This is a genomic window from Streptomyces sp. NPDC002181 (assembly GCF_042890485.1).
In the GTDB taxonomy this organism is placed as follows: Bacteria; Actinomycetota; Actinomycetes; order Streptomycetales; family Streptomycetaceae; genus Streptomyces.
This window is the reverse complement of sequence record NZ_JBIASC010000009.1, coordinates 250913-308583: the sequence shown is the minus strand read 5'-3', so window position 1 is coordinate 308583 and position 57671 is coordinate 250913. Positions and strand designations below refer to the sequence as shown.

At 72.4% G+C, this 57671-nt stretch carries 46 protein-coding genes, 1 tRNA gene and 1 pseudogene (1 of these 48 cut by a window edge); 17 read left to right on the top strand and 31 right to left on the bottom strand.

All coding sequences use genetic code 11. The features are described from left to right. Positions 1–1164 carry the 5' portion of a histidinol dehydrogenase gene (gene hisD / locus ACFYXV_RS23175; protein ID WP_383345717.1) on the bottom strand. Its footprint begins 159 nt before the window's first position, so only the first 1164 of its 1323 coding nucleotides appear in the window; the start codon lies at positions 1162–1164; its stop codon lies off the left edge, out of view. 123 nt (positions 1165–1287) lie between these two features. On the opposite strand from hisD, the gene ACFYXV_RS23170 reads away from it, so the two are divergent. The 3 genes from ACFYXV_RS23170 to ybaK all read left to right on the top strand — a co-directional run bounded on the left by ACFYXV_RS23170 (position 1288) and on the right by ybaK (position 4197). Beyond that, positions 1288–2889, top strand: coding sequence for an oxidoreductase (locus tag ACFYXV_RS23170; protein ID WP_389383885.1), 1602 nt, complete (start codon positions 1288–1290; stop codon positions 2887–2889). A 62-nt stretch (positions 2890–2951) separates the two neighbouring features. Further along, a complete protein-coding gene (locus tag ACFYXV_RS23165; RefSeq protein ID WP_385471850.1) occupies positions 2952–3692 on the top strand; it encodes an LON peptidase substrate-binding domain-containing protein in 741 nt (246 codons plus the stop codon). A gap of 13 nt (positions 3693–3705) precedes the next feature. Beyond that, a complete protein-coding gene (gene ybaK, locus ACFYXV_RS23160; RefSeq protein ID WP_385471853.1) occupies positions 3706–4197 on the top strand; it encodes a Cys-tRNA(Pro) deacylase in 492 nt (163 codons plus the stop codon). Between the two features lie 16 nt (positions 4198–4213). Here ybaK and ACFYXV_RS23155 read toward each other — a convergent pair whose 3' ends face one another. The 4 genes from ACFYXV_RS23155 to ACFYXV_RS23140 form a co-directional block, all read right to left on the bottom strand. Then, the gene (locus ACFYXV_RS23155; RefSeq protein ID WP_389383884.1) at positions 4214–4900 is read right to left on the bottom strand and encodes a hypothetical protein; all 687 of its coding nucleotides are present in this window, start codon (positions 4898–4900) and stop codon (positions 4214–4216) included. A gap of 87 nt (positions 4901–4987) precedes the next feature. Next, positions 4988–5860 carry an ABC transporter permease gene (locus ACFYXV_RS23150; RefSeq protein ID WP_385471858.1) on the bottom strand — a complete coding sequence of 291 codons (873 nt, stop codon included), beginning with the start codon at positions 5858–5860 and terminating at the stop codon, positions 4988–4990. Then, positions 5857–6855 (bottom strand): ABC transporter ATP-binding protein, encoded by a 999-nt coding sequence (locus ACFYXV_RS23145; protein ID WP_385471936.1) that lies wholly within the window; start codon positions 6853–6855, stop codon positions 5857–5859. Before ACFYXV_RS23145 ends, ACFYXV_RS23150 begins: the two co-directional genes overlap by 4 nt. Before the next feature lie 131 nt (positions 6856–6986). After that, a complete protein-coding gene (locus ACFYXV_RS23140; RefSeq protein ID WP_385471861.1) occupies positions 6987–8291 on the bottom strand; it encodes an NYN domain-containing protein in 1305 nt (434 codons plus the stop codon). A gap of 231 nt (positions 8292–8522) precedes the next feature. Here ACFYXV_RS23140 and ACFYXV_RS23135 point away from each other — a divergent pair, with 231 nt between their 5' ends. After that, a complete protein-coding gene (locus tag ACFYXV_RS23135) occupies positions 8523–8690 on the top strand; it encodes a hypothetical protein (protein ID WP_383345738.1) in 168 nt (55 codons plus the stop codon). Between the two features lie 105 nt (positions 8691–8795). Here ACFYXV_RS23135 and dnaE read toward each other — a convergent pair whose 3' ends face one another. Then, the gene (dnaE, locus tag ACFYXV_RS23130) at positions 8796–12338 is read right to left on the bottom strand and encodes a DNA polymerase III subunit alpha (RefSeq protein ID WP_383345741.1); all 3543 of its coding nucleotides are present in this window, start codon (positions 12336–12338) and stop codon (positions 8796–8798) included. A 156-nt stretch (positions 12339–12494) separates the two neighbouring features. On the opposite strand from dnaE, the gene ACFYXV_RS23125 reads away from it, so the two are divergent. The 5 genes from ACFYXV_RS23125 to ACFYXV_RS23105 all read left to right on the top strand — a co-directional run bounded on the left by ACFYXV_RS23125 (position 12495) and on the right by ACFYXV_RS23105 (position 18416). After that, positions 12495–13820, top strand: a complete 1326-nt coding sequence (locus ACFYXV_RS23125; protein WP_385471865.1) for a DUF2252 domain-containing protein — start codon at positions 12495–12497, stop codon at positions 13818–13820. Between the two features lie 99 nt (positions 13821–13919). After that, positions 13920–14609 carry a hypothetical protein gene (locus ACFYXV_RS23120; RefSeq protein WP_389383883.1) on the top strand — a complete coding sequence of 230 codons (690 nt, stop codon included), beginning with the start codon at positions 13920–13922 and terminating at the stop codon, positions 14607–14609. Positions 14610–14660: 51 nt separating this feature from the next. Beyond that, positions 14661–15455: a thioredoxin domain-containing protein gene (locus ACFYXV_RS23115; protein WP_389383882.1), complete on the top strand. Its 795-nt coding sequence runs from the start codon at positions 14661–14663 to the stop codon at positions 15453–15455. A 114-nt stretch (positions 15456–15569) separates the two neighbouring features. Next, entirely contained in the window at positions 15570–17234 is a 1665-nt protein-coding gene (locus ACFYXV_RS23110) for an alkaline phosphatase D family protein (RefSeq protein ID WP_389383881.1), read from the top strand. A 234-nt stretch (positions 17235–17468) separates the two neighbouring features. Next, positions 17469–18416, top strand: a complete 948-nt coding sequence (locus tag ACFYXV_RS23105) for a zinc metalloprotease (protein WP_389383895.1) — start codon at positions 17469–17471, stop codon at positions 18414–18416. A gap of 81 nt (positions 18417–18497) precedes the next feature. Here ACFYXV_RS23105 and ACFYXV_RS23100 read toward each other — a convergent pair whose 3' ends face one another. Further along, positions 18498–19076: a dienelactone hydrolase family protein gene (locus ACFYXV_RS23100; RefSeq protein WP_385471877.1), complete on the bottom strand. Its 579-nt coding sequence runs from the start codon at positions 19074–19076 to the stop codon at positions 18498–18500. Between the two features lie 57 nt (positions 19077–19133). Here ACFYXV_RS23100 and ACFYXV_RS23095 point away from each other — a divergent pair, with 57 nt between their 5' ends. Beyond that, on the top strand, positions 19134–20186 hold the full coding sequence (locus tag ACFYXV_RS23095) for a mechanosensitive ion channel family protein (RefSeq protein ID WP_383499922.1): 1053 nt from the start codon (positions 19134–19136) through the stop codon (positions 20184–20186). A gap of 33 nt (positions 20187–20219) precedes the next feature. On the opposite strand, the gene ACFYXV_RS23090 is transcribed toward ACFYXV_RS23095, so the two are convergent. After that, positions 20220–21623 (bottom strand): sensor histidine kinase, encoded by a 1404-nt coding sequence (locus ACFYXV_RS23090; protein WP_385471881.1) that lies wholly within the window; start codon positions 21621–21623, stop codon positions 20220–20222. Further along, on the bottom strand, positions 21620–22321 hold the full coding sequence (locus ACFYXV_RS23085; RefSeq protein ID WP_389383880.1) for a response regulator transcription factor: 702 nt from the start codon (positions 22319–22321) through the stop codon (positions 21620–21622). Before ACFYXV_RS23085 ends, ACFYXV_RS23090 begins: the two co-directional genes overlap by 4 nt. A 73-nt stretch (positions 22322–22394) precedes the next feature. Here ACFYXV_RS23085 and ACFYXV_RS23080 point away from each other — a divergent pair, with 73 nt between their 5' ends. Beyond that, positions 22395–23579 carry a glycosyltransferase gene (locus ACFYXV_RS23080; RefSeq protein ID WP_389383879.1) on the top strand — a complete coding sequence of 395 codons (1185 nt, stop codon included), beginning with the start codon at positions 22395–22397 and terminating at the stop codon, positions 23577–23579. Then, positions 23576–24592, top strand: a complete 1017-nt coding sequence (locus ACFYXV_RS23075) for an SDR family NAD(P)-dependent oxidoreductase (RefSeq protein ID WP_385471886.1) — start codon at positions 23576–23578, stop codon at positions 24590–24592. Before ACFYXV_RS23080 ends, ACFYXV_RS23075 begins: the two co-directional genes overlap by 4 nt. Before the next feature lie 11 nt (positions 24593–24603). Here ACFYXV_RS23075 and ACFYXV_RS23070 read toward each other — a convergent pair whose 3' ends face one another. From ACFYXV_RS23070 to ACFYXV_RS23050, 5 genes are all read right to left on the bottom strand, one after another. After that, positions 24604–26196 (bottom strand): Na+/H+ antiporter, encoded by a 1593-nt coding sequence (locus tag ACFYXV_RS23070; protein ID WP_385471889.1) that lies wholly within the window; start codon positions 26194–26196, stop codon positions 24604–24606. A gap of 102 nt (positions 26197–26298) precedes the next feature. Beyond that, on the bottom strand, positions 26299–26769 hold the full coding sequence (locus ACFYXV_RS23065) for a GNAT family N-acetyltransferase (protein ID WP_385471892.1): 471 nt from the start codon (positions 26767–26769) through the stop codon (positions 26299–26301). Next, positions 26766–27707 (bottom strand): RluA family pseudouridine synthase, encoded by a 942-nt coding sequence (locus ACFYXV_RS23060; RefSeq protein ID WP_030863694.1) that lies wholly within the window; start codon positions 27705–27707, stop codon positions 26766–26768. The genes ACFYXV_RS23065 and ACFYXV_RS23060 overlap by 4 nt, the downstream gene beginning before the upstream one ends. Before the next feature lie 63 nt (positions 27708–27770). Further along, on the bottom strand, positions 27771–28331 hold the full coding sequence (gene lspA / locus ACFYXV_RS23055) for a signal peptidase II (protein WP_385471896.1): 561 nt from the start codon (positions 28329–28331) through the stop codon (positions 27771–27773). A gap of 93 nt (positions 28332–28424) precedes the next feature. Beyond that, positions 28425–29396 carry a TraR/DksA family transcriptional regulator gene (locus ACFYXV_RS23050; RefSeq protein ID WP_389383878.1) on the bottom strand — a complete coding sequence of 324 codons (972 nt, stop codon included), beginning with the start codon at positions 29394–29396 and terminating at the stop codon, positions 28425–28427. Positions 29397–30002: 606 nt separating this feature from the next. Here ACFYXV_RS23050 and ileS point away from each other — a divergent pair. Beyond that, positions 30003–33161 carry an isoleucine--tRNA ligase gene (gene ileS, locus ACFYXV_RS23045; protein WP_389383877.1) on the top strand — a complete coding sequence of 1053 codons (3159 nt, stop codon included), beginning with the start codon at positions 30003–30005 and terminating at the stop codon, positions 33159–33161. Between the two features lie 66 nt (positions 33162–33227). Here ileS and ACFYXV_RS23040 read toward each other — a convergent pair. From ACFYXV_RS23040 to rsmH, 17 genes and pseudogenes are all read right to left on the bottom strand, one after another. Next, a tRNA-OTHER gene (locus tag ACFYXV_RS23040) sits at positions 33228–33301 on the bottom strand. Between the two features lie 113 nt (positions 33302–33414). Next, positions 33415–34671 carry a DivIVA domain-containing protein gene (locus ACFYXV_RS23035; protein WP_389383876.1) on the bottom strand — a complete coding sequence of 419 codons (1257 nt, stop codon included), beginning with the start codon at positions 34669–34671 and terminating at the stop codon, positions 33415–33417. 82 nt (positions 34672–34753) lie between these two features. After that, on the bottom strand, positions 34754–35050 hold the full coding sequence (locus ACFYXV_RS23030; protein ID WP_030155988.1) for a YggT family protein: 297 nt from the start codon (positions 35048–35050) through the stop codon (positions 34754–34756). 60 nt (positions 35051–35110) lie between these two features. Beyond that, positions 35111–35719 carry a cell division protein SepF gene (locus tag ACFYXV_RS23025; protein WP_383345791.1) on the bottom strand — a complete coding sequence of 203 codons (609 nt, stop codon included), beginning with the start codon at positions 35717–35719 and terminating at the stop codon, positions 35111–35113. 149 nt (positions 35720–35868) lie between these two features. Beyond that, positions 35869–36588: a YggS family pyridoxal phosphate-dependent enzyme gene (locus ACFYXV_RS23020; protein ID WP_383345794.1), complete on the bottom strand. Its 720-nt coding sequence runs from the start codon at positions 36586–36588 to the stop codon at positions 35869–35871. Next, complete coding sequence (gene pgeF, locus ACFYXV_RS23015; protein ID WP_385471911.1) at positions 36575–37363, bottom strand: peptidoglycan editing factor PgeF; 789 nt, start codon at positions 37361–37363, stop codon at positions 36575–36577. Before pgeF ends, ACFYXV_RS23020 begins: the two co-directional genes overlap by 14 nt. Continuing rightward, positions 37360–38565 carry a cell division protein FtsZ gene (gene ftsZ, locus ACFYXV_RS23010; protein ID WP_385471914.1) on the bottom strand — a complete coding sequence of 402 codons (1206 nt, stop codon included), beginning with the start codon at positions 38563–38565 and terminating at the stop codon, positions 37360–37362. Before ftsZ ends, pgeF begins: the two co-directional genes overlap by 4 nt. A gap of 280 nt (positions 38566–38845) precedes the next feature. Beyond that, positions 38846–39715: a cell division protein FtsQ/DivIB gene (locus tag ACFYXV_RS23005; protein WP_389383875.1), complete on the bottom strand. Its 870-nt coding sequence runs from the start codon at positions 39713–39715 to the stop codon at positions 38846–38848. A 16-nt stretch (positions 39716–39731) separates the two neighbouring features. Next, complete coding sequence (gene murG / locus ACFYXV_RS23000; protein ID WP_030291900.1) at positions 39732–40826, bottom strand: undecaprenyldiphospho-muramoylpentapeptide beta-N-acetylglucosaminyltransferase; 1095 nt, start codon at positions 40824–40826, stop codon at positions 39732–39734. 6 nt (positions 40827–40832) lie between these two features. Continuing rightward, complete coding sequence (gene ftsW / locus ACFYXV_RS22995; RefSeq protein ID WP_385471921.1) at positions 40833–42239, bottom strand: putative lipid II flippase FtsW; 1407 nt, start codon at positions 42237–42239, stop codon at positions 40833–40835. An 80-nt stretch (positions 42240–42319) separates the two neighbouring features. Continuing rightward, the gene (murD, locus tag ACFYXV_RS22990) at positions 42320–43747 is read right to left on the bottom strand and encodes a UDP-N-acetylmuramoyl-L-alanine--D-glutamate ligase (protein WP_385471924.1); all 1428 of its coding nucleotides are present in this window, start codon (positions 43745–43747) and stop codon (positions 42320–42322) included. Then, positions 43729–44799 (bottom strand): phospho-N-acetylmuramoyl-pentapeptide-transferase, encoded by a 1071-nt coding sequence (mraY, locus tag ACFYXV_RS22985; protein WP_048480489.1) that lies wholly within the window; start codon positions 44797–44799, stop codon positions 43729–43731. The genes murD and mraY overlap by 19 nt, the downstream gene beginning before the upstream one ends. Continuing rightward, complete coding sequence (murF, locus tag ACFYXV_RS22980; protein ID WP_385471928.1) at positions 44796–46220, bottom strand: UDP-N-acetylmuramoyl-tripeptide--D-alanyl-D-alanine ligase; 1425 nt, start codon at positions 46218–46220, stop codon at positions 44796–44798. Before murF ends, mraY begins: the two co-directional genes overlap by 4 nt. Continuing rightward, entirely contained in the window at positions 46217–47941 is a 1725-nt protein-coding gene (locus ACFYXV_RS22975; RefSeq protein ID WP_389383874.1) for a UDP-N-acetylmuramoyl-L-alanyl-D-glutamate--2,6-diaminopimelate ligase, read from the bottom strand. Before ACFYXV_RS22975 ends, murF begins: the two co-directional genes overlap by 4 nt. A 111-nt stretch (positions 47942–48052) precedes the next feature. Then, a pseudogene (locus ACFYXV_RS22970) lies at positions 48053–49993 on the bottom strand (peptidoglycan D,D-transpeptidase FtsI family protein); the annotation flags it as partial. A gap of 114 nt (positions 49994–50107) precedes the next feature. Beyond that, on the bottom strand, positions 50108–50746 hold the full coding sequence (locus tag ACFYXV_RS22965; protein WP_389383873.1) for a hypothetical protein: 639 nt from the start codon (positions 50744–50746) through the stop codon (positions 50108–50110). Then, positions 50743–51672, bottom strand: a complete 930-nt coding sequence (gene rsmH, locus ACFYXV_RS22960; RefSeq protein ID WP_383345852.1) for a 16S rRNA (cytosine(1402)-N(4))-methyltransferase RsmH — start codon at positions 51670–51672, stop codon at positions 50743–50745. Before rsmH ends, ACFYXV_RS22965 begins: the two co-directional genes overlap by 4 nt. Positions 51673–52013: 341 nt before the next feature. On the opposite strand from rsmH, the gene ACFYXV_RS22955 reads away from it, so the two are divergent. From ACFYXV_RS22955 to ACFYXV_RS22940, 4 genes are all read left to right on the top strand, one after another. Next, positions 52014–52565, top strand: coding sequence for a beta-class carbonic anhydrase (locus tag ACFYXV_RS22955; RefSeq protein ID WP_385477192.1), 552 nt, complete (start codon positions 52014–52016; stop codon positions 52563–52565). 135 nt (positions 52566–52700) lie between these two features. Further along, entirely contained in the window at positions 52701–53711 is a 1011-nt protein-coding gene (locus tag ACFYXV_RS22950) for an AAA family ATPase (RefSeq protein WP_383345822.1), read from the top strand. After that, the gene (locus ACFYXV_RS22945; protein ID WP_385477197.1) at positions 53711–55084 is read left to right on the top strand and encodes a DUF58 domain-containing protein; all 1374 of its coding nucleotides are present in this window, start codon (positions 53711–53713) and stop codon (positions 55082–55084) included. The genes ACFYXV_RS22950 and ACFYXV_RS22945 overlap by 1 nt, the downstream gene beginning before the upstream one ends. Continuing rightward, positions 55081–57522 (top strand): transglutaminaseTgpA domain-containing protein, encoded by a 2442-nt coding sequence (locus tag ACFYXV_RS22940; protein WP_389383872.1) that lies wholly within the window; start codon positions 55081–55083, stop codon positions 57520–57522. The genes ACFYXV_RS22945 and ACFYXV_RS22940 overlap by 4 nt, the downstream gene beginning before the upstream one ends. Positions 57523–57671: the final 149 nt, after the last annotated feature.

The window sequence follows — 57671 nt, the reverse complement described above, 5'->3', positions numbered from 1 at the left end:
GGACAGGCCGGAGGAGTGGCAGGCGCAGCCGCCGGTGGGCAGCACGTGGTTCGACCCGGCGCAGTAGTCGCCGAGCGATACCGGGGCCCACGGGCCGACGAAGATCGCACCGGCGTTCCGCACGCGGGCGGCCCAGGCGGCGGCGTCGGCGGTCTGGATCTCCAGGTGCTCGGCGCCGTACGCGTCGACGACCTTGAGGCCGTCCTCCAGGCTGTCGACCAGCACGATCGCGGACTGCCTGCCCGCGAGCGCCGGCTTGATCCGGTCCTCGACGTGCTTGGTGGCGGCGACCTGCGGCTCCAGCTCGCGCTCGACGGCGGCCGCGAGCTCCTCCGAGTCCGTGACGAGCACGGCGGCGGCCAGCGGGTCGTGCTCGGCCTGGCTGATCAGGTCGGCGGCGACGTGCACCGGGTCGGCCGTGGAGTCCGCGAGGACCGCGATCTCGGTGGGGCCGGCCTCGGTGTCGATGCCGATGCGGCCGGTGAAGTAGCGCTTGGCGGCGGCGACCCAGATGTTGCCGGGGCCGGTCACCATGTTGACGGGGAGGCAGTCCTCGGTGCCGTACGCGAACATCGCGACGGCCACGGCGCCGCCGGCCGCGTACACCTCGTCCACGCCGAGCAGGGCGCAGGCGGCGAGGATCGTCGGGTGCGGCAGCCCGCCGAACTCCTTCTGCGGCGGGGACGCGAGCGCGATCGATTCGACGCCCGCCTCCTGCGCAGGGACGACGTTCATCACGACGGAGGACGGGTACACGGAGCGGCCGCCCGGGGCGTACAGGCCCACGCGCTCGACCGGGACCCACTTCTCGGTCACGGTTCCGCCGGGGACCACCTGGGTGGTGTGCTCACCGCGGCGCTGCTCGCGGTGGACGATGCGGGCGCGCCGGATGGACTCCTCCAGTGCGGCCCGCACGGCCGGGTCCAGCTCTTCGAGGGCGGTCTTGAGGGCCTCGGCGGGGACCCTGACCTGCTCCAGCGTGACGCCGTCGAACTTCTGCGCGTACTCGATCAACGCCGCCGTGCCGCGATGATGGACGTCCTCGCAGATGGGCCGCACCTTCTCCAGGGCGGCTTCCACGTCGAACTCGGCACGGGGCAGCAGATCGCGCAGGGCGCCACCCTCGGGGAGGGCGTCACCGCGCAGGTCGATACGAGAGATCACCTCCCAATTCTCTCAGACCGCCTCCCGCCACCGTCCGCCCGTATCACTGGCTGATACACGCCCCGCACGTCACGGGCGCCCATTAGCGTTCCGATACACGTATGCGCAGCGGAGGGGGCCGCCATGGCGGAGGCACAGGCGGTCGGGCAACCCGCGGATCTCACCGATCCCGAACGCCGCATGTGGCAGGCCTACCGGACGGGCAGCGTCTGCGATCTCAGCGCCCGCGCCGCCAACGAGGACGATCCGCACGACAGCGGGCGGACGTGGGGCTCCGGGCGGAGCGTCCGCGCCCAGATCGTGGCGCTCCTGCTGCTGCACGGGCCGCCCCCGGTGCCGGGCCGGGTGGCCTCGCTGAAGCTGCGCGGCGTACGGATAACGGGCCGGCTCGACCTGTCCGGCGGGATCGTACAGCCGTACGTCGAACTCCAGTCCTGTCGTTTCGACAGTGAGATCCAGCTGTCCGAGACCCGGTTCATCACCCTCCGCATGATCAATTGCGCGATACCGCGGCTGGACGCCTCACGGCTGCACACCGAGGGCGATCTGCACCTGCCGCGCTGCCGCGTCGCCCGCGGGATCCGGCTGACCGACGCGCAGATCGGCACCGACCTGCTGATCAGCCAGGCCGTGGTGCGCCGGGACAACAAGGGCCGGGCCATCGCCGCGGACGGGATGTCGGTCGCGCAGGACTTCCAGGGCGAGCTGCTGGAGACGGACGGGGAGGTGAGCCTGCGCGGCGCGAAGGTCGGCGTGTCGATGAACCTGCGCGGGGCCCGGCTGCGCAATCCGCACGGGCGGCGCGCGCTGAACGCCCCGCAGCTGACCGTCGAGCGGACCCTGTACCTGACCTCGATCGCCCTCGACTACGTCCCCGGCGACTCCGGCTCCTCCACTCCCCCGTACGGGCTCGGCCAGACGCCCACGCGCGGGCAGCGGGCCCAGCGCTTCGAGTGCCGGGGCGGGCTGCGCCTCGACGACGGCCGCTTCGGCGACGCCGTCGACTTCTACGGCGCCCGGTTCGTCCTGGCCGAGGAGCAGGAGGTCTCGCTGCGCCGGATCCAGACCCCCGAGCTGCGGTTCGTCGGGGAGCGGCCGGAGCGGGGGCGGGTGGTGCTGTCGGGGGCGAAGGTGGTCAAGCTGGTCGACACCTCCACCAGCTGGCCCGGCCCGGGCGGGGTCTCGATGGAGGGGTTCGCGTACGAGAACCTCGCGCCCCGCGGCCACTTCCCGCTGGCGCGCCGCCTCGACTGGGTGGCGGCGGCCACCCCGGAGTACTCGCCGGAGCCGTACGAGCGGCTGGCGACCGTACTGCGGGCCAGCGGCGAGGACGCGGACGCCCGTGAGGTGCTGCTGGCCAAGCAGCGCCGGCGCCGGGCCACCCTGCCGGCGGCGCTCAAGGCCTGGGGGTACCTCCAGGACTGGACGGTGGCGTACGGGTACCGCCCGGGCCGGGCCGCGCTGTGGATGGCGGTGCTGTGGGCGGCGGGCGCCCTGCTGTTCTCCCGGCACGAGCCGCCGCCGATCAAGGCGGACGAGCACCCGCACTGGGACGCCGCCCTGTACGCCCTGGACCTTCTGCTCCCGGTGATCGATCTCGGCCAGGACGGCCAGTGGGACGTGGAGGGCGGCTGGCAGTGGGGCTCGGCGGCGCTGGTCCTGCTCGGCTGGACCCTGGCGACGACGGTGGCGGCGGGAGCCTCACGGCTGCTGAGGCGCGGGTGACCCGGGAGAGTGCGGACAACTGAGGTGACAGGCCCCGGCCCCCGGCCACTACCCTGTGCCTCGTGACCTCCGTTCGCCTGCCCCTCTTCCCGCTGAACTCGGTGCTGTTCCCGGGACTCGTCCTCCCGCTGAACGTGTTCGAGGAGCGTTATCGCGCCATGATGCGCGAGCTGCTGAAGACCGGCGACGAGGAGCCGCGCCGTTTCGCGGTCGTCGCGATCCGCGACGGCCGGGAGGTCGCGCCCACCGCGCCGGGCCTGCCGGACCAGACGGCGCTGCCCGAGCGGGGCCCGACGGCGGGCTTCGGCCCGGACCCCGTCCAGGCCTTCCACCGGGTGGGCTGCATCGCGGACGCGGCCACGATCCGGGAACGGGAGGACGGCAGCTTCGAGGTGCTCGCCACCGGTACGGCGCGGGTGCGCCTGCTGTCGGTGGACGCCTCGGGCCCGTACCTGGTCGCGGAGGTGGAGGAGCTGCCGGAGGACGCGGGCGAGGGCGCGGGCGCGCTGGCGGAGGGGGTCCTGCGGGCCTTCCGGAACTACCAGAAGCGGCTGGCCGGCGCCCGGGAGCGGTCCCTGGCCTCGGCGGCGGACCTGCCGGACGAGCCGTCGGTGGTCTCCTACCTGGTGGCGGCCGCGGCCGTACTGGACATCCCGGCGAAGCAGCGGCTGCTCCAGGCGCCGGACACCGCGACGCGGCTCGCGGAGGAACTGAAGCTGCTGCGCGCGGAGACGGCCGTCATCCGCCACCTGCCGTCGCTGCCGGCGGTGGACCTGACGCGCGCGCCGACGAGCCCGAACTGATGGCGAAGGACTGATGGCGAAGAAGAAAGCCCCTGCGGGGACTCCGGCGATCGCGGCCCTGAACTCCGCCCGTGCGGAGTTCACGCTGCACGCGTACGAGCACGATCCGGCGCACCCCTCGTACGGCGAGGAGGCGGCCCAGGCCATGGGGGTCTCCCCCGACCGGGTCTTCAAGACGCTGGTCGCGGAGGTGGACGGCGTGCTGACGGTGGCGGTGGTCCCGGTGTCGGGGAGCCTGGACCTGAAGGCGCTCGCGACCGCCGTCTCCGGGAAGCGGGCGGCCATGGCCGACCCGGCGCTGGCGGAGCGCACGACGGGCTACGTTCGGGGCGGCATCTCCCCGCTGGGCCAGCGCAAGCGGCTGCGTACGGTGGTGGACGAGTCGGCGGGGGCGCACGCCACGATCTGCGTCTCGGCGGGCCGCCGGGGCCTGGAGGTCGAACTCCCGCCGGCCACCCTGACCACGTTGACCGGCGCCACCCTGGCCCCCATCGCCCGCGCGTAGCCGCCGGGCCCGGGCGTCAGCCCCGCGGGGGCTCCGGCGCGGCCGGGTCCGAGGGGTCCGACGCCGCCGGGGCGGGAGTCCCGTGGACGTGGGACGGGGGGTAGACCCCCCATTCGGGGTCGGTGGTGTCGGACGGGTCCGGGTCCTGCGGGGTCCACAGGGCCGTCAGGCCGAGGTGGACGGCCACGGCGGCCATCGGCCAGACCAGCAGCACCCCCAGCGCCAGCACCTGGAGCGGCGCGTCGAACGCCACCCCCTTCCCCGCCTTCACGGCGGCGGCGGCCACGTCGGACGAGGGTCCGAGCCACAGTCCCGTCCGCCATCCCACGAGCGAGGCGAAGCAGGATCCGATCATCAGGCCGATGACCAGCGGGACACCGCCGCGGCGCCGCCACAGGAACACGAGCACGGCGCTCAGCAGGCCGAATCCCAGCGACAGCAGGAAGAACGTCCCGTCGGCCCCGATCCGGGACTCGCTCTCGGAGTTCTTCAGGAAGACGGCCTCGCCGTTCGAGACGTACTGGGCCTTCGGCGCCAGCCACGCCCACAACACTCCGAGCAGCACCCCGGCCACCCCGATCACCAGGGCCACGGCGGCCCCGTCGCGGATGTCCGCGGGGGTGATGCCCCCGGCGGACGCGCCCGGCTTCTCGGGCGGCAGCGGCGGTTCGTGCGGGGAGGGTGTGGTCAAGGCTTCGGTCACCCCCACATCGTGCCAGGTGCCGACGGCGCCGACATCAGCAGGACCGCCCTGCGGCGACCGCCCCGCGATCCTGCGGGGACCGCCGCTTCAGCGGACGGCCGCCCGCCGGTACGCCCACGTCGCGAGGGCCAGCGAGAGCACGCCCACCGCCCCGCACACCCCGAGGTCCAGCCCGACCGCCGCCCAGTCGGGATGCGGTGCGAACGTACGGGCGAAGGCCTCCACCCCGTACGTGGACGGCAGCAGGTCCCGCGCCCACACGATCACGTGCGGCATCCGCTCCGGCGGCAGCACCCCCAGCAGCAGCGCCGCCGACATGCCGAGCTGCCCGGCCAGCGTGGCCAGCTCCTGCCGCGGCGCCAGCAGCCCGAGCGCCGCCCCCAGCCCGGCCAGCGCGGCCCCGGCCAGCGGCACCACCGCGGCCAGGATCCACAGCCCGCCCATGGGCAGCCCGAACAGCAGGCATCCGAACACGGCCGTCACCAGCGTGCCCGGCAGGGTGAAGGAGGCGTACGCGGCGGCCGCGCCCAGCACCACGGAGGCGGGCGGCACGGGCAGCGTGGCGTAGTGGTCCAGCCCGCCGCTGGCCCGCAGCTGCCCGAAGTGCTGGGCGAGCAGGTTCAGCGCGACGAAGGCGACGACCAGTACGGAGGAGCCGGCGACGACGGCCCGGGCCTCCGAGCCGCCGTCCACCACTCCCCGCATCAGGATCATGATCCCGACGGACTGGAAGGTGGCCACGAACAGCAGCGGGATCCGCGACACCCGGGCCCGGGACAGCTGCGCCCGGTACACGGCGGCCAGCGCGGGGAACAGCCGGGCCTGCGGTGCCAGGGGCGCCGCGGGACGGGACACGGTGCCCGTGGGCGCAGCCTGCCCCGCGGTCTCCTCCGCCTCCGATACCGGCACCGGCGCCGGCCCGACGGCCTGTGCCACCGCGCCGGGTGTGCGCTCGCTCATGACTTCACCAGCCCTTTCGTCTTCCCGCCGAGGGCGAGGTACACGTCCTCCAGGCTGGGTGTGGCCAGGGTGAAGTCGTCGAGGGCCGCGAAGGCCGGCCCGCCCGTGACCACGGCCACCGCGGCGCGCGCCTCGTCCGGTGCCAGTCGCATCACCCAGCGGCGTCCCGACACGACGGCGTCCGCGCTCAGCCGCGCGACCTCGGGCACGTCCAGCGGAGCGCTCTCGCGCCACACCAGCTCCAGCCGGACCTCACCGGAGACCCGCGCCTTCAGCCCGGCCGGGGAATCGCAGGCGATGACCCGGCCCTGGTCGATGACGGCGACCCGGTCCAGGACGGTCTCGGCCTCGATCACGTTGTGCGTGACGAGCAGGACGGTGGCCCCGTGCTGGGCGCGCCGCCGGTCCACGGCGGCCCACACGGCCCGCCGGGCCACGGGGTCCATGCCGGTCGTGGGCTCGTCGAGGACCAGCACCGGCCGCTGCCCGACCAGCGCGGCGGCGAAGCACGCCAGGCGCCGCTGCCCTCCGGAGAGCTTCTTCAGGGGCCGCCCGGCGATCCCGGTCAGCCCGAGCTCCTCCAGTACGGCGTCCCGTTCGGCCCGCGCCGTCCGTACGTCGAGCCCGCGCAGCCGTCCCGTGGTCTCGGCGGCCAGCGCGACGGTGAGCTCGTCGAGGGCGGTGGACTCCTGCCCGAGGTAGGCGAGCAGCCGGGCCGCCCGCTCGGGGTGGCGTACGAGGTCGTGGCCGAGGAGGGTCACGGAGCCGGAGTCGGGGCGCATCAGGCCGGTGAGCTGGCGGACGAGGGTGGACTTGCCGGCGCCGTTGGGGCCGAGCAGGCCGAAGATCTCGCCGCGCCGCACGTCCAGGCGGATCCCGTCGGTGGCGCGGGTCTCGGGCAGGGCGGGAGCCCCGCGCCGTCCTCGTACCGCGGGATACGTCTTGACCAGGTCACGCACCGCGCAGACCACGTCCGAGTCCGCGTCCGCGGCCACTGCCGTGTTCGGTTGTGCTGCTGCTGTGCCCGTACTCACGAGGGAGCAGCCTACGCGGCTTTCGTCCGGGCACCGCCGGGAGGTGCCCCCGACGCCCTGCCCGGCGCCGGTGACGGCGCCCGGCCGAGGGCCTACTCGGCCGTCGTCGAGGCCGGTGCCACGACCAGGGCGGAGGGGGTGCCGGCGACGTGTTCGGCGGCGGCGCGGACGTCGATCTCCCGCCAGAACCCGGCGCGGATGGCGTAGCGGTCGTGCTCGTCGATCTGGTCGTCCTTGTGCGCGAGCAGCCCGAAGCGGGCCGCGTAGCGCAGCAGTTCCCCGTCGATGCGGTGCGGGATCCGCGGGTACATCGTGGCGAGCTTCTGCAGGTGGACGGTTTCCGGAAGGCGTTCCATCCAGCGCCGGGCGAACACCTGGCCGACCTCGAAGGGGTCGCCGCCGACGGTGGTGATGTCCTCCTCGCGGTCCGCCCAGCGCTGCTCGGCGCTGGTGAGCTGGGCGAGGGTGGGCAGCGAGGCGGTCTCGGCGGGCTCGCCGAGCGGTCCGGCCCGGTCGATCCAGCCCTTGTCGGAGGACCAGCGCAGGGCGCTGCCGGCCGGGGGCTGGGCCTGGCCGCCGTGGCCGTGGCCGCCCGCGGGGCCGGGCTGCTGGCCGGGTGCGCGCAGCGAGCCGGCGAGGTCCTTGGGCGTGGGTACGGTCTTGCCCCCGGCGGCGGGGGCGGGCACGGGGGCGCCGCTCCCCTCGGGCTCGGCGGGGGCGGGGGCCGCGGTGCCGTTGTTCCCGGCGCTGCGGGCGGCCTCGGCGAGGGCCGCCTCGGGCAGCGGGGCGGAAAGGATGGCCGCGATCTCGGGGCGGGGCGCGGGCGGCGGCGCGCACAGTCCGGCGAGGTCCTTGGCGCGGACCGCCCGGGTGATCCAGGCCCGGTCCAGGACGCGGCGTTCGTCGGCCTCGGCGACGAGGTCCTCGGACTGGTTGTAGTCGCCGTCGGCGGCCTGGACGGCCCACAGGTGGACGGCGACCCCGTGCTCCTTGGCGGACATCAGGCCGGGCAGCAGGTCTCCGTCTCCCGTGACGAGTACGACGTCGGAGCAGGCGCGGTTGCGGGCCAGCTCGGTGAGCTCGGCGTGCATGGCGGCGTCCACGCCCTTCTGCGCCCAGCGGCCGTCGCTGCGGGTCAGGGCGCCCAGGCGGACGGTGACGCGGGGCATGACGCGCAGCCGCCGGTGCTCGGGCTGGGGCACCCGGTCGGGTGCGCCGTCGAACCAGTAGATACGCAGCAGGGGCTGCTCGGTGTCGGCCTCGGCGCGCTCGCGCAGGCCCTGGATCAGGGCGGCATGGTCGACGGTGATGCGGGAGCGGGAGGGCTCCCCGGCGAGAAGACTGGCGGCGGCGCCCAGCAGATAGCCGGCGTCCACCAGGACGACGCAGCGGTCCACGCGTACCACCCTCTTCCCTGGGGATCCTCTGTGTGTGTCGCGGGTTCCCCGAGTCTGCCCGACCGCAAGGGTGTTGACGGCCGGAACTCGATCATCGGCGTGGCGGATCTCGCACTCGCCCCGGAACGAGGGCCGGCGGCTACGCGGAGTAAAGATCCAAAATGCGCTGTTTGCGGTGGCGTGTGAGGGTGAAGGCGGTCCTGGCCCCTAGACCCTCACGGAGGCTCCACCATGGCCAAGAACAAGAACCGCCAGCACGAACAGAAGCAGCAGACCCGCTCGTCCTCGCAGGATCCGTCGAAGGGCTCGGCGGAATCGGTCTCCGAGCCCTCGGGCGGCGCCCCGAGCCCGATGGACATGGCCCGCAAGGGCAAGCAGAAGAAGTTCGGCCACAACTGACGCCTCCGCGAGCACCACGTACGAGGGCGCGCCCAGAGCTCCGGGCGCGCCCTTCTTCACGTACCGCTACGGACCCGGGCCCGTACGGGGCCCCCGTGACCGGCGCTATCCGGCCAGGCAGGACGGCCCGAGGAGCACCTTGAGGTCGCCGAAGAGCGCGGGGTCGGGCTGGACCCGGTGCTTGTCGAGGCGCAGCACGGTGGTGGAGCGCGGCCCCTGGAGCTTGATCCGGACCTCGGTGTTGCCCCTGTGGTGCCGCAGGATCTCGCCCAACCGGGTGACCATCGGGGGAGTGACCTTGACCGTCGGGATGGTGAGGACGACGGGGGCGTTCGTGCCGGCCGAGGAGAGGTCGGGGACCATCATCTCCATGGCGACGAGCCGGGGGACGTCCTCGCGCTTGTCGAGGCGGCCCTTGACGAAGACGACGGTGTCCTCGACCAGCTGCGTGGAGACGAGCTGGTAGGTCGCCGGGAAGAACATGCACTCGATGGAGCCGGCGAGGTCCTCGACGGTGGCGATGGCCCAGGCGTTGCCCTGCTTGGTCATCTTGCGCTGGAGGCCCGAGATGATGCCGCCGATGGTGACGACGGCGCCGTCGGAGTGCTCGCCGCCGGTCAGCTGGGAGATGCCGGCGTCCGTCTTGTCGGAGAGCACGTGCTCCAGGCCGAAGAGCGGGTGGTCGGAGACGTACAGGCCGAGCATCTCGCGCTCCTGGGCGAGCAGGTAGGACTTCTCCCACTCCACGTCGGAGAACTCGACGTCGAGCCCGAAGCCGGGCTCGTCGCTCGCGCCCTCGTCACCCATTCCGCCGAAGAGGTCGAACTGTCCCTCGGCCTCCTTGCGCTTGACCGCGACCACGTTGTCGATCATCGGCTCGTGGTGGGCGACCAGGCCCTTGCGGGTGTGGCCCATCTCGTCGAAGGCCCCGGCCTTGATCAGCGACTCGACGGTGCGCTTGTTGCAGACGACGGCCTCGACCTTGTCCAGGAAGTCGGGGAACGTGGAGTACTTCCCCTTGGCCTTCCTGGTCTTGATGATCGACTCGACGACGTTCTGGCCGACGTTGCGCACCGCGGTGAGGCCGAAGAGGATCACGTCGTCGCCCTGGGCCGCGAAGTTCGGCTCGGACTCGTTGACGTTCGGCGGGAGCACCTTGATGCCCATGCGCCGGCACTCGTTCAGGTAGATCGCGGACTTGTCCTTGTCGTCCTTGACCGAGGTGAGCAGGCCCGCCATGTACTCGGCCGGGAAGTTCGCCTTGAGGTAGGCGGTCCAGTAGGAGACCAGGCCGTACGCGGCCGAGTGGGCCTTGTTGAAGGCGTAGCCGGCGAAGGGGACCAGGACGTCCCAGAGGGCCTTGATCGCCGCGTCGCTGAAGCCCTTGCCCCGGGCGCCCTCCTCGAAGATGACGAAGTTCTTCGCCAGCTCCTCGGGCTTCTTCTTGCCCATCACGCGGCGCAGGATGTCGGCCTCGCCGAGCGAGTACCCGGCGATGATCTGGGCGGCCTTCTGGACCTGCTCCTGGTAGACGATCAGGCCGTAGGTGACCGCGAGCACCTCTTCGAGCGGCCCCTCCAGCTCCGGGTGGATCGGGGTGATCTCCTGCTGCTTGTTCTTGCGCAGGGCGTAGTTCGTGTGCGAGTTCATGCCCATCGGGCCCGGCCGGTACAGGGCCGAGACGGCGGAGATGTCCTCGAAGTTGTCGGGCTTCATCAGGCGCAGCAGGGAGCGCATGGGGCCGCCGTCGAACTGGAAGACGCCGAGGGTGTCGCCGCGGCCGAGCAGTTCGAAGGTCTTGGGGTCGTCGAGCGGGAGGGCCAGGAGATCGATGTCGATCCCCTTGTTGGCCTTCACCATCTTGACGGCGTCGTCCATGATCGTGAGGTTGCGCAGGCCGAGGAAGTCCATCTTCAGCAGGCCGAGCGATTCGCAGCTCGGGTAGTCCCACTGGGTGATGGTGACGCCGTCGGTGTGCCGGACCCAGACGGGCACGTGGTCGGTGATCGTCTCGCTGGACATGATGACGCCGGCGGCGTGCACGCCCATCTGGCGGACCAGGCCCTCGACGCCGCGGGCGGTGTCGATGACCTTCTTCACGTCCGGCTCGTTCTCGTACATCCCGCGGATCTCGCCGGCCTCGCCGTAGCGGGGGTGCTGCGGGTCGAGGATGCCGGAGAGGGGGATGCCCTTGCCGAGGACGTCGGCGGGCATGGCCTTGGTGAGCCGGTCGCCCATGGCGTACGGGTAGCCCAGGACGCGCGCGGAGTCCTTGATCGCGTTCTTGGCCTTGATGGTGCCGTACGTGCCGATCATGGCGACCTTGTCGGCGCCGTACTTCTCGGTCACGTACCTGATCACCTCGACGCGCCTGCGCTCGTCGAAGTCGATGTCGACATCGGGCATGGAGACGCGCTCGGGGTTCAGGAACCGCTCGAAGATCAGGCCGTGGGTGAGGGGGTCGAGGTCGGTGATGCCCATGGCGTACGCGACGATCGAGCCGGCCGCGGAGCCTCGGCCCGGGCCCACCGCGATGCCCTGGTTCTTGGCCCACATGATGAAGTCGGCGACCACGAGGAAGTATCCGGGGAAGCCCATCGAGATGATCGTGTCCATCTCGTACTCGGCCTGCTGCATCCGGTCGTCCGGGATGCCTCCGGGGTAGCGGCGGTGCATGCCGCGCATGGTCTCCTCGCGGAACCAGCTGACCTCGGTGTGGCCCTCCGGGATGTCGAACTTCGGCATCAGGTTCCGGAACTTGAACATGCCCTCGGTGTCGATCTGGTCCGCGACCAGCCGCGTGTTGGCGCAGCCCTCCTGCCAGGCGTCCGAGGAGTCGATCGCGTACATCTCGTCGGTCGACTTGAGGTAGTAGCCGGTGCCGTCGAAGCGGAAGCGGTCCGGGTCCGAGAGGTTCTTGCCGGTCTGGATGCAGAGCAGGGCGTCGTGCGCGGTGGCCTCGCTCGCGTACGTGTAGTGCGAGTCGTTCGTGACCAGCGGCGGGATGCCGAGCTTCTTGCCGATCTCCAGCAGCCCGTCGCGGACCCGGCGCTCGATCTCGATGCCGTGGTCCATCAGCTCCAGGAAGTAGCGGCCCTCGCCGAAGATGTCCTTGTAGTCGGAGGCGGCCTGCACGGCCTCGTCGAACTGGCCGAGGCGCAGCCTGGTCTGCACCTCGCCCGACGGGCAGCCGGTGGAGGCGATCAGGCCCTCGGACCACTTGGAGATGGTCTCCTTGTCCATCCGCGGCCACTTCGTGAGCCAGCCCTCGGCGTACGCGTCGGAGGACAGCCGGAAGATGTTGTGCAGGCCGGTGGCGTTCGAGGCCCAGATGGTCTTGTGGGTGTAGCCGCCGGAACCGGAGACGTCGTCGCGCTTCTGGTGCGGCTGGCCCCACTGGATGCGCCGCTTGTTGCGCCGGGACTCGGGCGCCACGTACGCCTCGATGCCGATGATCGGCGTGATCCCGGCCTTCTGGGCGGTGTGGAAGAAGTCGTACGCACCGTGCAGGTTGCCGTGGTCGGACATCGCGATGTGCGTCATGCCCATCTCGTTGCACGCGTTGAACATGTCCTTCAGCCGCGCGGCACCGTCCAGCAGCGAGTACTGGGTGTGTACGTGCAGGTGCGTGAACGGCGGCTTGGTCACGGTGGCAGACCTCCGGGGGGAACGAGGGGGGCAGCCTCGAAGTCTACGTCGGCGGAATGACACAACCCGGGCACCGACCGGTACCTTCATCCGTTGCAGACCCAAGGACACCTGTCCGAAAAACGAACCACCCCGCGCCACCAGGAGGCACCCGCCATGGCGGTCCCCGAGACGACGAACGAGCAGCGCGCCGAGCAGATACTCGATGTGTTCGACACCGCATTCGGTGAGCTGCTCGCCGCCGACCCCGCGGCCTTCCAGGTCAAATTCCGCAAGATGGCGGCTTCGGCCTTCGCCTTCTACCGCGGCACGGCCTGCCTCTTCTACGCCGACCTGGAGCGCGACCGCCACGGCGGGCCCTACCTGGACGAGCGGACCGGCCGCGTCTGGATCCACGGCGACCTGCACGCCGAGAACTTCGGCACGTACATGGACGCCAACGGCCGCCTGATCTTCAACGTCAACGACTTCGACGAGGCGTACGTCGGCCCCTTCACCTGGGACCTCAAGCGGTTCGCGGCCTCCGTCGCCCTGATCGGCTACACCAAGGCGCTCAGCGACGAGCAGATCAGCGAGCTGGTGCGGACCTACGCGGCCGCCTACCGCGAGCGGATCCACCGCCTGGCCACCGGCGCCAAGACCGAGGAAGTGCCCTCCTTCACCCTGGACACCGCCGAGGGCCCCCTGCTGGGCGCCCTGCGCTCGGCCCGCTCCCGCACCCGCTTCTCCCTGCTGGACTCGATGACCGAGATCCGCGACTACGAGCGCCGCTTCACCTCCGGCGGGGGCTCGATCGAGCTGGACGCGGCCACCCGGTACAAGGTGCTCGCCGCCTTCGACGGGTACCTGGAGACCCTGCCCGACGAGTCCCTGGTCCGTCCCGACTCCTACCGGGTCAAGGACGTGGTGGGCCGCCGCGGCGTCGGGATCGGCTCGGCCGGCCTGCCCTCCTACAACATCCTGCTGGAGGGGCACAGCGACGCCCTGGAGAACGACGTCGTGATCTACCTCAAGCAGGCGCAGACCCCGGCCGTCTCCCGCCACATCACCGACCGGGCCGTCCGGGACTACTTCCGGCACGAGGGGCACCGCACGGTGATCTCCCAGCGCGCCCTGCAGGCCCACGCCGACCCGTGGCTGGGCTGGACCGAGCTGGACGGCTCCGGCCAGCTGGTGGCCGAGGTCTCCCCGTACGCGGTGGACCTGGACTGGTCGGACCTGGACGAGCCGGAGGAGATCGCGGCCGTCGTCGCGGACCTCGGCCGGGCCACGGCGACCATGCACGCCTCGGCCGACGAGGCCGAGAGCGGGCACTCCCTGGTGCCGTTCTCCACCGAGCGGGCCATCGACGCGGCGATCGCGGCCGACGAGGAGGGCTTCGCGGAGCTGCTGGTCGACTTCGCGCACGCGTACGGGGCCCGGGCGCGCGCCGACCACCAGATCTTCGTGGACCTGTTCCGCAACGGCCGCATCACGCACTGACGGGGTCACGCACCGATCGGGACGAAGAGGGGCCGCAGGAACCGGCCGTTCCGGGACCTGGGACCCCTCTTCACAGGGTCTCGTGGCAGACTCGCGGCGATGGACATATCAAGGGCGGGACTGAGAGGGCTGCGAGCCGCGCTGTTCAGCGCACTCGTCGTGCTGCTCTCGGCCGGCTCGCACGTCCTGATGTCCCGCGTCCCGCTGCCCCCCGCCCTCGTGGCCGGGGCTTTCGCCGGCGTGTTCCTGGTCACGTACGCGCTGGCCGGCCGCGAGCGGGGCTTCGGTCCCATCGCCGGACTGCTCGTTCCTCTGGAGCTGGCGGCCGACACGGTCTTCACCACCGGGCAGCACGTCTGCTACGGCCCGGCCGGCGGGCCCGTCGCCGGGCCGCTGCGAGCCCTGGGCTTCGACGAGCTGTGCGGCGGCCCGCCGCTGGGCGGCCCCCTGGCCGAGGTGCCCGGGGCCGTCCCCGACCCGGTGGCCCTGCTGGGCGCGCCCGGGCCCTGGACCCCGTGGCTGCTGCTCGGCGCCCACGTCTCGGTCGGGCTGCTCGCCGCGGCCTGGCTGCGGTACGGGGAGCGGGCGCTGGGCCAGCTGCTGCGCGCGGTGGCCGCCTTCGCGTTCCGGCCGCTGCTGCTGGCGGCCGCATCGGTGGTCGCCGCCTCCGGACCGGTGCGGCGGATGCCGCGTCCGGCCCTGCCGGGCGCGGGGGCCCGTACCCGCTTCCCCGCCCATTCCGTGGGACGCCGGGGACCTCCCGTACGCGGCGCGCTCGTCTGCGCCTGACCCCGCGTACGCAGTCCCCTTTCCCTTGAGCCACATCCCACGGAGATCACCATGAGTTCACGCAACAGCCAGGCCAACAAGGCGGCGGCCCGCGAGCGGCTGCGCGCCGAGCGCGAGAAGCAGGCGAAGAAGGACAAGGCGCGCCGCCAGGTCGTGGTGGCCGGCGCCGTCGTCGCCGTCCTCGCGCTGGCCGGCGGCGTCGGCTACGCGGTCGTGCAGGCCAACCAGCCGAGCGAGTGGGACAAGGCCGCCGACGCCACGCTCGTCGCGCCGAAGAACACCTCGGGCGACAACGGCACCACGGTCGTCATAGGCAAGGCCGACGCCAAGAAGACCCTGGAGCTCTACGAGGACTCGCGCTGCCCGGTCTGCTCCCAGTTCGAGCAGTCCGTGGGCCCGCAGATCAAGAAGGACGTCGACGCCGGCAAGTACAAGATCCAGTACATCGGCGCCACCTTCCTCGACAAGGGTCTCGGCGGCACCGGCGCGAAGAACGCGCTGAGCGCGCTGGGCGCGGCCCTGAACGTCAGCCCCGAGGCCTTCCTGGAGTACAAGACCGCCCTGTACTCCAAGGAGAACCACCCGGAGGAGCGCGACGACAAGTTCGGCAAGGACGACTACCTGCTGAAGATCGCGGACCAGGTGCCGGCGCTCAAGGGCAACGCCGAGTTCAAGAAGGCCGTCGAGGACGGCACGTACAACCGCTGGGCCATCGAGATGTCGAAGGTCTTCGACAAGAGCGGCATGACGGGCACCCCGTCGCTGAAGATGGGCGACAAGAAGATCGAGGTCAAGATGACCCCGGAGGAGTTCACGGCCGAGGTCGACAAGGCCATCGCGGGCTGACCTGCGTAAACGGGCAGACCGGATAGAACGGGCGGGCGAACTCGAAGAGTTCGCCCGCCCGTTGCTTTCCGAGGGGTGTTCGAATGGGCGTACCCGTCAGTAGCATGCCGGTCCGTGACCAGTCATCTCCCCTCCCCCACTGCGGCAACCCCGCGTCGCCGTACGGTCGTCAAGGCCGCTGCGGCCACCGCCGCCCTCGCGCCCTTCGCGACGGCCGCTCTGGGCATCTCCCCCGCGTCGGCGGCCTCGAACGGGCCCGCCTTCCTGCACGGCGTCGCCTCGGGCGACCCGCTGCCCGACGGGATCCTGCTGTGGACCCGTCTCACCCCGACCCCCGAGGCCGTGCCCGGCTCCGGCGCCGGCCCGGCCACCCAGGTGGCCTGGGAGGTCGCCGAGGACAAGGCCTTCTCCCGCATCGTGGCGAGCGGCTCCGTCACCGCGGCCGCCGCCACCGACCACACGGTCAAGGCGGACGTCCGCGGACTGCGGCCGCAGACCCCGTACTTCTACCGGTTCACCGCGGGCGCGGCCGTCTCCCCGGTCGGGCGCACGCTGACCGCGCCGGCCCACGACGCGAGCACCCCCGGGGTCCGCTTCGGCGTGGTCTCCTGCGCCAACTGGGAGGCCGGCTGGTTCTCGGCCTACCGCCACCTGGCCGCCCGCACCGACCTGCACGCGATCCTGCACCTCGGCGACTACATCTACGAGTACGCGAACGGGGCCTACCCCGAGGCGAAGTACGTCGTGCGCGCGCACGAGCCGAAGCACGAGATCCTCACCCTCGCCGACTACCGGACCCGGCACGGCAAGTACAAGACGGACGCCGACCTCCAGGCGCTGCACGCCGCTCACGCGATCGTGGCGATATGGGACGACCACGAGTTCGCCAACGACGCCTGGTCGGGCGGCGCGGAGAACCACACCCCGGGCGCCGAGGGCGACTGGGCGGCCCGCGCGGCCGCCGCCAAGCAGGCGTACTTCGAGTGGATGCCGGTCCGCACCTCCACGGCCGGCACCGTCTACCGGCGACTGCGCTTCGGCAACCTCGCCGACCTGCACCTGCTGGACCTGCGCACCTTCCGCTCCCAGCAGGCCAAGGTCGGCAGCGGCGCGGTGGACGACCCCGAGCGCACCATCACCGGCCGGGCCCAGCTCGACTGGCTCAAGTCGGGCCTCGCGAGCTCGAACGCGACCTGGAAGCTGGTCGGGACCTCGGTGATGATCTCGCCGGTGGCCTTCGGCTCGCTGCCCGCGCACCTGCTGGCGCCGCTGGCGAAGCTGCTGGGCCTGCCCGAGGGCGGCCTCGCGATCAACGTGGACCAGTGGGACGGCTACACGGACGACCGCAAGGAGCTGCTGAACCACCTGAAGGACCAGAAGATCAAGAACACGGTCTTCCTCACCGGCGACATCCACATGGCGTGGGCCAACGAGGTCCCGATGAACATGGCGACGTACCCGGGCTCGGGTACGGCGGCCACCGAGTTCGTGGTGACGTCGGTGACCTCCGACAACATCGACGACCTCCTGCACGTGCCGGCGGACACCGCCTCGCTCGTAGCGGAGGCCGCGATCAAGGCCGCCAACTGGCACGTGAAGTGGCTGGACATGGACGCCCACGGCTACGGGGTGCTGGACGTGACGGCCGAGCGTTCGCAGATGGACTACTACGCGGTGTCCGACAAGCGGAATCCGGCCGCCACCACCGCGTGGACCCGTTCGTACCGCACGGCGAACGGCACGCAGAAGGTGGAGCGGTCGTACCAGCCGGTGGGCTGAGTCTTTATTGACGGTCCGTCAAATCTCTTGTCAGAAGGGGTGCCTGGTGCAGACCGGGCGCCCCTTCGGCATCAGAAGCAACAAATCTTTTACGTAAAGGGCTTGCTCAGTGCATGACATGGACACATAAGCTTCGCGCCAGCGTGAGGAAATCCCTCACCCCCCACCACGCTTCCGCGAGGAGTCAACGTGCGCGCTTCCGCCCGCATATCCCCCATGCTCCGCCGCCGCCTCATGGGAACGGCCGTTCTGGCCGGAACCCTGGCGTTCGCCCCGCTCACGGCCCCCACGACCGTGGCCGCGGCGCCCAAGACCGGCGCCGAGGCCTGTGCCGACGCCGGCACCGCCTCCGCCCCCGCCAACGCCCGCGTCGCCCGCCCGAAGGACCAGCACGCGGCCGACCCCAACGAGGTGACGGACGCCCAGGTCAAGGCCATGGACGCCGACCTGGCCAAGAAGAACGCCGAGCTCGGCCCGCAGCGCCTGATGCGCGCCGGCGAGTCCGCCGCCGCGACCAGCATCCCGGTGTACTTCCACGTCATCACGTCCGGCTCCGCCGGCAAGCTGACCGCCGCGGACATCAACAACCAGATCGCGGTCCTCAACGCCGCGTACAGCGGCAAGGGCACCGGCAACGTCGACTCCGGCTTCCAGTTCACCCTGGCCGGCACCGACTACACGGACAACTCGTCCTGGTACAACGTGTCCGACGGCACCACGGCCGAGAAGAACATGAAGAACGCCCTGCGCAAGGGCGGCAAGAACGCGCTGAACGTCTACACCGCCAACCTCGGCGGCGGCCTGCTCGGCTGGGCGACCTTCCCGAGCTCGTACGCCTCGCAGCCGAAGATGGACGGCGTGGTCCTGCTCAACACCTCGCTGCCGGGCGGCTCCGCCGCCAACTACAACGAGGGCGACACCGGCACCCACGAGGTCGGCCACTGGATGGGCCTCTACCACACCTTCCAGGGCGGCTGCTCGGGCAGCGGCGACTCGGTCTCCGACACCCCCGCCGAGAAGAGCGCGGCCTTCGAGTGCCCGACCGGCCGTGACACCTGCACCGCCGCGGGCGCCGACCCGATCCACAACTTCATGGACTACACGTACGACTCGTGCATGTACCAGTTCACCGCGGGTCAGGTGTCCCGCATGAAGAGCATGTGGAGCGCGTACCGCGCCTAGTCACCACGTGACACGGAACGGCGAAGGGGCAGGGCACGCGGTTCGTGCCCTGCCCTTTCGCCGTCGGCGCTCGGCCGCCGGTTACAGGCTGTCGAGGAAGCCGATGACGGCCTTCCAGGTCTGCTCCGCGGCCTCGGCGTCGTAGTCGTCGAGGCCCGGGTCCGTGAACAGGTGTCCGGCGCCCGGGTAGCGGTGCACCTCCACGTCCGCGCCCGCCCGCCGCATCCGCAGGTACCAGGCCGTCAGCCAGTCGTGCGTCTCGAACGGGTCGGGATCCGCGATGTGCAGCTGCACCGGCAGTTCGTCGACGGCGGTGTCCTCGTCCAGGTCCGCCGTCCCGTGCAGGAGCAGCAGCCCGCGCGCCTTCTCGTCGGCGAGGGCCAGGTGCTGGGCGACGGACCCGCCGAAGGAGAAGCCCGCGTAGACCAGACCCTGATCGGAGTGGGGGGCCGAGGCCAGCACCGCACGCTTCAGCAGCTCGTCGCGGCCGATCTCGTCCCGGTGCGCCATGCCCTCCTCGACGGTCTCGAAGGTGCGCCCCTCGAAGAGATCCGGCACCTGGACCTGGTGACCGGCCGCGCGCAGCCGGTCGGCCGCCGCGTGCACCGCGGGCCTCAGCCCGTACGTCGAATGGAAAAGCACGATGTTCATGCACCCCATCGTGCCATTCGTCGAATGCGAGGGGTCGGAGCGCGCGTTCCGGTTACGTTGACGTGCATGGACACGGACACCGTTCTGCGCCCGGTCGCCGTCGTCGGCGGGGCCCTGGTCGTCACCCTGCTCGCCGGATGGCTGCTGGACCTGCTGCTGCGCCGGACCGACGCCCGGCACGGCGAGACCTCGCTGTGGGCGCGGCTGCGCCACTGCCGCCCGCCCTTCCAACTCGTCCTGTGCACGACGCTGCTGTACGGGGCCCACCGTCGGATGGGGATCGCGCCGGAGTACGTCTTCGCCGTCGGCCGCGCGCTGACCCTCGTGCTCATCGGCTCGGCGGCGTGGCTGCTGGTGCGGATCGCGACGGCGGTCGTGGACTCCTCGTACGCCCGCTACGCCGCGCAGAACCCGGACGACGCGCGCGTGCGGCGGGTGCGCACCCAGGTGACGCTGATCCACCGGGTGGTCACGGCGGTGGTCGTGGTGGTCGCGGTGGCGGCGATGCTGCTCACCTTCCCGCCGATGCGGGCGGTCGGCGCCTCGGTGCTGGCCTCGGCGGGCGTGCTCGGCATCGTGGCGGGCATCGCCGCCCAGTCCTCGCTGGGCAACCTGTTCGCCGGACTGCAGATCGCCTTCGGCGACACGGTACGGATCGGGGACACGGTGGTCGTGGACAAGGAGTGGGGGACGGTCGAGGAGATCACCCTGACCTTCCTGGTGGTCCGCACCTGGGACGAGCGCCGGATCACGATGCCTGTGTCGTATTTCACAGGGAAGCCGTACGAAAACTGGTCGCGCGGCGGCGCCCAGATGACCGGAACGGTCTTCTGGCACCTGGACCACAGCGCACCGCTGGACCTCATGCGGGCGCGGCTCCAGGAGATCCTGAAGGACATCCCCGAGTGGGACGGCCGCACCGGCACCCTCGCCGTCACGGACACGACCCCGCACACGATCCAGGTCCGGGCGGTGGTCACGGCGAAGGACGGCACGGACATCTGGACGGTCCGCTGCCAGGTCCGCGAACGCCTGATCAGCTGGCTCCTGGCCCACCACCCGTACGCCCTCCCCCGCATCGCCACCTCCCCGGCGGACCCCCGCCCGGGCGCGTCCTGACGGCCCGCTCCGTCAGGACGGCCGGGGCCCGGGTCAGAACGTCAGCCGGAACAGGGCGCCCCCGCCCGGGGCGGCCTCCGCCACCAGCTCCGCCGCGTGCGCCCGGGCGATCTGGCGGGCCATCGCCAGGCCCAGCCCCGAGCCCGGCAGGGCCCGCGCCGCGCCCGCCCGGTAGAAGCGGTCGAAGACGTACGGCAGGTCCTCCGCCGCGATGCCCGGACCGTGGTCCCGTACCGTCAGCTCCGCCCCGCCCCCGGCCCGCGCCACCAGCTCCACCTCCACCGGGGCCCCCGCCGGGCTGAACTTCGCCGCGTTGTCCAGCAGGTTCGACACCAGTCGCGTCAGCCTCGCCGGCACCCCCGCCACCACCACCTCGTCCACGCGGACGTGCACCGGGACCGACGGCCGGTGCGCCCGGGCCGCCTCCGCGCAGTGCTCCACCAGCGGAGCCAGCCGTACCTGTTCCACCAGCGGCTGCGGCTCCTCGTCCCGGGCCAGCTCGATCAGGTCGTTCACCAGCCCCGTCACCTCCCGCAGCTGCCGGCCCAGCGCGAGCGAGGCCCGCTCGCGCTGCCCGGGCGTCAGCCGCTCCCCCCGCGCCAGCAGCTCCGCGTTGGTCCGCAGCGCCGTCAGCGGGGTCCGCAGCTCGTGCGAGGCGTCCGCGACCAGGCGCCGCTGCGCCGTCACCGACTGCTCCAGCTCGGCCAGCATGGTGTTGAAGCTCCCGGCCAGCCGCGTGATCTCGTCCTCCCGGGCGGGCGAGCCCGGCGGTCCCGGCGGCGGCAGTTCGATCCGGTGCCGGGGATCGCGCGTCGCCGCGATCCGCTCGGCGGTGGCCGTCAGCCGGGTCACCGGGGCCAGGCCGGTCCGCGACACCCAGTACCCCAGCCCGGCGGCGACCAGCACCCCGGCCGCGCCGATCAGGGCCAGCCACCCGGCCGCCTCCTCGATCCCCTTCTCCACGGCGTCGGCCCGCAGCGCGACCTGGAGCGCCCGCCCCTTCGCGTAGTCGGTGGTCAGCATCCGCGTCGGGTGCCCGGCGTGCACGATGTCCGTGTAGAACGGCGCGTGCCGCCCGGCGGCCACCGCCCGCGTGGCGGAGTCCACCGGCAGCAGGTAGGGCTTGGCCGGATCGTCCGCCGGATCGGCCGGCACCACCTCCGCGCAGGCGGGCGCCGCCAGGAAGCGGCACTCCCCGGCCAGGGTGTCCGGCCCGGAGTCGGGATTGCGCTGCGCCGCGAGCCGCGCGGACTGGGTCAGGCTCAGGTTCAGCTGCTCGTACAGGGCGCCGCGTACGACGAAGAAGGCCGCCGTGCACACCCCGACCGCGACCAGCGCCACCGCCGAGGTGACCGCCAGCGCCAGGCGGGTCCGCAGCGGCCGGCGCCTGCGCCAGGCGGCGCCGAGCCGGCGCCGCCCCCTCGCGGCGGCGCTCACGCGGGGCCCAGCCGGTAGCCGACCCCGTGGACGGTGTGCACCAGCCGCGGCTCGCCGCCCGCCTCCAGCTTCCGCCGCAGGTAGCCGACGTACACGGCGAGGGAGTTGGAGTCCGGGCCGAAGTCCCGCCCCCACACCAGCTCCAGGATCAGCTCCCGCGGCAGCACCTGTCCGGGGTGGCGCAGCAGCAGCTCCAGCAGCGCCGCCTCGGTCCGGCTGAACTCCAGCGGCCGCCCGCCGCGCCTTCCGGTCCGCGTCCCCGGATCGAGTACGAGATCGGCGAAGGCGAGCGGGACCGCACCGGCCGGCTCGGGCGCGGCCCGCCGCAGCAGGGCCCGGACCCGGGCCACCAGCTCGTCCAGCGCGAACGGCTTGACGAGGTAGTCGTCGGCGCCCGCCTCCAGGCCGTCGACCCGCTCGCTGACCGAGTCCAGCGCGGTCAGGACGAGTACGGGCGTACGGTCGCCCAGCGCGCGCAGCTGCCGGCAGACCCCGAGCCCGTCCAGTACGGGCATCATCACGTCGAGCACCACCGCGTCGGGCTGCCAGAGCGCCACCTCCGACAGCGCGGCCAGCCCGTCGCCGGCCCCCCGTACCTCGTACCCCTCGACGGCCAGCCCGTCCTGGACGGCGGCCCGCACCTCGGGCTCGTCGTCCACGACCAGGATCCGCTGCGCGCCACCCGTGCCCGTGTTCATGGGGCAAAGCCTGCCAAACAGTTCTGAGAGAACCTCTTAGAACGTTCTTAGGGCGCACCGGGAGGCTGCGGCCATGACCACACGACGCACCTCCCTCCGGCCCCTGTCCGTGGTGATCGGCGCGGGCGGCACCGGAGGCCACATCTACCCCGGGCTCGCCCTCGCCGAGGCCCTGCGCGCGGCCGTTCCGGATGCCGTGGTCTCGTTCATCGGGACCGAGCGGGGCCTGGAAACCGAGCTGATCCCGGGCGCCGGGTACCGCCTGCACACCGTCGACATGATCCCCTTCGACCCCTCGCTCGGCGCGAAGCGCTACCTGCTCCCGGCCGCGCTGCTGCGCTCGGCCGGGCAGGCGCGCTCGGTGATCCGGGCCCAGGGCGCGCACGCCGTCGTCGGCATGGGCGGCTACCCGAGCGCGCCGGCCGTGCTGGGCGCCCGGATGGCCGGGCTGCCGGCCGTCATCCACGAGTCCAACGCGGTGCCGGGCCGCGCCAACCAGTTCGCGGCCCGGCTCACCCCGCACATCGCGGTGGCCTTCGACCGCAGCCGGGCCCATCTGGCGGGCGGGGCCCACGCGCTGACCACCGGAATGCCGATCTCGGCGGCCCTCGCGCGGCTGGCGGAGCGCTCCCGCCCGGAGCGGGCGGCGCTGCGCGCCGAGGCCCGGCGGGCCCTGCACGTCCCCGGCGGACGCCGCCTGGTCGTCTTCAACGGCGGCAGCCTGGGCGCCGCCCGGCTCACCGCGGCCGCCGTCGGGCTGGCCGGGCTCTGGCAGGGGCGCGACGACGTCCAGTTGCTGATCAAGACGGGTCCGAAGGCGCTGCCGGACACCGCCGCCGATCTCGCCGCCTGCGGCGGTCAGCGGATCGCCCGGGCCGTGCCCTACCTGGACCGGATGGACCTCGTGTACGCGGCCGCCGACCTGGTGGTGTGCCGGGCCGGCTCCGCCACGGTGGCCGAGCTGGCGGCGACCGGGGTCCCGGCCCTGCTCGTCCCGTACCCGCACGCCCCCGGCGACCACCAGACCCACAACGCCCGGGTCCTGGTCGACGCGGGCGCGGGCCTGCTGCTGCCGGACGCCGCTACCACCGCCGACCGGCTGGCGGTGCTGCTCGGCCCGCTGCTGGCCGATCCGGCCCGGCTGGCCGCCATGGCCGGCGCCGCCGACCCCGGCCCGCACGCCCGGGCCGCCGAACTGCTGGCGGCGGAGGTCCTCCGCGTGGCCGGCCTCCCCCTTCCCACCATGGAGCACGCATGAACACCCGCACGAACACCGTGAACCCCTGGACCGGCCGCACGGTCCTCGTCACCGGAGCCGAGGGGTTCATCGGTTCCACCCTGGTCGACCTGCTGGTGGAGCGGGGCGCCCGGGTCCGCGCCTTCGTCCACTACAAGCCGTACGCGGAGAAGGGCCACCTGGCGCGGTACCTCGCCGACCCCGACGGGCCGGTGGAGATGTGGGCGGGCGACATCCGCGACGCGGGCCGGGTCAGCGACGCGGTCGAGGGCTGCGACACCGTGTTCCACCTGGCGGCGCTGATCGGAATCCCGTACAGCTACGCCTCGCCGGGCGCGTACGTCCAGACGAACGTGACCGGTACGGAGAACATGGCGGAGGCCTGCCGCCGGCACGGGGTGCGCCGCCTGGTGCACACCTCCACCAGCGAGGTCTACGGAACGGCGCTGACGGCCCCGATAGCGGAATCCCATCCGCTCCAGCCGCAGTCCCCGTACTCGGCGTCGAAGATCGGCGCCGACATGATGGCGCTGTCGTTCCACCACGCCTTCGAGCTGCCGGTGACGGTGGTCCGGCCGTTCAACACGTACGGGCCCCGCCAGTCGGCGCGGGCCGTGATCCCGACGATCCTGGCGCAGCTGCACGCGGGCGCGCGGGAGGTCCGGCTGGGCTCGCTGACCCCGACGCGCGACTTCACGTACGTGACGGACACGGCCGAGGGCTTCCTGGCGGTGGCGGAATGCGACCGGGCACTGGGCGAGGTGGTCAACCTCGGTACGGGCGAGGAGATCTCGATCGGTGACCTGGCGCGGGCGCTGATCGCGGCCTCGGGCCGGGACGCGGAGGTGGTGGTGGACGGATCCCGCCTGCGCCCGGCGGGCAGCGAGGTCCAGCGCCTGCTGTCGGACAATTCCCGCGCCCGGGAGTGGGCGGGCTGGAAGCCGCAGGTCCACCTCACGGAGGGGCTGACCCGCACCTCCGAGTGGATCGCCGCGAACCTCGGCCTCTTCGCCCCGTCCCGCTACCAGGTCTGACCGAGCGGGCGTCAGCTGCTGCGCAGGCTGCGGACGTCCAGGTGGCGCAGGACCCGGTCCACGATCTCCGGGTCCGCGCCCGGCTCGCTGCGCGCGGCCAGCACCTCGTGGCGCGCGGCCGACATCATCTCCCGCTGGATCCGCTGCACGTCCCGGATCCGCTCCACGCGCTTCGCGTACGCCTCCCGCCGCTCCTCGTCCACCATCTCGGGGCTGATCCTGGCCCCCACGTCGTAGGCCCGCCGGTACAGCACCTCCAACAGGTCCTCCGGCAGGTCCTCCGCCTCCTCGATCTCCTTCAGCCGCCGCTTGGCCGCCTTCGCCGCGCGGACCGCCAGCTTCCGCTCGGTCTCCCGCTCGGCGTCCTCGTCGGCCTCCACGCCCAGCACCCGCACCAGCCAGGGCAGCGTCAGCCCCTGGCACACCAGCGTCACCATGATCACGGCGAAGGCGATGAAGATGATCTGGTCCCGCGCGGGGAACGGCGCCCCGCCGTCAACCTTCAGCGGAATGGCCAGCGCCAGTGCCACGGAGGCCACCCCGCGCATCCCGGCCCACCACATCACCATGCTCTCCCGCCAGCTCAGCGGGATCTCCTCGTCGTAGTCGCGCCGCTTGTGCAGCCGCTTGGCCAGCCAGCCGGCCGGCAGCAGCCACAGCAGCCGTACGACGACGACGACCGCGGTCACGGTGGCCGCCCAGCCCGCCATCTCCCACTCGCGGCCGGCCGCGACGCCGAACACGTTGTGCAGCTCCAGCCCGATCAGCCCGAACGCCACGCCCGTGACCAGCATGTCCACGACCTCCCAGAACGTGTGCCCGGCGAGCCGCCCGAGCACGTCGTCCGCGTCGGAGGCGTACTCCGCGAGGAACAGGGCCGTCGTCAGCACGGCCAGCACCCCCGACCCGTGGAGCTCTTCGGCCACCACGTACGACACGAACGGCACGAGGAGCGTCAGCCCGATCTGGAGCGTGGCATCGCCGAGCCGCCCCATGAGCGCGCTGGCGGCCCAGCCCAGTCCGAAGCCGACGGCGACGGCGACCACGGCGGAGAGCACGAACTCCCCCAGCGCGTCCGGCCAGGAGAAGCTGCCGCTGACCGCGGCGGAGATGGCCACGTGGTAGAGCACGATCGCGGTGACGTCGTTGAACAGGCCCTCGCCCTCCAGGATCGACACCATGCGGCGCGGCAGCCCGAGCGCGCCGGCGACGGCGGTCGCGGCGACGGGGTCGGGCGGGGCCACGAGCGCGCCGAGCGCGACCGCGGCGGCGAGCGGCAGACCGGGGACGACGGCGTTCGCGGCGGCGGCGACCGCGGCGGTCGTGACGAACACGAGGGCCACGGCGAGCAGGAGGATCGGCCGGACGTTGGCGGCGAACTGCCGCCAGGAGGTGCGCTGCGCGGAGGCGTAGAGCAGCGGGGGCAGGACGAGCGGCAGGATGTACTCGGGCGGGATGTCGACGTTCGGCACGGCCGGGACCAGCGCGAGCGCGACCCCGCCGATGGTCATCAGGACGGGCGCGGGCAGCCTGAGCCGGTCCCCGAGCGGCACGCTGACCACGGCCCCGAGCAACAGTACGAAGAGCAGAGCGAGCTGATCCACTCCCCCACCCTGCCGTACCCGCCCGCCGCGGGGACCCGCGCCCCGGCGAAGCCTCGCCCGCCTGGCGGGGCGGTAACCCGCCGGGAGCTGCCGGCCGGGCCGTTACGGCAGGCTGCGGCGCATCGCCCGGTGCGGGATGCCCGCGTCCTCGAACTCCGGGCCGTAGGCCTCGTACCCCAGCGCCTCGTAGAAGCCGAGGGCGTGCGTCTGCGCGCCGAGGTCGACCGCCGACAGGCCGAGCCGGACCGCCTCGGCCTCGATCGCCCGCACCAGTGCCACGCCGACGCCCAGACCGCGCGCGGCCTTGCGCACGGCCAGCCGTCCGAGCGAGCCGACCGCCGGGTCGCCGCCGGTCTTGCCGAGGGCGGCCGGCCCGTGCAGCAGCCGGCCGGTGCCCAGGGGCTCCCCGTCCGGCGCCACGGCCAGCACGTGCACCGCGACGGCGTCGTACGCGTCGTACTCGATCGACTCCGGCACGGACTGCTCGACCACGAACACCTCGGTCCGCACGGCAAAGCAGGCCTTCAGGTCCTCCTCCGAGACGGCGACCCTGACCTCGGCCGGCGGGGTCACTCGCTCTCCGCCCGGATCACGTCCAGCGCGTGCTGGAGGTCCGCCGGGTACGTGCTCTCGAACTCCACCCACCGGCCGTCCGCCGGGTGTTCGAAGCCGAGCCGCACCGCGTGCAGCCACTGCCGGGTCAGGCCCAGCCGCTTCGCCACCGTCGGGTCGGCGCCGTACGTGAGGTCGCCGACGCACGGGTGCCGGTGCGCGGACATGTGCACGCGGATCTGGTGCGTACGCCCGGTCTCCAGCTTGATGTCGAGCAGCGAGGCCGCGCGGAAGGCCTCGATCAGGTCGTAGTGGGTGACGGAGGGCTTGCCCTCCTGGGTCACGGCCCACTTGTAGTCCGCGCTGGGGTGACGGCCGATCGGCGCGTCGATCGTGCCGCTCATCGGGTCCGGGTGGCCCTGGACGAGCGCGTGGTAGCGCTTGTCGACGACCCGCTCGCGGAACTGGTTCTTCAGGGAGGTGTACGCGCGCTCCGACTTGGCGACGGCCATCAGGCCGGACGTGCCGACGTCGAGGCGGTGGACGATGCCCTGGCGCTCGGACGCGCCGGAGGTGGAGATCCGGTAGCCGGCGGCGGCGAGGCCGCCGATGACGGTGGTGCCGGTCCAGCCGGGGCTCGGGTGGGCGGCCACGCCCACCGGCTTCATGATCACGACGATGTCGTCGTCGTCATGGACGATCTCCATGCCGGGGACCGGCTCGGCGACGAGCTCGACCGGCCGCGGCGGCGCGGGCATCTCGACTTCGAGCCAGGCGCCGCCGTGCACGCGCTCGGACTTCCCGACGACGCTGCCGTCGACCGACACCTTCCCCGCGGCGGCGAGCTCGGCCGCCTTCGTCCGGGAAAAACCGAACATACGGGCGATGGCGGCGTCCACGCGCTCGCCTTCGAGGCCATCGGGAACGGGCAGGGTGCGGATCTCGGGAATCGTACTCACCTGTCGAGTATGCAGGACTCGACGGCGCACCCGTCCCGCGGTGAGCCCGCGATCAGCCCGCGATCAGTCCTTGTGGACGGTGCCGTCCGGGTCCAGGCCCCTGAACGACAGCAGCACGATCAGGATGCCGCCGCACACGATCGCCGAGTCCGCGAGGTTGAAGACGGCGAAGTGGGCGGGTGCGATGAAGTCGACCACGGCCCCCCGGAAGACCCCCGGCGAACGGAAGATCCGGTCGGTGAGGTTGCCCAGCGCGCCGCCCAGCAGCAGGCCCAGCGCGATCGCCCACGGAAGGCTGTAGAGCTTCCGGGCCAGCCGCACGATCACGATGATCACGGTGGCCGCGATGCAGGTGAAGATGATGGTGAAGGCCTCGCCGAAACCGAACGCGGCGCCCGGGTTGCGGATGGCCTCGAACTTCAGCAGATCACCGATGATCCGGATCGGCGGCTGGTGCTCCAGCTTCGCGACGACCAGCATCTTGCTGCCGAAGTCGAGCAGGTAGGCGAGCAGCGCGACGACGAGCAGCGCGACGATCCGCCGACGCCCCCTGGGCGCGGCGGACTCCGGCTGGGTGTCGTCCCCGACCTCCGGCGTACCGATGATGCTCTCCGCCTCTGCCACGTGAGTCCCTCGACTAGCTCGAACAGGCTGACCCTGACGAGACACGAGAGTACGTCAGGGTCGGCCCGCGGCGGCAGCCCGGACGACACCCCCCTAGTGCCGCCGCTCCTGCTTCTGCTTGCAGTCCACGCACAGCGTCGCGCGCGGGAAGGCCTGCATCCTGGCCTTGCCGATGGGCCGGCCGCAGTTCTCGCAGAGTCCGTACGTGCCCGCGTCCAGCCGTTCCAGGGCCCGCTCGGTCTGTTCGAGCATCTCGCGGGCGTTCGCGGCCAGGGCCAGTTCCGACTCGCGGGTGATGTTCTTGGTGCCCGTGTCGGCCTGGTCGTCGCCCGCGCCGTCGCCCGAGTCCCGCATCAGGCCCGAGATGGCTTCGTCGGAGGCCTGGAGCTCGTCGCGCAGGCGCAGCACCTCGCTCTGGAGCTCGGCACGGGCCTCGGCCACCTCCGCCGGGGTCCAGGGGTCCTCGCCGGGCCGTACGGCCAGCTCACCCGGCGCCAGGGCCGCTGCTGCGGTGGCCCTCGCCTTCGGCAGCCCGCTGGTGGCGGCCGCGGCCGTCTTCCTGGCCGTGCCGGTGCTCTTCTTGGCAACCACTTTCCGGGCTCCCGTCTGTTGCGCGGCCTGCGCCGCCCCCTCGGCCGCGGCCGCCTTGGCCGTGGCCTTCCTCGCGGTCGTCTTCCCGACGCCGGTCGCCTTCGCCGCGGCCGTCGTCTTCACGGCCGAGGTCTTCCTGGCCGAGGTCTTCCCGGCGGCGGTCTTCCCGGCCGCCGCCTTCTTGGCGGGCACCTCCTCGGCGTCCGCCTTCTTGGCGGGCACCTTCTTGGCCGGCACCTTCTTGGCCGGCACCTTCTCGGCCGCCGGCTTCACCGCCGTCTCGGCGGCCTTTGCGGCCGGGGACCCGGCTGCCGCTTTCGCCGGCGCCCTCGTCACGGAGTTCACGGCCGTCTTCTTCCCGGCGGCCGTCGTCTTCTTCCGGGCCGGAGCCGCGTCTTCGGCCGCCGCGGCCTTCCCGGCGGCCTTTCCGACAGCCTTCTCGGCAGTTCTCCCGGCGGTCTTCTTCGCCACCATGGCCGCGGCCCCTTCACATACTGTGATCTTGCGCGCGAATCGTGCCGGAACGATAAATCGACTCCGGCCTCGCGGCAACGGGGCACGCGTCCATCGATGCCAACCTGCATCCGTTGTGCCCAGCGGGGAGCCCGGTAATCCGCCACTCCCGTCCCACTGGATCCCGGACCGGCCCGTCGGCCCATTCGGGTCACCCCGCGCCCCGCCCGGTCCCGCCCCGCGGACCGCGCCGGTACCGGCACCGGGCCCGCCCCGACCCCCCGTAAACCGGTCTGCCGAGCGCGCCCCCGCCCCGTACACTGGGCCCAGCGAAAGGCATGGACGGGGACGAGTAGCTTCGGACGCAGCCATGAGCGACCCGGGGACGGTGAGAGCCCGGGGGCGAGCGCGATGCGAAGGATCACCCCTGAGCCGCCGGAAGAAAGCCCGCACGGATCCCCGTGGGGCCAGTAGAACCGGCTTCGCACCCCAATGAGGGGGCCACCGGATCACGTGTCCGGCGGCCAAGGAGGGTGGTACCGCGGGAGCAGCGCGGCCTCGGCAACGAGGACGGCTCTCGTCCCTCCGGACGGAAGTGACACCCCGCCGGAGGAAGAGTTCAGCCTCATGACCACACCGCCGCAGTACCGCCCGGTACCCGCCCAGGTCGACCTGCCTGCCCTTGAGCACGCGGTCCTCGACTTCTGGCGGGAGAGCAAGACCTTCGCCAAGACCCTGGAGCAGTCCGAGGGCCGCCCCGAGTGGGTGTTCTACGAGGGCCCGCCCACCGCCAACGGCATGCCCGGCGCGCACCACATCGAGGCCCGCGTCTTCAAGGACGTCTTCCCGCGCTTCCGCACCATGCGCGGCTACCACGTGGCCCGCAAGGCCGGCTGGGACTGCCACGGCCTGCCCGTCGAGCTCGCCGTCGAGAAGGAGCTCGGCTTCAACGGCAAGCAGGACATCGAGGCGTACGGCATCGCCGAGTTCAACGCCAAGTGCCGCGAGTCCGTGACCCGCCACACCGACGCGTTCGCCGAGCTCACCACCCGGATGGGCTACTGGGTCGACCTGGACGACGCCTACCGGACCATGGACCCCGAGTACGTCGAGTCCGTGTGGTGGTCGCTGAAGGAGATCTTCAACAAGGGTCTGCTCACCCAGGACCACCGCGTCGCCCCCTGGTGCCCGCGCTGCGGCACCGGCCTCTCGGACCACGAGCTGGCCCAGGGCTACGAGACGGTCGTCGACCCCTCCGTCTACGTCCGCTTCCCGCTGACCTCCGGCCCGCTGGCCGGCGAGGCCGCGCTGCTGGTCTGGACGACGACCCCGTGGACCCTGGTGTCCAACACGGCGGTCGCGGCCCACCCCGAGGTCACCTACGTGGTGGCCACGCGCACCGGCGCCGAGGGCTCGGAGAAGCTCGTCGTCGCCCAGCCGCTGCTGGAGAAGTCCCTCGGCGAGGGCTGGGAGGCCACCGGTCAGACCTTCACGGGCAAGGAGATGGAGCGCTGGACGTACCAGCGCCCCTTCGAGCTCGTGGAGTTCCCCGAGCCCGCCCACTACGTCGTGAACGCCGAGTACGTCACGACCGAGGACGGCACCGGTCTGGTCCACCAGTCCCCCGCCTTCGGCGCCGACGACCTCGCGGTCTGCCGCGCGTACGGCCTGCCCGTCGTGAACCCGGTCCGCCCCGACGGCACCTTCGAGGAGGACGTCCCGCTGGTCGGCGGCGTCTTCTTCAAGAAGGCCGACGAGAAGCTGACCGCCGACCTCGACGCGCGCGGCCTGCTCTTCAAGCACATCGCCTACGAGCACAGCTACCCGCACTGCTGGCGCTGCCACACGGCCCTGCTCTACTACGCGCAGCCGTCCTGGTACATCCGCACCACCGCCGTCAAGGACGCGATGCTGCGGGAGAACGAGAAGACGAACTGGTTCCCCGACTCGGTCAAGCAGGGCCGCTTCGGCGACTGGCTGAACAACAACATCGACTGGGCCCTCTCCCGCAACCGCTACTGGGGCACCCCGCTGCCGATCTGGCGCTGCGAGGAGAACCACCTCACGTGCATCGGTTCCCGCGCGGAGCTGGGCGAGCTGACGGGCACGGACCTCTCGGCCCTGGACCCGCACCGCCCGTACATCGACGACGTCACCTTCACCTGCACCCACGAGGGCTGCTCGCTGGAGGCCGTGCGCGTACCCGAGGTCATCGACGCCTGGTACGACTCGGGCTCGATGCCGTTCGCGCAGTGGGGCTACCCGTACAAGAACAAGGAGATCTTCGAGAAGCGCTACCCGGCGCAGTTCATCTCGGAGGCCATCGACCAGACCCGCGGCTGGTTCTACACGCTGATGGCGGTCGGCACGCTCGTCTTCGACAAGTCCTCTTACGAGAACGTGGTCTGCCTGGGCCACATCCTCGCCGAGGACGGCCGCAAGATGTCCAAGCACCTGGGCAACATCCTCCAGCCCATCCCGCTCATGGACCAGCACGGCGCGGACGCGGTGCGCTGGTTCATGGCGGCCGGCGGCTCCCCGTGGGCGGCGCGGCGCGTGGGCCACGGCACGATCCAGGAGGTCGTCCGCAAGACCCTCCTCACGTACTGGAACACGGTCGCCTTCCAGGCGCTGTACGCCCGTACGTCGAACTGGGCCCCGTCGGCGGCCGACCCGGCCCCGGCGGACCGCACGGTCCTGGACCGCTGGCTGCTCTCGGAGCTGAACGCCCTCGTCGTCGAGGTCACCGAGGCGATGGAGTCGTACGACACCCAGCGCGCCGGCAAGCTGCTGTCCGCCTTCGTGGACGACCTGTCCAACTGGTACGTGCGCCGCTCGCGCCGCCGCTTCTGGCAGGGCGACGCGGCCGCGCTGCGCACCCTGCACGACGTGGTGGAGACGGTCACCCGCCTGCTCGCCCCCCTCACCCCGTTCATCACGGAGCGGGTCTGGCAGGACATGGTCGTCCCGGTCACCCCGGAGGCGCCCGAGTCGGTGCACCTCTCCTCCTGGCCGCAGGCGGACACGGCGGCGATCGACCCGACGCTCTCGCAGCAGATGCTGCTGGTCCGGCGTCTGGTGGAGCTGGGGCGCGCGACGCGTGCCGAGTCGGGCGTCAAGACCCGCCAGCCGCTCTCCCGGGCCCTGGTCGGCGCGGCGGGCTTCGACGCACTGTCGGCGGAGCTCCAGGCCCAGATCACGGAGGAGCTGAACGTCTCCTCCCTGGCCTCCCTGTCGGAGGTCGGCGGCTCGCTGGTCGACACGACGGCGAAGGCGAACTTCCGGGCACTGGGCAAGCGCTTCGGCAAGGGCGTGCAGGACGTGGCGAAGGCGGTGGCGGCGGCCGACGCGGCGGCGCTGTCGCTGGCGCTGCGGTCCGGCTCCGCGGTGATCTCGCTGAACGGCGAGGAGATCTCCCTCTCGCCCGAGGAGGTCATCATCACCGAGACCCCGCGCGAGGGCTGGTCGGTGGCGTCCGACTCCGGCGCGACGGTGGCCCTGGACCTGGAGATCACTCCGGAGCTGCGGCTGGCGGGCCTGGCCCGTGACGCGATCCGCCTGATCCAGGAGGCCCGCAAGAACTCCGGCCTGGACGTCGCGGACCGCATCGCCCTGCGCTGGTCCTCCTCGGACCCGGAGGTCGTGACGGCCCTGACCGACCACGCTTCGCTGATCGCGGACGAGGTCCTGTCGACGGACTACGCCGCGGGCGAGGCCGACACCACGTACGGCGACCCGTTCACGGACGAGTCCCTCGGCCTGACGTTCCGCCTCCGCAAGGCGTAACCGAGCGGGAAGAAGCGAACGGCGCCCCCGTCCCGGGAGGCGCCGTTCGTCGTTCCGCACACGCGGTGGGCCGAACCGGATTCGAACCGGCGTCTTCCCTCCTGCGGAGAATGGCGCGACGACCTCTGCGCTACCGGCCCACCGCGCGCCGGGCCACTCTAGCCCTGGCCGGAAAACGGGCCGGGCCCGGTACCCCCGTGGGGGAACCGGGCCCGGCCCGTGACTGCCGACGGCGCCGCAGAGGGCGTACCGCCTAGTTGTCGTCCTCGTCGATCAGGAAGCCGCGCATCGGCGACGGCGCCTGCATCGGCTGCGGCGCGGTCGGCCGCACCGGAGCCATCGGCTGCGTCATCGCGGGGGACATCTGCTGCTGGCCACCGTACGAGGGGCCGCCCATCGGGGACGGGCCGCCCATCGAGGAGGGACCGCCCATGGGCGAAGGGCCGCCCATCGACGGGTTGCTCATCGCGTGGCCCATGGCTCCGGCCGGAGCCATCGAGGGGGTCGGCGACGGCGGGAGCGCCGGGCCGGCCGGGTTGCGCGGCGGGGCCAGGGAGTCGTCCGCCTGGGTCTCCAGCTGGCGCAGCTGCGACTCCAGGTAGGACTTCAGGCGCGTACGGTACTCACGCTCGAAGCCCCGCAGGTCCTCGACCTTGCGCTCCAGCGTGGCGCGGGCGGACTCCAGGGAGCCCATCGCGACGCGGTGCTTCTCCTGCGCGTCCCGCTCCAGCGCGTCGGCCTTGGCGCGGGCGTCCCGCTCCAGGCCCTCGGCGCGGCTGCGGGCCTCGCCGACGATCTTGTTGGCCTCGGAGCGGGCCTCCGCGATCGCCTGGTCGGCGGTCTGCTGCGCCAGCGACAGGACGCGGGCGGCGCTGTCGCCACCGGGGCCCTGCTGCGGGAGCTGCGGCTGCTGCATCTGCTGCATCGGCTGACCCATGGGCTGCATCTGCTGCCCCATCGGCTGCATCTGCTGGCCCATGGGCTGCATCTGCTGGCCGAGCGGGTTCTGGCCGCCCATGGACTGCTGGCCCATGCCCTGCTGGCCCATCGGCTGCTGGCCCATGCCCTGCTGGCCCATCTGCTGCTGGCCGCCCATGGTGTGCATGGGGCCACCCATCGGACCCGGGCCGCCCGGACCCTGCGGTCCGTGTCCGCCGGGACCGGCCGGAAGCTGCGGCTGGCCACCCGGCAGCTGGGGCGGACCCATCTGCGGCGGGCCCTGCTGAGCCGGCGGGCCGGATATGGCGGCGGGCACGGGGGCGCCGGGGCCTCCGGGGCCGCGCTGGTCCTGGGGTTCGGGCTTGCGCATGCCCTGCTGCTGCTGGTTCTGCGCGGCGGCGCGCGTGGCGGCGGCCAGCTTGGCGCGCAGGTCCTCGTTCTCGCGCAGCAGGCGCGTCAGTTCGGACTCGACCTCGTCGAGGAAGGCATCGACCTCGTCCTCGTCATAGCCTTCTCGGAGGCGGACGGTCGTGAACTGCTTGTTCCGCACGTCCTCGGGAGTCAGCGGCATGTCTTCTTCACCTCTACGTAGTCGTCGGCAGTCGGCAGGACCGTATCGGGACTGTCCCCGCGCTCACGGGGAAGCTCATCGTTCACACGCTTCTCGCAGCGGTGCTCACGAAACTGATGAGGATGTAAACGATGATCATCAGAACGAAGAAGGACAGGTCGAGTGCCACGCCCCCGAGACGCAACGGCGGAATGAAACGCCGGAGAAGCTTGAGCGGTGGATCGGTGACAGTGTAGGTGGCCTCAAGGACGACCACCATCGCCTTGCCCGGAGTCCATGAACGTGCGAACTGGAAGACGTAGTCCATCACCAGTCGGAAGATCAGCACGATAAGGAAGCACATCAGCGCGATGTAGACCACCTGCAGTGCGACGCCCATCCCGCGCTTCCCTCTCCCCTGCTCTCGCTCAGTCCCCGGCCCCGTGTCTGACGGATCGGTCTAGCTTTGGTTGAAGAACCCGCCCTCCGCGATGCGGGCCTTGTCCTCCGCCGTGACATCGACGTTAGCAGGCGACAGCAGGAACACCTTCTGTGTCACGCGTTCAATGCTGCCGTGCAGGCCGAAGACGAGGCCGGCGGCAAAGTCGACAAGTCGCTTCGCATCCGTGTCGTCCATCTCCGTGAGGTTCATGATCACCGGAGTGCCCTCACGGAAGTGTTCCCCGATGGTACGGGCCTCGTTGTAGGTCCGGGGGTGCAGCGTCGTGATGCGGTACGGCTCCCGCTCGGAGACGACCTTGGGCATGATCACGGGGGCGTTCTTCTCCAGGTTCGAGCGTTCAGGTGTGATGGATGCCACGGGGGCAATTCGCGCAGGACGTCCGTTTTCTACCGGCAATGGGATGGGTTCCCGTTGCGCGGGAGGCTGGGCAACTCGTACCGGTTCGTCCGTTACGGGCGGTTGGTGCACGGGCTGCTGGCGCCGGCGGTCCCGCTCCGGTTCCGGCTCGGGCTCGAACTCGTCGTCGGGGTCGTACCCCGGGTTGTCGTACCGGTCGTCCTCCACGAGGCCGAGGTAGACCGCCATCTTGCGCATCGCGCCGGCCATTCTCTGAATCCTCCGCTCTGTGGTGGATCGCCCTGTCGCAGGTGTCGCTGTGTCACCAAAGTCACCAACTGCCCGCGATCCACGTGGTCTGTCCGCCCGTCAGCGGGAATGACCATATTTTCTGCTGTGGTCCGACTTTCTTCGCGACGTTACCCGAGCCGGGGTCTCGCGCCGAGTACCGCAGTGCCGACGCGTACATGTGTCGCACCGGCCGCAACGGCCTGTTCCAGGTCTGCGCTCATCCCGGCCGACACCATCGTGGCAGTCGGATGGTCCGCGCGCAGGCGGGATGACAATTCCACCAGCCGCTCGAAGGCCGCCTGTTCGCGTCCCGCGTAGGGCCCGGCCAGCGGGGCGACGGTCATCAGCCCGTCGATCCGCAGTCCGGGCGCCCCGGCGAGGAGGTCCGCGAGTTCGGCGAGCTGCTCGGGAGCCGCGCCGCCGCGGGTGCCGCGCTCCCCCGATTCCGCGTCGAGGGCGATCTGCACGAGGCAGCCGAGTTCGCGCCCGGCCCCCTCGGCGGCCGCCGAGAGCGCCGTGACCAGCCGGGGCCGGTCGACGGACTGCACGACGTGCGCGTATCCCGCCACGGAACGGACTTTGTTCGTCTGCAACTGGCCCACGAAGTGCCAGGTGAGCGGCAGATCCGCGCAGGCCGCGGCCTTGGGGGCGGCGTCCTGGTCACGATTCTCCGCCACATGACGGACCCCCAGGTCCGCCAGCAGTCGTACGTCGCTCGCGGGGTAGGTCTTGGTGACGACGATGAGCGTCACCTCGTCCCGCGCGCGTCCCGCGGCCGCGCAGGCGGACGAGATGCGTTCCTCCACCCGCGCGAGGTTCTCCGCGAGTTCCGTCTTACGGTCCGTCATTCTTCTTTTCCCCCGGGAGTCCGGGGGTCGCCCCCCGGTCAAGCTCCGTCAACCAGACATATCCGGCAAGCCGCCCGGTCACCCGGTCGCGGCGGTACGAGTAGTGGTCCCGCGACTCCAGTGTGCAGACCGGCGAACGGTGCCGGTTCACCACCCCCGCCTCCGCGAGCTGTGCGTGCACCCCGGCGACCACGTCGACGGACGGGGTCCCCCAACTCGTCTCGCCGTAGGCGGCCGGCACCTCCCCGGCGACCGCCGCCCGCATCTCGGCCGGCACCTCGTAGCAGCGCCCGCAGATCGCGGGGCCGGTACGGGCGATGATCCGGCCTGGTTCGGCGCCGAGGGCGACCATCGCCTCCACGGCGGCGGGCACCACTCCGGCGACCAGTCCGGGCCTCCCCGCGTGGGCCGCGCCCGCGACGCCCGCGACCGGGTCGGCCAGCAGGACCGGGGTGCAGTCCGCGGTGAGCACCGCGAGGGCGAGCCCCCGGCGTGCGGTCACCACCGCGTCCACCGCCGGGACGTCGGCGGCGGCGCCCCAGGGTCCGGGGGCCACCGCCACGTCACGGCCGTGGACCTGGTTCATCCAGACCACGTGGTCCGGCTCGATGCCCAGGGCTCCGGCGGCGGCCGCCCTGTTCGCGAGAACGGCGGTGGGGTCGTCTCCGACCGCGCCGCCGAGATTGAGCTCCTCGTACGGAACGGCGCTCACCCCGCCCCACCGGTCGGTGAAGGCGAAGCGGGCGCCGCTCTCGTCGTACTGGTCCAGCGTCACTTCAAGAAGTCCGGGACATCCAGCTCCTCGGCCGGGCTGTCCTGGTACGGCCGGGCCGTCGGGACCTGGGGCGCGGGGGCCGCGGTCTCGATCGGAGCCGCCTCGACCGGGGCCGGGGGCTCCTCGCGCGGGGTGACCGAACCCAGTCCGCCGAAGGCCGGGCGGGCCGGCTCGGCCGCGCGGACCGGCGCCGGGGCCGGCTCCTCGCGCTTGGTGGACGCGGCACCGATGACGTTGTCCCGGCGGGCCGGGGGCTGTCCGCCGTCGAAGCCGGCGGCGATGACGGTGACCCGTACCTCGTCGCCGAGCGCGTCGTCGATGACGGCGCCGAAGATGATGTTCGCCTCGGGGTGGGCGGCCTCGCTGACCAGCTGCGCGGCCTCGTTGATCTCGAAGAGACCGAGGTCGGAGCCACCGGAGATGGAGAGCAGCACACCGCGGGCGCCGTCGATGGACGCCTCCAGCAGCGGCGAGGAGATCGCCATCTCGGCGGCGGCCACCGCGCGGTCGTCGCCGCGGGCCGAGCCGATGCCCATGAGGGCCGAGCCCGCCTCGGACATGACGGACTTGACGTCCGCGAAGTCGAGGTTGATCAGACCCGGGGTGGTGATGAGGTCGGTGATGCCCTGAACGCCCGAGAGCAGGACCTGGTCGGCCGACTTGAAGGCGTCCAGGACCGAGACCTGGCGGTCCGAGATGGACAGCAGTCGGTCGTTGGGGATGACGATGAGGGTGTCGACCTCTTCGCGGAGCTCGGCGATGCCGTCCTCCGCCTGGTTCGCGCGGCGCCGGCCCTCGAAGGTGAACGGCCGGGTGACCACACCGATCGTCAGGGCGCCGAGCGAGCGCGCGATGTTGGCGACGACGGGTGCGCCGCCGGTGCCGGTGCCGCCGCCCTCGCCGGCGGTGACGAAGACCATGTCGGCCCCCTTGAGGACCTCCTCGATCTCCTCGCGGTGGTCCTCTGCCGCCTTGCGACCGACTGCCGGGTTGGCGCCGGCGCCGAGGCCCCGGGTGAGTTCACGGCCGACGTCGAGCTTGACGTCGGCGTCGCTCATCAACAGCGCCTGGGCGTCCGTGTTGATGGCGATGAACTCGACGCCCTTGAGACCGACCTCGATCATTCGGTTGATGGCATTGACACCACCGCCGCCGACACCGATGACCTTGATGACTGCGAGGTAGTTCTGCGGTGCTGCCACGTCGAAGGCCTCTCGCCTCGAGTTACGTGTCGCCGCCTCGCGGGCCTGCGTTGCGACGACTGATGCCGAAATGTGGGACGGTCCGAACGCGCCGACCCAAACCCTAACCCTGAAGTTTAGGGTTAAGTGTGTGCCTGTTCCCTGGACTCTTCCGAACAGGACACTAAGTCGACAAGTAGCGCGTGTTCAACGAACACGCCGAACCTCCCGTTTTTCTTTTCACCCTATGTGATCACCCGTATCGGTGGCCAACCAGGGTGCGTCGCTGTTCGACCCGACGTCAACTCCCGGACACCGCAGGGGCGGTGGGGACGCTCACGTCAAAGTGGTCAGCCTTGGGCGCGGCTTTCAGCAGCGCCGTCAGCGCGCGCCCCTTCGCCTCGCCCTGCTCGCCGCTGCCCCAGACCACGGTCCGCCCGCGGGTCAACTCCAGTACGACCGAGTCGTACGAGCCCACCCTGACCTGCACGGTCTCCTTGGCGACCGTCTCGGGGAGGTCTCCGGCGACGCCCACGGCCTCGTGCAGCAGCCGCTCCTCGTCGAAGCGGCGGCCGCTCGGCGACTGCGCCGCTGACAATTCGAGGACCGGAACGCCCGCGGGAGCTTTCGCGGTCGTGTCGAATCGCACACCCGAAGCGTCCACTTCCACGAACTTGGCGTCCTTTTTGATGAGCAGGACGGGTTTGCGCTCCGTCACTTTCAGCCCGATCCCGTGCGGCCAGGCCCGCACCACGTCGACCGAGTCGACGCGGGGCAGCCGGCCGCGGACGCGGCCCGCGATCTCGTCGGTGTCCACGGTCACGAGCGGCGCCCCGACCGGTACGGCCGCGGCGGCCAGCACCTGCTCGGGTGTCAGCACCAGGGTCCCGCTCGCGGTCACCTTCTCGACGCGGAGCCAGGAGGAGCCGTAGAGCACCCAGCTGCCGCCCCCGGCGAGGAGGAGGGCGGCGAGGAGGACGAGCAGCACGGGGCCCCGGTGCCGCAGACGCCCGACGAGGCGCCGGACACCGGGGCCCTGCGGGCCCGTCCCGCCTGACGGCCCCGACGACCTGGGCCGCTTGGGCGGCTTGGACGGCTTGGGAGAGCCGGAGCCCTTGCCCTTCCGGGCGGACCCGGGGTTGCCGCGCTGTGCGGTCGTCGCTCCGGCCACTCCTGTGCCTCCTGCGCTAGCGGTTCCTGTGTGCGGCGATCGCCTCGTACACCATCGCGACGAGCAGGTCGTCGGCGTCGCGGCGGCCGAACTCGGCGGCGGCGCGGGACATCTCGTACAGGCGGTGCGGGTCGGCGAGCACCGGGAGCACCTGGCTGAGCACCCATTCGGGCGTCAGCTCCGCGTCGTCGACGAGCAGGCCGCCGCCGGCCTTGACCACCGGCTGGGCGTTGAGCCGCTGTTCGCCGTTGCCGATCGGCAACGGGACGTACGCGGCCGGCAGCCCGACGGCGGAGAGTTCGGCGACGGTCATCGCGCCCGCGCGGCACAGCATCATGTCGGCGGCGGCGTACGCGAGATCCATCCGGTCCACGTACGGTACCGGCACATACGGCGGCATCCCGGGCATGTTGTCGACACGCGGCAGTTCGTTCTTGGGGCCGACCGCGTGCAGGATCTGGATCCCGGAGCGCTGGAGGGTGGGAGCGACCTGCTGGATGGTCTCGTTGAGGCGCCGGGCGCCCTGCGAGCCGCCGGAGACCAGCAGGGTCGGCAGGTTCGGGTCCAGGCCGAAGGCGGCGCGCGCCTCCGGGCGGGCCGCGGCCCGGTCCAGGGTGGAGATGGAGCGGCGCAGCGGAATGCCCACGTAGCGGGCGCCGCGCAGCTTGCTGTCGGGGGTGGAGACCGCGACGGCGTGCGCGTAGCGGGAGCCGATCTTATTGGCCAGTCCAGGCCTGGCGTTGGCCTCGTGGACGATGATCGGCACCCCGAGCCGCTTGGCGGCGAGGTAGCCGGGCAGGGCCACGTAGCCGCCGAAGCCGACGACGCAGTCGGCCTTGGTGCGCTCCAGGATCTCCTCTGCGGCCTTGATCGTCCCGCGCAGCCGCCCGGGGACGGTGATGAGCTCGGGAGTGGGCTTGCGGGGCAGCGGGACGGCCGGGATCAGTCCCAGCTCATAGCCGCGCTCGGGCACGAGGCGGGTTTCGAGCCCGCGCTCCGTGCCGAGGGCGGTGATGCCCACGGAAGGGTCCTGCCTGCGCAGGGCGTCCGCGAGGGCGAGCGCCGGCTCGATGTGGCCGGCGGTCCCCCCACCGGCGAGTACGACATGCACCGAAATTCACCGCTCTCCGGACGGACGCCTCTTGACGCTCCGTCTCATCGACTTCCATCTCTGCCCGGTCCGCTTCCAGCCGGTCTTCGGCTGGCGCATCGCGAGCGCCGCGCGCGCCGCCGGCTCCTCGCGCGCGAAGGCGATGAGCAGTCCGACCGCGAACATGGTCGGCAGCAGCGCGGACCCCCCGTACGAGAACAGCGGGAGCGGGACTCCGGCGATCGGCAGCAGACCGAGCACCGCACCGATGTTGATCACGGCCTGCGCCGTGATCCAGGTGGTCACGCCTCCCGCGGCATACCGTACGAAGGAGTCCTCCGTGCGTCCGGCCACGCGGATACCCGCATAGCCTAGAGCCGCGAACAGGGCGAGTACCGACAGCGTCCCCGCCAGACCCAGTTCCTCCCCGGTGATGGCGAAGATGAAGTCGGTGTGGGCCTCGGGTAGTTGTCCCCATTTTTCCACACTGGCACCCAAACCGGAACCGAACCATCCGCCCGATGCGAGGGCATAGATCCCGTGCACGGCCTGCCAGCACAGGTCGTTCCTGCCGGGATCCGTCGCACCGAGGCAGGCGAGCCGGTCCATCCGGTGCGGACTGGTCTTGATCAGCAGCGCGACGATCACACCCGCGAAGGCGAGCACCGCCACGAACATCCGCGTCGGGGCTCCCGCCAGCCACAGCAGGCCGAACAGGATGGCCCCGAGGATCATCGCGGTGCCCATGTCCCCGCCCAGCATGATCAGCCCGAGCAGCAGGAAGGCGACCGGGACCAGCGGCACCAGAAGGTGCTTCCACTGGCTCAGCAGCTCCTTGTCGCCCTTGCGGGCCAGCAGGTCGGCGCCCCAGAGGATCAGGGCCAGCTTGCCGAACTCACTGGGCTGGAGCATGAACGGACCGCCAAGGGAGATCCAATTCTGGTTGCCGTTGATCGACACCCCTATCCCGGGGACCTGCACCAGGACCATGAGGAACAGGGTTCCCGCGAGCACGGGGTACGACAGCGCCCGGTGCAGTTTCACGGGCATCCGGGAGGCGACGAGCAGCAGTCCGGTGCCGATCAGGGCGGCCAGGAACTGCTTCTTGAAGAAGTACGCGTCGCCCAGGCCCAGCTGGAGCGCCTTGATCATCGAGGCCGAGTAGACCATCACCAGGCCGAGCACGGTGATGAGCAGCGAGCTGCCGAAAATCAGGTAATACGCGGTGAGGGGGCGGTCCCAGGCCTTGCGCAGCTGCCGCTGCGTACGCCGCAGCCGCTCCAGCGGCCCGCGCCCGGCGGGCCGCTGCCCGCCGGAGGCCGGACGCCTGCGGCCCTGCGCCTTGACCGTCCTGGCGGACTTGGCGCCGCTCACGGACTTGGCGGCCTTCACGGCGGACGGCCGCCGTCCCGGCAGCACTTGCTTGGCCGGCATGTGTGACCTTCCCCTCCACTCGTACGAGGCGAGCAGCCGGTCGGGGAGGACTCGCCGACCTGAAGCCGGGCCGGCCGGACCTACGCGCTCTCGGCGGCCAGCTCGCGCACCGCGTCCGCGAATGCGTCCCCGCGCTTGTTGTAGTTCGCGAACATGTCCATCGAGGCACAGGCCGGGGCCAGCAGAACCGTGTCGCCGGGCTCTGCGAGCCGGGCCGCCTCCCGGACCGCCGCGAGCATCGCCCCAGTGTCGGTCCGGTCGAGGTCGACGACCGGGACCTCGGGGGCGTGTCGCGCCAGCGCCTCGGCGATCAGCGCCCGGTCGGCGCCGATCAGCACCGCGGCGCGCATCCGCTTCGCGGACTTCTGCACGAGCTCGTCGAAGGTGGCGCCCTTGGCGAGGCCGCCGGCGATCCACACGACGGGCTCGAAGGCCGCCAGGGAGGCCTCCGCGGCGTGCGTGTTGGTCGCCTTGGAGTCGTCGATGTACGTGACCCCCGCGACCTCGTCCACGAACGCGACGCGGTGCGCGTCGGGGCGGAAGTCGCGCAGCCCGTCGCGGACCGCGCGCGGCTCGACGCCGAAGGCGCGGGCCAGGGCCGCCGCGGCGAGCGCGTTGGCGATGTTGTGCGGGGCCGGCGGGTTGACGTCCTTGACCTCGGCGAGCTCCTGGGCGTTCTTCTGCCGGTTCTCCACGAAGGCGCGGTCGACGAGGATGCCGTCGACGACGCCGAGCATGGAGGGGCCCGGGGCGCCGAGGGTGAAGCCGATCGCCCGGCAGCCCTCTTCGACGTCGGCGTTCTCGACGAGCTTCTCCGTGGCCGGGTCGGCGACGTTGTAGACGCAGGCGACGGTGTTGCCCTCGTAGATGCGGCCCTTGTCGGCGGCGTACGCCTCCATCGTGCCGTGCCAGTCGAGGTGGTCCGGGGCCAGGTTGAGCACGGCCGCCGAGTGGGCGCGCAGCGAGGGCGCCCAGTGCAGCTGGTAGCTGGAGAGCTCGACGGCGAGCACGTCGTACTTCTCCTCGCCGAGCACCACGTCGACGATGGGGGTGCCGATGTTGCCGACGGCCGCGGTCTTCAGGCCCGCCGCCTTCAGGATCGACGCGAGCATCTGGGTGGTGGTGGTCTTGCCGTTGGTTCCGGTGATCGCCAGCCAGGGGGCCGCGTCCGGGCCGCGCAGCTGCCAGGCGATCTCGACGTCACCGACGACCTCGACGCCGGCCGCCGCGGCGGCCGCGAAGAGCGGGCTTTCCGGCTTCCAGCCGGGCGAGGTCACCACCAGGTCGGTGCCCTCGGGCAGCGTCTCGGCGTCCGCGAGCCGTACCGAGATGCCCAGCTCGCCGAGTTCGGCGGCGCGGGCCCGGTGGCCCTCGCCGTCTCCGCCGTCGACGACGGTCACCGAAGCGCCGAGGCCGGCCAGGGCGCGGGCGGCACTGATGCCGCTCACGCCGAGACCGGCGACGGTGATGTTCTTGCCCTGCCAGGACGTCACTTGTCCGCTGCCCATCCCGCGTAGAAGAGTCCGAGACCCACGATCACGCACATGCCCTGGATGATCCAGAACCGGACCACCACCAGGACCTCGGACCACCCCTTCAGTTCGAAGTGGTGCTGGAGCGGGGCCATCCGGAAGACGCGCTTCCCGGTCAGCTTGAAGGAGCCGACCTGGATGACGACCGACATGGTGATGAGGACGAAGAGGCCGCCGAGGAGGGCGATCAGGAACTCCGTGCGGGAGCAGATCGCGAGACCGGCAAGGGCACCACCGAGGGCCAGCGAGCCGGTGTCACCCATGAAGATCTTGGCGGGCGAGGTGTTCCACCACAGGAAGCCGAAGCAGGCGCCCATCAGCGCCGAGGCGACGATGGCGAGGTCCAGCGGATCTCGCACCTCGAAGCAGGCGTTGGGGTTCGTCAGGGTCTGCGCGTTGGCGCACGACTCCTGGAACTGCCAGACGCCGATGAAGGTGTACGCGCCGAAGACCATCACCGCGGCGCCGGTGGCCAGACCGTCCAGGCCGTCCGTCAGGTTCACGCCGTTGGACATCGCCAGGATCATGAACAGCGCCCAGACCACGAACAGCACCGGGCCGATCGACCAGCCGAAGTCCGTGACGAAGGACAGCTTGGTGGAGGCCGGGGCGTTGCCGCGGGCGTCCTTGAACTGCAGCGCGAGCACGGCGAAGGCGATGCCGACGATCAGCTGGCCGGCCATCTTGGCCTTGGCCCGCAGGCCGAGCGAGCGACGCTTGACGATCTTGATGTAGTCGTCGAGGTAGCCCACCAGGCCCATGCCGGCCATCAGGAAAAGCACCAGCACGCCGGAGAAGGTGGGCTGACTGCCCGTGATCACCTTCGTCAGGCCGTACGCGATGATCGTCGCCAGGATGAAGGAGATGCCGCCCATGGTGGGCGTGCCCTTCTTCCCGGCGTGGCCGCGGGGGCCGTCGTCGCGGATGAACTGGCCGTAGCCCTTCCGGGCCAGCAGCTTGATCAGCAGCGGAGTGCCGACCACGGTCAGGAACATGCCGATGACACCGGCGAAGAGGATCTGCCTCATCGGTCGGCGACCTCGCCCTCACCGGACAACAGAGCCAGAGCGACCCGCTCCAGGCCGACCGACCTGGAAGCCTTCACCAGCACGACGTCACCCGGGCGCAGTTCACTGCGCAACAGGTCGATCGCCGCCTGCGCGTCGGACACGACCACCGACTCCTCACCCCACGAACCCTCGTTATATGCGCCCAGTTGCAGCCAGGACGCTTCCCTGCCCCCGACTGCGACGAGCTTGCTCACGTTGAGCCGGACGGCAAGCCGCCCCACCGCGTCGTGCTCGGCCAACGATGCGTCCCCGAGCTCGGCCATGGGACCGAGCACCGCCCACGTACGTCCCCCGTCGGCCCTGGCCGCGCCGCCCATCGCGGCAAGCGCGCGCAGTGCGGCCCTCATGGACTCGGGATTCGCGTTGTAGGCGTCGTTGACGATCGTCACGCCGTCCGCCCGCTCGGTGACCTCCATCCGCCACCGGGACAAGGTGCCCGCTCCGGAGAGCGCGGTGGCGATCTCCTCGACGGACATGCCCAGTACATGGGCGACGGCGGCCGCGGCGAGCGCGTTCGACACGTGGTGCTCACCGTACAGGCGCAAGGTCACTTCGCCGCACCCGGTGGGTGTGTGGAGTGTGAAGGAGGGCTGTCCTGCCGGTGTCATGCGGACTTCCGTGGCCCGTACGTCGGCTTCGTCGGCCTCGCCGAACAGCACCGTACGGGCCTTCGTCCGGGAGGACATCGCGCGCACCAGCGGATCGTCGGCGTTGAGGACCGCCACTCCGCCGTCGGCTTCGGCGGGGAGGGCCTCGACGAGCTCGCCCTTGGCCCGGGCGATCTGCTCGCGGCCGCCGAACTCGCCGATGTGGGCGGTCCCGACGTTGAGGACGAGTCCGATGCGCGGCGGGGTCAGACCGGTGAGGTAGTCGATGTGCCCGATGCCGCGGGCGCCCATCTCCAGTACCAGGTGCCGGGTTTCCTCCGTGGCACGCAGCGCGGTGAGCGGCAGGCCGATCTCGTTGTTGAGGGAGCCCGGGGTCCACACGGTGGGTGCGTGGGTCTGGAGCACCTGGGCGATGAGGTCCTTGGTGGAGGTCTTGCCGGCGGAGCCGGTCAGGGCCACCACATCGGTGCCGAGGCGCTCGACGACGGCCCGGGCGAGGGCGCCCAGGGCCTTCTCGACGTCGGCGACGACGATCGCGGGTACGCCGACGGGCCGGGCGGCGAGAACGGCCGCGGCTCCGGAGGCGACCGCGCGCTCGGCGTAGTCGTGGCCGTCGACGTGCTCGCCGGCGAACGCGGCGAACAGGCTGCCGGCCTCCACCTGGCGGGAGTCGATGACCACGGGCCCGGTGATCCGCACGGACGGATCCGGTATGTCGTGGGGCCGCCCGCCGGTGATGTCGGCGATCTCGGCGAGGGAAAGGGCGATCACTGGTTCACCTCGGCCTGTCGGACGTTGCTGCCTTGCTGGCGTTCGATCGCGGCGCGGAGCACCGCACGGTCGTCGAAGGGCCGTACGACGCCCGCCGTCTCCTGGCCCTGCTCGTGTCCCTTGCCCGCCACCAGCACGGTGTCTCCGGGCTCGGCCCGCGCGACGGCGGCGGCGATGGCCGCGGCCCGGTCGGCGTCGACGAGGACGGTGCCGCGCTCTTCGGCCGGTACGGAGACGGCGCCCCCGAACATCGCGGCGAGGATCGCGAGGGGGTCCTCGGAGCGCGGGTTGTCGGAGGTCAGGACGGCGGTGTCGGCGAAGCGGGCCGCGGCGGCGCCCATCGGGGCGCGCTTGGTGGTGTCGCGGTCGCCGCCGCAGCCGAGCACGATGTGCAGCTTGCCGGTGGTGACCTCGCGCAGCGCCCGGAGCACCGATTCGACGGCGTCCGTCTTGTGCGCGTAGTCGACGACGGCCAGGTACGGCTGGCCCGCGTCCACCCGCTCCAGCCGGCCGGGGACCCCGGGGACCGCGGCGACGCCGTCGGCGGCGGTCTGCGGGTCGAGGCCGGCGGCGGCGAGCGTGACGATCGCGGCGACGGTGTTGGCGACGTTGAACGGGCCGGGCAGCGGGGCCGTGGCCCGTACGCGCTGCCCCTCGGGGCCGACCACGGTCAGCGTGGAGTCCATGTGCCCGAACACGACGTCCTCGGCGCGCCAGTCGGCGGCCCGGTCGCCCTCGGCGGAGAAGGTGACCACCGGGATCGTGGCCTCCTTGGCGAGGCGGCGGCCGTACTCGTCGTCCATGTTGACCACGCCGAGGCGGGCGCGGCGCTCGGTGAAGAGCTGCGCCTTGGCCTGGAAGTAGTCCTCCATGTCCGAGTGGAACTCCATGTGCTCCGGGCTCAGGTTGTTGAAGACGGCGACGTCGAAGACGCATCCGTCGACCCGGCCGAGCACCAGGGCGTGGCTGGAGACCTCCATGGCGACGGCCTCGACCCCGCGTTCGCGCATGACCGCGAACAGGGCCTGGAGGTCGGTGGCCTCGGGGGTGGTGCGCTCCGACTTGATGCGCTCGTCGCCGATGCGCATCTCGACGGTGCCGACCAGTCCGGTGGAGCGTCCGGCGCCGCGCAGACCGCCCTCGACGAGGTACGCCGTGGTGGTCTTGCCGGAGGTGCCGGTGATGCCGATCTGGAGCAGGCCCTCGCCGGGGCGGCCGTAGATCGTGGCGGCGAGCTCGCCCATCCGGCCGCGCGGGTCGGCGACGGCCAGGACCGGCAGTCCGGTGGCGGCCGCGCGTTCGGCGCCCGCCGGGTCGGTCAGCACGGCCGCGGCGCCGAGGGCGGCCGCCTGGGCGGCAAAATCGGCACCGTGCAGCTTGGCGCCGGGCAGCGCCGCGTACAGGTCGCCGGGGCGCACGGCACGGGAGTCGTGCGTGATGCCGGTGATCCTCGGGGGCTGCGCCGCGGTGTCCGCGGGGGCCGCGCCGGGGGCTTCCACACCCAGCAGGTCGGCCAGCTCGCCCAGGGGTGTCGGGCGGGCGGCCTGGGGCCGGGGCGCTCCCGGCGGCGTTGCCGGGGCGTCTTTCTGGGCGGTTCTGGGCTGATCAGCGTGGGGCACGGCGGTGAGCGTACCGGGCGCGGCGGGCCGCTCGCGAAGTGAGGGCCCGGCCGTGTGGTCGCCGGCCGACGGGTTCCCGGGTTTCGGGGTGATCGTTGTCACTGATGGTGCCTCACGGATTTCTGGCGGGCCGGCCGGCCCGCCGGGTCACTGGCCGGGCTGCCGGCTGGGCTGTGCGGAGGGCGCTGCGGAGGGCTGGGTGGCGGGCGGGGGGCCGGCGTCGAAGGTGACGGGAAGCCCGGCCGGGGCGGTTCCGGTCGGGGCGACCTGGAGGGTCTTGAGGGCGAACTCCATGACCTTCTTGTAGATCGGGCCGCAGATCTGGCCGCCGAAGTAGCTGCCCTTGGTGGGGTTCTGGATGGCGCAGTAGACGGTGATCCGCGGGTTGTCGGCGGGGGCGAAACCGGCGAAGGAGGCGGTGTAGCCCTTGTACCGGCCGGTGGCCGGATCCACCCGGTTGGACGTGCCGGTCTTGCCGCCGACCCGGTAGCCGGGGATGCGTGCCTTGGTGCCGGTGCCCTCCTGGTCGTCGACGACCGACTCCAGCATCCGGGCCAGGGTCTTGGCGGTGTCCGCGCTGATCACGGTCGTCTTCTCGGGGGCCGGGGCCGGGGTGAAGCGGCCGTCGGGGCCCTTGGTGCCGCGGACCAGCGTGGGTGCGATGCGTACGCCGCCGTTGGCGATCGTGGAGTACACGGAGGCCGCCTGCATGGCGTTGAGGGACAGGCCCTGGCCGAAAGGGATCGTGTACTGCTGGGAGGTGGACCAGGCCTCGGGCCGGGCCAGGATGCCGCGGGACTCCCCCGGGTAGTTCAGGCCGGTGGGCCGTCCGATGCCGAACTTGTCCAGGTAGGAGTAGAGGACCCGGTTGGCCTCGGGCTGGGTGGCGCCGAGCTGGCCGGTGGCCAGGATGGTGCCGATGTTGGAGGACTTGGCGAGGACCCCGTTGAGGGTCAGGTACCAGGTCGGGTGGTCGATGTCGTCCTTGAACAACCGGTCGCCGCGGTGCAGCCGGTTGGGGACCTCGACGTGGGTCTCGGGGGTGGCCTTCTTCTCCTCCAGCACGGCGGCCATCGACATCACCTTGGCGGTGGAGCCGGGCTCGTACACGTCCTGGAGCGCCGCGTTGCCCATGGCGGCGGAGCTGGCCTTCGACAGGTCGTTGGGGTCGAAGCCGGGGGCGTTGGCCATGGCCAGCACCTCGCCGGTGCGGGTGTCCTGGACGATGACGTAGCCGCGGTCGGCCTCGGACTTGGCGACCTGCTCGCTGATGGCGCTCTGGGCCGCCCACTGGATGTCGCGGTCGATGGTCAGCTCGATGTCCTCGCCGGGTACGGCGGGCTTCTCGCTGGAGCCGGCCGTGGGCACGCGGCGGCCGCCGGACTGGGCGTACGTGATCGCGCCGTCCTTGCCGGCCAGCTTCTTGTCGAGGGAGGACTCCAGGCCGCCGGCGCCCTTGCCCTCGGCGTTGACGTAGCCCAGTATCCCGGCGGCCAGGTCCCCGTTGGGGTACACGCGCTTGCTGCTGTCCTCGTTGAACACGCCGGCCAGGACGTTGGCGCCGGGTCCGTTGTGCTTCTTGTCGGCGGCCGCCTTGTCGGCGAAGACCCGCTTGAGGTCCTTGATCTGGTTCCAGACCTGCGGGGTCTGGCGGCGGGCCAGGACGACGTAGCGGGTGTTCTTGGTCTTGAGGCGGGCCGTCAGCTCCTTGGCGTCCTTGCCGAGGATCGGCGCGAGGAGGGCCGCGGCCTGCTCGGGGGCGTCCGGGGCCTTGCTGTCCTGCGGGGTGAACATCTTCGGGTCGGCGGTGATGTCGTACGCGTCGACGCTGGTCGCGAGGGCGACGCCCTTGCGGTCGGTGATCTCGCCGCGCTCGGCGGCGAGGGTGTAGCTGGCGAAGCGGTTCTCGGAGGCCTTGGCGGAGTACGCCGAGGCGTCGACGGCCTGCACCTGGAGCAGCCGTACGACGAAGGCCACCATGACGAGGGTCAGCCCGACGCTGACGAGCCGCAGCCGCGGCTTGGGGCTGCCGAGCCGGATGGTGTGCGGCTGCCGCGCGGGGCCGGGCCGCCGGGCGGCGGGCCGCGAGGCGGCGCGCGAACGCCCCGGACCGCCGCCGGGCCCGGGCACCCGCCGCCCGCCGGGGGCGCTCACGCGCCCACCGCCGCGGCGGTGCGGGGCGCCGGACCCGCGGACGGACCGGTGCGGGGGGAGGGTCCCGCCGGGGGTACCCCCGGCGGGAGCTGGGGGAGGGTCCGCGTCACGACGTCACCTTCCGGAGGTCGGGTTGGGCTGGGGGGCACCACCCGGCGCGGGCTGCCCGGGCTGCCCGGCCTGCGGGGCGCCCGCCGGAGCGGAGCCCTGGGCGCCGGTCTGGGCGGGACCCGGGGCACCGCCGGTGCCCTGGGGGCCGCCGGGGGCCGGGCCGGGACCGGCGGCCGGGGCGGAGGCCTGGGTGCCCGCCGGGGCCTGGGCACCCGCCTGCGCGCCGCCCGGGCCCGTTCCCGGGGAGGCGGCCGGGGCGCCGGCCGGGGGCGCGGACGGACTCGGGGGCGGCGGCGGGGGCTCCGCGACCGCGGCCGTGCCCGTCACCTTGCCGTCCGGGCCGATGAAGACCGGGCTCCCGCCCGGGACCAGGCCGAGCCCGTGCGCCCGCCGCTGCAGGGCGTCCGGCGCCGAGTAGCCGTCCACGTCCCGCTGCAGCGCCTGCTCCTCGTCCGTGAGCGCCGTGGTCTCCTTCTTCAGCTTGCTCAGCTGGAAGGACCCCTGGTTGAGCGCCGAGTTCAGGAGCAGCAGGCTGATCAGCCCGCCGGCCAGCAACGCCACCACCAGCAGGACGAACGGCGTCAGCGCCGCCTGCCCCGCGGAGCCGCCCCGCAGTCGCCCCAGTCCCCCGGCCCTGCTCACAGCCGCGCCTCCCGGATGCGCTCGACCCCGCGGAAGCGGGCCGGCGCCGCGCGCCGGTTCTCGGCGATCTCCTCCTCCGTGGGCAGCTCCGCGCCCCGGGTGAGCAGCTTCAGCTTGGGCTGGTACTTCTCCGGCACCACCGGCAGCCCCGGCGGCGCCGTCGACGCCGCGCCCGCCGCGAAGACCTGCTTGACCAGCCGGTCCTCCAGCGAGTGGTACGAGAGCACCGCGATCCGGCCGCCCACCGCGATCCGCTCCACGGCGGCCGGGACCGCCCGCTCCAGGACCGACAGCTCGCCGTTGACCTCGATGCGCAGCGCCTGGAAGGTCCGCTTGGCAGGGTTGCCGCCGGTCCGCTTCGCGGCCTGCGGCAGCGCGTCGCGGATCAGTTCGACCAGCCGCGCGCTGTTCGTGAACGGCTCCTTCTCCCGTTCGCGCACGACCGCCGAGACGATCCGCTTGGCCTGCTTCTCCTCGCCGTACTGGCGCAGGATCCGTACGAGCTCGCCCGGCGGATAGGTGTTGAGCACCTCGGCGGCGCTCATCCCGGTCGTCTGGTCCATGCGCATGTCCAGCGGCGCGTCCTGCGCGTACGCGAACCCGCGGTCGGCCTCGTCGAGCTGCATGGAGGAGACGCCGAGGTCGAAGAGGACGCCCTGGACGGCGGGGATGCCGAGCCGGTCCAGTACGTCGGGCAGCTCGTCGTACACGGCGTGGACGAGGGTGGCGCGGTCACCGAAGGGCGCGAGCCGCTCGCCGGAGAGCCGCAGGGCCTCCTTGTCGCGGTCGAGGCCGATCAGGTGCGCCTCGGGGAACCGGGTCAGCAGGGCCTCGCTGTGGCCGCCGAGGCCGAGGGTGCAGTCGACGACGACGGCCCCGGGCCTCTCCAGCGCCGGGGCCAACAGGTCCAGGCACCGCTGGAGCATCACCGGGACATGTCGGGACTCGCTAGTCAAAGCGCCCTCTCAGATAACGGCGCGGCAGGCATACGCCGCGCCGCGCACGCGGAGTGTTACCAGGAGGCCGGGCGGCCGGTGAGGGCCGGGCTCCGGCCGGTTCGCGTCACTTTAGTGCAACGGTCGCCGCGGTCAACGAACCGCCCCGCGCGCCGTGCGCCCCGCTCGTACGGAATCCGCAAAAGCCGCTTATCACCCGTATGGTCGCCCCCGCCTCACCCCTGTGGGTTAGCTCACAACAACGCCGGTTGACGTTCTTTGTCCACCCTCACTCCATCCCTTTACCAGCGGTGACCACTAACGTCATATGCATGACGACTTCCGCATCCCTGCCCGCAGAGACCACCCCCCAGGCATCCAGCGGCGGCTCCGTCACGGACCGGCTGGTCGCGGCGAACCGGGCGTACGCCGCGGAATTCACCGACCCCGGAATGGATGCCCGCCCCGTCCTGCACGTGGCCGTCGTGGCCTGTATGGACGCCCGCCTCGACCTGCACAAGGCCCTCGGCCTGGAGCTCGGCGACTGCCACACCATCCGCAACGCCGGCGGCGTGGTCACCGACGACACCATCCGCTCGCTCACGATCAGCCAGCGGGCCCTCGGCACCCGCACCGTCATACTGATCCACCACACCGGCTGCGGCCTCGAAAGCCTGACCGAGGACTTCCGGCACGAGCTGGAGGACGAGGTCGGCCAGCGCCCCGCCTGGGCCGTGGAGGCCTTCCGGGACGTGGACCAGGACGTCCGCCAGTCCATGCAGCGGGTCCGGACGAACCCCTTCCTGCCCCACCGCGACGATGTGCGAGGCTTCGTCTTCGACGTGCACACCGGACTCCTGCGGGAGATCGATCCCGCCTCGTGAGTGACACAAGGCCGTAACGCCGTCAAGAATGCGGGAAGACGCCGCCCGGAAAACCGTCCGGGCCGGCGTCCGTGTCGGGGTGGGCCGGAGTGCGCCGAGAGCGTCGGCCCTGCGGAAAGGGCCGAGGAGAACCAGGTGACGACGTATGACGACCGAGCGAGCCTCGCAGATCTGACGAGCACGGCGGAGCGGGTGCGCCACTCCGTCGAGAGCGTGATCGAGGGCAAGCCCGAGGTCGTACGCATCGCGCTGACCGTGCTGCTCGCCGAGGGACACCTGCTGATCGAGGACGTCCCCGGCGTCGGCAAGACGATGCTCGCCAAGACGCTCGCCAAGTCCATCGACTGCTCGGTGCAGCGCATCCAGTTCACGCCGGACCTGCTGCCCTCCGACATCACCGGCGTCAGCATCTACGACCAGCAGCGCCGGGAGTTCGAGTTCAAGCCGGGCGCGATCTTCGCGCAGATCGTCATCGGCGACGAGATCAACCGCGCCTCGCCGAAGACCCAGTCCGCCCTGCTGGAGTCGATGGAGGAGCGCCAGGTCACCATCGACGGCACGACGTACACGCTGCCGAGCCCGTTCATGGTGGTCGCCACCCAGAACCCGGTGGAGATGGAGGGCACCTACCCCCTCCCCGAGGCCCAGCGCGACCGCTTCATGGCCCGCGTCTCCGTCGGCTACCCGAGCCCCGACGCCGAGCTCCAGATGCTCGACGTACACGGCGGGACCTCCCCGCTCGACGACCTCCAGGCCGTCGCGCACGCCCACGACATCGTCAAGCTGATAGACGCCGTCCGCGAGGTGTACGTCGCCGAGCCCGTCCGGCGCTACGTCGTCGACCTGGTCTCCGCGACCCGCAGCCACCCGGACCTGCGCCTGGGCGCCTCGCCCCGCGCCACCCTCCACCTGCTGCGCGCCGTGAAGGCCTCCGCCGCGCTGTCCGGCCGGGACTACGTCCTGCCCGACGACGTGCAGGCGCTGGCCGCGCCCGTCCTCGCGCACCGGCTGCTGCCCACCGCGCAGGCCCAGCTGAACCGGCGCACCGCCGAGCAGGTCGTCCACGACATCCTCCAGCGCACCCCCGTCCCGGCCGCGCACGCCCGCGGCGAGATGCCGCCCGGCGCGGGCATCCGGGGCTTCTGATGAGCGCCGGTGCCCCGCGCGGCGCCGGCGGCGGGAGCACGGGCCGGGGTACGGGCGGGCTGCGCGCCTCGCTGGCGGGGCTGACCACCCGCGGCCGGTCCTTCCTGGCCGCCGGGGTGGCCGCCGCCCTGTGCGCGTACGTGCTCGGCCAGGGAGAACTGCTCCGGGTCGGGCTGCTGCTCGCAGTCCTCCCGCTGATCTGCGTCCTCGCCCTGCACCGCACCCGCCACCGGGTCTCCGGCAGCCGCCGGCTGACCCCCATGCGGGTGCCCGCGGGCTCCGAGGCCCGGGTGCAGCTGCGCATGGAGAACGTCTCGCGGCTGCCCACCGGACTGCTGATGCTCCAGGACCGGGTGCCCTACGTCCTCGGCCCCCGGCCCCGCTTCGTCCTGGACCGGGTCGAGCCCGGCGGGCGCCGCGAGGTCTCCTACCGGGTCCGCTCCGACCTGCGCGGCCGCTACCCGCTGGGCCCGCTCCAGCTGCGGCTGACCGACCCCTTCGGGCTGGTCGAGCTGACCCGCTCGTTCAGCACCTACGACACCCTCACCGTCATCCCGCGCACCGAGGCGCTGGCCCCGGTCCGGCTGACCGGCGAGACCTCCGGCTACGGCGACGGCAGCCGCCGCTCGCTGGCCCTGGCCGGCGACGACGACGTGATCCCGCGCGGGTACCGGCGCGGCGACGACCTGCGCCGGGTGCACTGGCGCTCCACCGCCCGCTACGGCGAGCTGATGGTGCGCCGCGAGGAGCAGCCGCAGCGCAGCAAGGCCACGGTCCTGCTGGACACCCGCGGGATCGCCTTCGAGGGCGCCGGACCGGACTCCGCGTTCGAGTGGGCGGTCTCCGGGGCCGCCTCCACCCTGGTGCACCTGCTCGAACAGGGCTTCTCGGTGCGGCTGCTGACCGACACGGGGACCTCCGTGCCCGGCGACGGCAGCGGCTTCACTTCCGGAGGGCAGGAGTCCGCGGAGGCGGCCGGGCTGATGATGGACACCCTCGCGGTCGTCGGGCACTCCGACGGCGCCGGCCTCACCCGCGCGTACGACGCCGTGCGCAGCGGCGGCGGCCACGGCGCCGGGGGCTTCGGCGGAGCCGGCGGTGACGGGCTCCTCATCGCCTTCTTCGGAGACCTGGACGACGTACAGACGGAAGTGGCGGCCAAGATGCGCGGGCGCTGCGGGGCGGCGGTGGCCTTCGTCCTGGACTCCGGTCAGTGGACCGGGGGGCCCTCGCGGGTGGAGGAACGGTTGGGCAGGCTGCGCGACACGGGCTGGACGGCGCTGGCCGCGCCGCCCGGGGTGGCGTTCGGGGAGCTGTGGCGGCAGGCCGGGAACGCTCCGCTCGGCACGGGTACCTCCGGAGGTTGGGGATGAGCGGGCGGGCGCGCGTGACGCTCTTCGCGATGCTGGCGACGCTGCTCACCTCGTGGTCGCTGGCCGCGCTGGTGGACTCCTCGGTCTGGGTGCTGGAGGCGGGGGTCCTGCTGGCCGTGCAGAGCGCGGTGGGGGCCGGGGCCCGGCGCGTGCCGCTGGGGCGCACGCTGACCGTGGCCTCGCAGGTACTGGTGTCGCTGCTGGTGCTGATGTTCCTGTTCGCGGGCAAGGGGGAGTCCACCGGGTCCGGGCCGATGGCCTACCTGGTGACGGACTTCGGCGCCCTGTTCCAGCGGGGCATCCAGGACGTCGGCGAGTTCGCGATCCCGGCTCCGCTGACGGACGGCATCCGGCTCCTGCTGCTGTCCGGGGTGCTGCTGATCGGGCTGCTCGTGGACCTGCTGGCGGTGACCCTGCGGACCGCCGCGGCCTCCGGGCTGCCGCTGCTCGCGCTGTACTCGGTCGCCGCGGGGCTCTCCGGCGGCTCCGGAGCCTCCTGGATCTCCTTCCTGCTGGCCGGCTGCGGCTACCTGTTGCTGCTGCTGGCCGAGGGCCGCGACCGGCTCGCCCAGTGGGGCCGGGTCTTCGGCGCGGCCCCGAGCGGGCGGGCCTCGTCGGGTCCGGCGTACGGGGGCGTCGGCGCGGGCGCCGGCCCGGGCCGGGCGCTGGCTCCCGTACGCACCGGGCGGCGGATCGGCGCGGTGGCGCTGGGCATCGCACTGGCGGTGCCGGCGGCACTGCCCGCGCTCGGCGGCGGGCTGCTGGGGGCGCAGGGCGGCGAGACCGGGGACGGCACCGGGGTGGGCGGGACGATCTCGGCGGTCAACCCGCTGGTGTCCCTCCAGGGCAGCCTCAACGCCCAGGACAACCGGGTGGTGCTGAAGTACCGCACGGACAGCCCGCAGCTCGGCGAGCAGTACCTGCGGATCCTGGCGCTGGACGAGTTCAACGGCGTCAAGTGGGAGGCCTCGGGGCGGGCCCTGACCGACGTGCCGGAGCGGCTGCCGCCCCCGCCGGGGACGAGCGAGCAGGTCCGGGCGACGGGCACCGAGGTGCGGACGAGCATCTCGGCGGCCGACACGTACGCCCAGCGCTACCTGCCGATGCCCTACCCGGCGACGTCCGTGGACATCCCGGGCAAGTGGCGGTTCGAGCCGGCCGGCCGGACGCTGGTCGGCGACCAGCTGGGCCGGGACAGGTACCAGAACGTCCAGGGCGCGGTGTACACCGTGCGGAGCCTGCTGCTGCGGCCGACGGCGGAGCAGTTGCAGGCGGCGCCGGAGCCGGATCCGCTCGTCAAGGCCGAGTACACGAAGATTCCCGACAACCTGCCGGCGGTGGTCGCGGACACGGCCCGCCAGGTGACGAAGGGCGCGAAGGACGACTACACGCGGGCGGTGAAGCTCCAGGACTACTTCGCCGTGAACGGCGGCTTCCGCTACGACACGAAGGTGGCCTCGGGCACGGGGCCGCAGGCCATCGCCCGGTTCCTCGCCGACAAGGAGGGGTTCTGCATCCACTTCGCCTTCTCGATGGCCGCGATGTCGCGCTCGCTCGGGATCCCGGCGCGGGTGGCGGTGGGCTTCACGCCCGGCGAGAAGCAGGCGGACGGCAGCGTGAACGTGTCGATGCGCGATGCGCACGCCTGGCCGGAGCTGTACTTCGAGGGCGTGGGCTGGACCCGGTTCGAGCCGACGCCGCGCCAGGGGATCACCGTCCCGGACTACTCCCGGGCCGAGCTCCCGGCGGCCCAGCCGTCCGCGCCGGCGCCGCTCCCCTCGACCGGCGCGACGCAGCCGTCGACGGCGCCCTCGAAGGCCGAGGACTGCCCGCCGGAGGCGAAGAAGCTGGGCGAGTGCGGGGTGGCCGCGCCGCAGTCGAAGGGGGGTTCCGCCGGCGGCGGACCGTCGCTGGTCGGCGTGCTGGGCTGGACCCTGCCGATCCTGGCCCTGCTGGCCCTCCCGCTGCTCCCGCTGCTGTGGCGGACGCGGCTGCGGGGACGCCGGCTGGCGGCCGGGCAGGTCCTGGCGGCGTGGACCGAGCTGTCCGACGCGGCCTGGGACGTGGGCATCACCCCCGACGGGGCCCTGTCACCGCGCCGGGCCGCGGCGAGGGTGGTGGAGCTGGGCCGGCTGGAGCCGGAGGCGGCGGAGGCGGTGCACCGGGTCGCGGAGGCGGTGGAGCGCTCGCTGTACGCCCCGCCGGGAACGGAGGCCGCGTACGACGGCCTGGGGACGGACGTCCTGCTGGCCCGGACCGCGCTGCTGGCTCCGCTGACCCGCGCGGCCCGCGTCCGCGCGGTGCTCCTCCCGCGCTCGTCGGCGCGCCTGCGCTGGTCGGCGGCCGCGCGCTGGTCGGCCCTGACGACGGCCGTCGCGGCCCGGCTGGCCCCCGTCTCGGCGCTGCTGTCCCGGCTCCCCCTCAGGGGCCGCGGCTGACGCGGCGGGCCCCGGCCCGGGCGGCCGGGGCACCGCGGGCGGACGCGGAACGGCGGGCGGACGCGGAACGGCGGGCGGACGCGGAACGGCGGGCGGACGCGGAACGGCGGGCGGACGCGGAACGGCGGGCGGACGCGGAACGGCGGGGC

What these genes read in the sequence shown, in the direction of transcription:
- ACFYXV_RS23120 (WP_389383883.1), top strand. Translation starts at nt 13,920, where the DNA reads ATGGACATATCAAGGGCGGGACTGAGAGGGCTGCGAGCCGCGCTGTTC.
- ACFYXV_RS23085 (WP_389383880.1), bottom strand. Translation starts at nt 22,321, where the DNA reads ATGAACACGGGCACGGGTGGCGCGCAGCGGATCCTGGTCGTGGACGAC.
- ACFYXV_RS23035 (WP_389383876.1), bottom strand. Translation starts at nt 34,671, where the DNA reads ATGCCGCTGACTCCCGAGGACGTGCGGAACAAGCAGTTCACGACCGTC.
- ACFYXV_RS22940 (WP_389383872.1), top strand. Translation starts at nt 55,081, where the DNA reads ATGAGCGGGCGGGCGCGCGTGACGCTCTTCGCGATGCTGGCGACGCTG.
- ybaK (WP_385471853.1), top strand. Translation starts at nt 3,706, where the DNA reads ATGGCGAAGAAGAAAGCCCCTGCGGGGACTCCGGCGATCGCGGCCCTG.
- ACFYXV_RS23150 (WP_385471858.1), bottom strand. Translation starts at nt 5,860, where the DNA reads ATGAGCGAGCGCACACCCGGCGCGGTGGCACAGGCCGTCGGGCCGGCG.
- ACFYXV_RS23095 (WP_383499922.1), top strand. Translation starts at nt 19,134, where the DNA reads ATGGACACGGACACCGTTCTGCGCCCGGTCGCCGTCGTCGGCGGGGCC.
- ACFYXV_RS23115 (WP_389383882.1), top strand. Translation starts at nt 14,661, where the DNA reads ATGAGTTCACGCAACAGCCAGGCCAACAAGGCGGCGGCCCGCGAGCGG.
- murD (WP_385471924.1), bottom strand. Translation starts at nt 43,747, where the DNA reads ATGGGCAGCGGACAAGTGACGTCCTGGCAGGGCAAGAACATCACCGTC.
- ACFYXV_RS23170 (WP_389383885.1), top strand. Translation starts at nt 1,288, where the DNA reads ATGGCGGAGGCACAGGCGGTCGGGCAACCCGCGGATCTCACCGATCCC.
- ACFYXV_RS22955 (WP_385477192.1), top strand. Translation starts at nt 52,014, where the DNA reads ATGACGACTTCCGCATCCCTGCCCGCAGAGACCACCCCCCAGGCATCC.
- ACFYXV_RS23080 (WP_389383879.1), top strand. Translation starts at nt 22,395, where the DNA reads ATGACCACACGACGCACCTCCCTCCGGCCCCTGTCCGTGGTGATCGGC.
- rsmH (WP_383345852.1), bottom strand. Translation starts at nt 51,672, where the DNA reads ATGCTCCAGCGGTGCCTGGACCTGTTGGCCCCGGCGCTGGAGAGGCCC.
- ACFYXV_RS23025 (WP_383345791.1), bottom strand. Translation starts at nt 35,719, where the DNA reads ATGGCCGGCGCGATGCGCAAGATGGCGGTCTACCTCGGCCTCGTGGAG.
- ACFYXV_RS23100 (WP_385471877.1), bottom strand. Translation starts at nt 19,076, where the DNA reads ATGGGGTGCATGAACATCGTGCTTTTCCATTCGACGTACGGGCTGAGG.
- ACFYXV_RS23125 (WP_385471865.1), top strand. Translation starts at nt 12,495, where the DNA reads ATGGCGGTCCCCGAGACGACGAACGAGCAGCGCGCCGAGCAGATACTC.
- ACFYXV_RS23075 (WP_385471886.1), top strand. Translation starts at nt 23,576, where the DNA reads ATGAACACCCGCACGAACACCGTGAACCCCTGGACCGGCCGCACGGTC.
- mraY (WP_048480489.1), bottom strand. Translation starts at nt 44,799, where the DNA reads ATGAGGCAGATCCTCTTCGCCGGTGTCATCGGCATGTTCCTGACCGTG.
- ACFYXV_RS23105 (WP_389383895.1), top strand. Translation starts at nt 17,469, where the DNA reads ATGGGAACGGCCGTTCTGGCCGGAACCCTGGCGTTCGCCCCGCTCACG.
- ACFYXV_RS23135 (WP_383345738.1), top strand. Translation starts at nt 8,523, where the DNA reads ATGGCCAAGAACAAGAACCGCCAGCACGAACAGAAGCAGCAGACCCGC.
- ileS (WP_389383877.1), top strand. Translation starts at nt 30,003, where the DNA reads ATGACCACACCGCCGCAGTACCGCCCGGTACCCGCCCAGGTCGACCTG.
- ACFYXV_RS23050 (WP_389383878.1), bottom strand. Translation starts at nt 29,396, where the DNA reads ATGGTGGCGAAGAAGACCGCCGGGAGAACTGCCGAGAAGGCTGTCGGA.
- ACFYXV_RS23030 (WP_030155988.1), bottom strand. Translation starts at nt 35,050, where the DNA reads ATGGGCGTCGCACTGCAGGTGGTCTACATCGCGCTGATGTGCTTCCTT.
- ACFYXV_RS23020 (WP_383345794.1), bottom strand. Translation starts at nt 36,588, where the DNA reads ATGACGGACCGTAAGACGGAACTCGCGGAGAACCTCGCGCGGGTGGAG.
- ftsW (WP_385471921.1), bottom strand. Translation starts at nt 42,239, where the DNA reads ATGCCGGCCAAGCAAGTGCTGCCGGGACGGCGGCCGTCCGCCGTGAAG.
- ACFYXV_RS22945 (WP_385477197.1), top strand. Translation starts at nt 53,711, where the DNA reads ATGAGCGCCGGTGCCCCGCGCGGCGCCGGCGGCGGGAGCACGGGCCGG.